A 57671-nucleotide genomic window follows, 5' to 3' on the forward strand; every position below is an offset into this window, starting at 1 on the left:
CCATTAAGTTTGTGATCTTGTTGTGCGCAGGAAAAATAATTCAAGGTAAGGCGCTCGATTGAGCAATAGCTGGCTATTGGGATTGAGAGCAACACAGCCTTGAGCTATTTTAACTAGTACAAGTGAGTAATAACTTAATGGGATTGGTATAAGCCAAATGCATAGCCATATTATCTTGAAATCGCCGCCCTAATTACCCCTCATTTTCTTCTCATTCTTTCCTCCCTGTAAAAATAATAAAATAATGCACAGGGAGAAAAGCAGGAGGACTGCAGGAGAAATTAAATCATTATCTTACCTGCCTATGCACTTCACACCGGCAGTGTGGTTTTTATTAGGCTAGGGACCGGCAATGTTGATAGCTAAACGATTTCTATTTATTAACTTTATCGATAATGTTTTAGTGTTGAATACCTGATAAAACTTGGTATAAATTAGCCTTCAACGACTTTATGATTAATTTTCTGTAAATGTAACAATGTCCCTTCGATACCCAATTTATTAAAACTGGCATTTATTTCTGCTTGTTTTGTTTGCAATAAACTTATTCCTTCAATCTCAATGTCAAAGAAAAGCCAGGCTTGTGAATTTGACTGCAATAATTTAACTACAGCTTTATTGGTTTTAGTGCTGCCCACAATCGTGATATCCACCATAGCCATTTTACCACTTTTAGAGACTGTACTTTGGCCGATATTGATCACTTCATTATCATATTTATTTAATAAATTACTATAAGTATTAATAAGCTGGAGCGATAACTCAACGATAAAAAATTCTCGGAGTTCTTCAGGGACCTTAGTTAAATTTTTATTAAGAATTTTATAGGTAAAGTATCGAGTATCGACTTCTGGTAATAAATACTGGTTTAATACCTCTCTAATATTGGCATTGGTCAAGGTCTGAGTTTGCTTTAATTTAATTAGCGATACTTCAACCTGACTAAATATCTGCTTTACCTTAGCTTTAGCATCGTCAGGTGACGCAAAAACAGTCGCTGTGATTAGAAGTACCATGGTGATAATAACAACAATGATTAAATTAGTATGGCTAGTGCGTTTGGTTGTCATTTAATTGCTCTATAAATAGTATGTAAGCATAATTATAGTCACTGATATCAAGCTAGCAAGCGCATTAATTTATTCAAACTAATCAAATAAATTCATTAAACTCTCCGCGAAATAAAAATATTAACCACTCGTTATTTCTCAGGCTAATCATTAAAGTAACTAGGGGCTTTTTTTTCTGTAATACCAGTTCCATTAAGTTTGTGATCTTGTTGTGCGCAGGAATAATAACTCAAGGTAAGGCGCTCGATTGAGCAATAGCTGGCTATTGGGATTGAGAGCAACACAGCCTTGAGCTATTTTAACTAGTACAAGTGAGCAATAACTTAATGGGATTGGTATTAGTTCCACTGTTGATGAACTTTAAGTTTACTCTGCCCTTATTAGAATTTAAATAATCTACTTTGTTTTTATTAAATTTCTAGCGTATTACCTAGCTCAAAAGTAGCTCAAAAGTAGCTCAAAAAAAGCACAGCTAACCTTATTAATAACCTTGGTGTCTTTGGTGTGGCGGCAATGTTCTGGTAATTCACTGATTTATATATTATCTTAATACGCAGTTAACTTTGCTGTTGGTCTTATCTTATACCAGTTCCATTAAGTTTGTGTTCTTGTTGTGCGCAGGAAAAATAATTCAAGGTAAGGCGCTCGATTGAGCAATAGCTGGCTATTGGGATTGAGAGCAACACAGCCTTGAGCTATTTTAACTAGTACAAGTGAGCAATAACTTAATGGGATTGGTATTACTTACATTTTTAAGTGTTATGCATTCAATTTTAACTCACCCTCTTTAACTCATATTGAAATTTAACATCAGTAAGAATTGTTGAGGTATGTGTATTTATTTTTAGTACCAAGGATAGGTCAATATATTTACCTTAGGCATTTAAAAAACATATCGAGATACAGTTAATGCAGAGTAATGTTATAGAAGTCACCCATATTGAAATTGTAAATAATTTACATTTATGCCAAAAACTCAATAATCAGGGTTCGCAAAGCGACTTTTTTTTCAAGCCCCTAAATGTCACCGGCATTGAGAAAAATTTCTTTACTATATTCCCATTATCCTACTCACTGTTACGTTTTATTTAAGTGCTTTGAGTCCGATATTTAGTTTGCAATTACGTGCCCAAAAACTTAATCTGATTTCAAGATATAGGTACGTTAAATAACTGATTTTATTTTGCAATAAGTCTGCTCAATCAGCGCTCTTATTAATAATTTACATAAATAGTTTTAAAAGGAAATTATGATAAATCGTCTTTTAAATACATCAAGCATTGTTATTACGCTTTTAGTACTTTGTACCCAAGCAACCGCCGAGTCTTTTTTAGTGCAAGATCAACACGGGTTGCCACTTAAAAATGCAGTATTAGAGTTTTCTGTAACCAACCCTTCTCCTGTCGGCGTGTCACCACCAAATACTTTGATTATGGATCAGGTTAATAAACTTTTTAAACCTGATGTGCTAGTGATTCACCAAGGCGATTATGTAAACTTTCCCAATAGTGACAACATCAGACATCATGTTTACTCATTCTCATCGGTAAAACCTTTTGAATTAAAGCTTTACTCAGGGAAGCTTAAAGCGCCGTTACAGTTTAATAATGCTGGTGTAGCGGTACTAGGCTGCAACATACATGACTCGATGATTGGTTACATTTATATTGCTAAATCAACACAAGTATTACTTACCGATGAGCAAGGTATGGCGACATTAGCCGATACGGTTGCATACGAAAGCGTTAATGTTTGGCACGCAAGTTCAGTCACTAGCTTGACAAGTATTAGTTATGAGGATTTAACTAAAGGCATAAAAAATGATGGTTCATTGGTGATTGATTTAATTATTGAAGCGCCTGAGCCACGAAATACCTTTCAAAGTATATTCAAAAAAAATGGCCAGTAAACTAACGCTACGTAAGCAAATTACTTTACTAGGTGTGTCACTGGTTATTTTGACGGTGGCAAGTCTATTAGCCGTGTCTTTATGGAAAACCATCTCCGCACATAACCTGCAAATAAACCAACGTATTACCAGTGCTGAAAACGTTTTAATTGAATATTTAAAAGCCAAAGAAGAATTGCTACTAACCGCATCAAAAGTGCTGACAGCAGATTTTGGTTTTAAGCAAGCGGTTGCCTCACGCGACCAAGCGACTATTGCTAGCGTGTTACAAAACCATGGCTCTAGAATTAATGCGAGTTTAATGGTGTTAACTGATTTAAATGGTAAAATTATTTCTTCAAGCGATAACCAGCTTACTTTTGACTCTACTTTAAGCCAAAGCTTAATGGCTATAAAACAAAACTTGAATAAAACTCAGTTAATGCTGCTGGGTGGTAATTTATACCAACTCATTGTATTGCCTGTTGAAGCACCTAGAACCATTGCCTACTCTGTTATAGGTTTCCAAATAGATCAGGCATTCGTTAATGAGTTAAAAAGATTAATGACGGTTGAAGTTAGCTTTATTTATAACGATGCACTGATTATATCAACTTTGCACAATATCGATGCCAGCCATAAAGAACATTTTAAAAAAACCGATAACTCTTGGTTTTTCTTTGAAAGAAAACTCTATGAGAATAAGCTAATAACATTTACCGATTCGCAAGACCACGAATACATTGCACAATTGTCTGTGGATTTATCTCCAAGCTATATAGAGCTTGATAAATTAGTCTCCATTACGCTTTTCATCTCGCTTTTAATTATTGGCATTACTGCCATTGTTTGTAGTTTTATTGCCAGAAGTCTCAGTAAACCACTGCAACAACTCACACGATTAAGTCACAGTTTTGCTCAAGGAAAATATGGACACAATGGCTTTGTATCGGACGGTAGCGTAGAAATGATCAGAGTTTATAACAGCTTTATTGAAATGGGTAACAAAATTCAAACCCGTGAAATTAAAATTAATTATCAGGCAAAACATGACGCGTTAACCAACGTTTATAATCGCGCTGCATTTCTTGAATTACTGGCAAAAAACATTGCGGGACATGATCATGACACTGACGGTTCATTATTACTAATAGCAATAAATGTACGAAACTTTAAACGCATAAACGATAGTTTAGGCTCTGAAACAGGTGATGTTGCACTTAAAGCTGTGGTGCAACGCATTCAGGCTATTTATCAAGCACAAACATTAATGGTAGGACGGTTTTCGGGTACTGAATTTTGGGTGCTTATTAACCTAAATGATAATGAAAATTATGATGATATTATTGAACATTTTTTACCCCCTTTAAAAGCACCTTTAAAAGTTAATAAACTCTGGCTAAATTTAAATTATTGTCTCGGCACTTGCCTTTTCCCCGAGCAAAGTAACAACATAAAAGCGTTAGTGAGAAGAACAACTATTGCTTTGCAAGCCGCAAAAACAGAAAATTCAACGCTAAGAGCTTACCAGAATGGTCAGGATGAAGCCTATTTAGACAGATTGAATTTACTTGAAGAACTCAGAGAAACATTAACACGCGATGACGGCGAGTTATTCATGGTTTATCAACCCAAGCTCAATTTAGACAATGGAAAAATAGAAAAAGTAGAGTCATTAATCCGTTGGATAAAACCGAGTGGAAAATTTGTCTCACCTGAGCTATTTATTGATTTAGCTGAGCAATCAGGACTTATTATTACCTTAACCCATTGGGTCATTGATACGGTACTTAAGCAACAACAAGAGTGGCAAGCTGAAAATATTAAGCTTAAAGTCGCTATCAATATTTCAGCGCAAGATATTATCCATGCTGATTTTATTGACTTTATTTTTGAAAAAATTTCGCAATACCATGTCGACCCTAAGCTTGTTACTTTAGAAATAACCGAACGCGATATCATGACTAATGAAGATTTAGTGATTAGTCGACTGACACAGTTAAAACAGACTGGTATACAAATTTCTGTTGACGACTATGGTATTGGCCAATCATCGTTAGGTAAATTAAAGCAATTACCTATTGACGAGTTAAAAATAGATAAAGCCTTTATACTTGAACTAGATCAATCAGAAAAAGACCAATATATAGTTCAATCCACAATAGAATTGAGCCATCAACTGGGTTTTAGTGTGGTTGCTGAAGGTGTAGAAAATAAAGCGTCTTTAGATATACTTAAAGCGATGAAATGTAACCATGTACAAGGTTATTTTATTTCACGTCCAATTAAATCAGCTGAGTTACTAACATGGTTACGTGCCTATGAATAAAATACCATCCTTACTGTATGGCTGTTTACTTGCTGTTTTTTCAGCTAACTGCTCAGCAGAAGGTAAAATTTTAGCCACGCCAGGTGTTTCTCAAATTGAGGGCTCCGGCGGCGGCGGCATTGTACCTTGGGCACAGTTAGCCGGCTATGCGACTGAAGAAAGTATCTCAGTCAGCGCGGCATGTAGTCGAATTACCGTTAAAGACTTTTCTTTAGATAGCTGTGCTGTACAAGCAAATTTATATGACAAAATAGAACTGTCGTATGCTAAACAAAACTTTGAAGTAACCCCGCTTCAACTTAATTTAAAGCAAAGTATTATTGGCGCAAAAATTAACTTATTTGGCGATTTAGTCTATTCCACTATGCCGCAAGTGAGTTTAGGCATTCAGTCAAAAAAACTAAAAACCAGTGATGTGGCATTTTCACTAGGTGCCAAAAAAGATTCTGGCACCGATTTTTACATCGCTGCAAGTAAACTGCATTTAGGTTTTATTAATGGTTACAACTGGTTATGGAACGTTACCGCCAGACATACTAAAAGTAATCAAATAGGCTTGCTTGGTTTTGGTGGCCCTAATGAAAATAAAAAGATTCAATTGGAAGCCTCGAGCGCTATTTTACTTAACCGACACTTAGCCATTGGTGTAGAATTTAGGCAAAAACCTGATAACTTAAATTTAGGCGAAAACCACTGGAAAGATATTTTCATTGCCTGGTTTCCCAATAAACATCTCAGCGTTACATTAGCCTATGTTGACCTAGGTAGTATTGCTGCCATTGACAAACAAACTGGCTGGTATTTATCAACTATGTGGTATTTATGATGAAAATTGAAATAACGAGCATGAAAAAATCAATAATATTGCTCCTATTAATGAGTTGTTTCTCTTGCTCTTCGCCAAGCAGTAATATTGATAACAATGTTGATAGTAATAGCCATGCACAGACCCAAGCAAGCCTTTACCAAGAAATAGGTGGAAAACCAGCACTGGATAACATCATTGATAATTTAATTAATATTATTGGTCAAGATGATGTGGTGTTTGCGCATTTTGCTCAAAGTAATGTCACTCGTTTTAAAGACGAGCTCACCATATTTTTATGCCACTTAGCTGACGGCCCTTGTCAATATCAAGGTGACAGTATGGAAGATATTCATCAAGGCATGTATATAACTAAAAATGAATTTAATCATTTTGTTGAGCTTTTTATCGAGGCGATGGATGCTTCAGGTATTAGCTACCCTATCCAGAACCAATTATTAGCGCGACTTGCACCGCTAAGAAGAACCATTATTAAAATGTAACAATTTGATGTTAGTGCAAACGGTTTTAACATCTGCTGTTTTAATGAAAAAATTTCGAATGCGAGCTAATTAAAAACCAGTTGGCATTAAATGCTTGAGTATAGCGGTTTAAACCAATAGCTTTAGTTCTCGCTATGACTTTATATGCTCAGTTCAACGTAGCTAAATTACTTATCGTCCTTACTATTGTCATTATCATTGATAATAGGTGAAAGTGGAAAAGGTGTTGTTGCTGTGCCGGCATATAAGCTTATGTGAGGAAACGGTATTTCAATCCCTTGCTGATCAAACGCGTTTTTAAGTCTCTATATACATACTGTTTTTCAACGTTAGAAAATTTTCTCGTATCGCCCAAACAGAAAACTGAATATCAATAGAAGAACTGCCAAAGCCCGTTAAGATAAAAACTGGCGCCGGTTCTTCTAAACAAATTAAATTTTTTGCCGCCACCGCCATCAATATGTTGCGTACTTTCTCAATGTCTTCTTTATAGGCAATACCAATGGTTAAATCAGCGCGCCTAATCGGGTACTTGGTCATTGTGGTGACTGCGCTTTTTATCATACTTTCATTGGGAATACGGACAAACAAGTTGTCAAATGTACGTAGCTTAACTGAGAGTAAATCAATCGATATAACTTCACCGGTAATGTCATTAACGCGGATAACATCAGTAATAGAAAAAGGCCGTTCAATCATCAAAAATAAGCCACTAATTAAGTTTGATGCCGAGGTTTGAGAAGCAAAGCCTAAGGCAACAGTAAAAATGCCTGCAGCGCCAAGTAGAATACTCAGATCAATACCGATATTATCTAAGGCTGAAATAGTAACTAAAATTAAAATACCGTAAAAAATAGTTCTTTTAAGGAATAACTGCCCATGAGGCGTCATTTTATGCTGACATACCTTAACGATGGCACTGCTGATTACGCGCGCAATGATAAAGCCAACAATGAATAATAAAGTAGCCTGAATAAAAGCAAATAAATGCGAGGCTTTTAGTAGGTCGATAAACGCTATAATGTCTTTCACAAAACCTCTCTTTTTTAAGCAAACAAAGTACTAATACTGCGTATGAGTATACTTTGTTCAGTTGCTATCCTTGGGCGGCTAATTAACACCGGCAATAAAGCTTCAACCGGCGCCTGCTTATCAAAATGCAATTCAACATTATCACTATCACTATCGCGATGCACCGAAATACCCGTGGTCCAAAGTTGATGCTCTTCATCAGCGTATAAATGCAATAAGGTCACTGGCACATTAATTCGCTCTATGGTTAACGCCTTGTCATGGTTATTAATCACGGTAATTGGGGTTATTGCACGGTGTGCCCGCTTTTCAATATTGCTAAGTTGGATACGCGCCTCAGTATATTTTGCGTAACATATTTGCCCTTCTCGTGTCGATGGACCAAACCAAGAGTCAGACGGTCGCCAAAAGGGTAAATCAAGTAAGCATTCACCTTTAGGTAATAACTGAGCCGAGAACCAAATAGGGGTGCTAATGTACAACCGTGATTTTTCACCCGCAAGTAAAGTTAACGGTGTATCTGGCCGCGCCACTACCGCTCGGTCTGCTAGCAAGGGTGATACCCGTATTTTTTCTGATGTGCTTTGTTGTAGGTATCGGCCAAATTTTGCTTCACCAATAGCATAATCCTCATCACCATTGCCAACAACCATGGCCTCGTTATTATCAGTATCTGTTACTAGATTCCAGCTGTTCCATTCATTTTCTAAGCGTTTAAGCATGATAACTCGCTCACCCAGTCGCCAGCAGCGTTGTTGTTGAAGGTCAAAAGTAAACTCGCCCCACCATGCATTGTTTAGCATTTTTATTTTCTCTGTTTTATTTAGCTATTAGCTAATTTAAAAGTACTTAATAGTATATGAAAATGTATAAGTTTAACTTGTTTTTCAATTAACAAGGTCTTTCAACAATGCCTTTCTATATTGATGGATTATGCTATCTTAAATCAATTGGGTATAGACAAAATCGCGCATATAAATTGGTAGTTACTGCGGTTAATCATTTTAAGGAACGTATCATGACAACATTACATATTGTTTTGTCTGATTTGGCAGTTACTCACGCTATCTTTTCTAAGATAACTCTACTGCAGAATAAATTTTCAGCAAATGTTGTCTGGTATTTGCATCATCATCAACGTTTTTTTGATCGCCGTTATTTCTCAAATGAACTCGCCGCTATTTCAGGTGATTTACAAGCAAACCATCAAAACAAAGTTGACCAAATTAACTTAAAAATCAAGCAGTACTTCCCAAAGAGCAAGGTGCATATCTGTAAAGAAAAATACTGGTCAAAGCAAGTCGATAACAGCGCTAATACACTCGATCCTATCGTTATTTTTCGCTCAAAGTCTGGCCTTACCTCGGCTGACAATCAATATATTAGTAACAATCAAAATACAGTGTTTATATTAAGCCAAAAAAAATGGTTATCTGATGGTAAAGCCATCGGGGCAATTGACCCGTTTCATGAAGATGACCGCGACAACAAATCAGATGGTAAAGTTTATAACTTTATGCGCCAGTGGTACACGCCCGCAGAGCAGACAGAGCCCTTTTTATTACACGTTATTCACATTCCACCTTTGGCAATTGAATACGAGAAAAAAATTGAGGCATTGCACAAAGAACAAATATATCGTTTCGCTAAACAAGTAAAGTGCGCCAAAAATTTGTTAACATTTACTCGGGGAAACCCTGAGCATGCTTTACTGACATACGCTGACGATAATAAAATAGACTTAATCGTGCTTGGTTGTAGAGAGCACAGTTTATTTGACAAGTGGCTCAATGGTTCAACAATTTCAGCGCTTATTAGCCATGAAAATAGCGATCTGGTTTTAATCAATACCCCTTAGTGATTAGCGCTACTTACATCGAAAATTTGAGGCAGCATCGTGATTTATCATCACTAATACCAATCCCATTAAGTTATTGCTCACTTGTATTAGTTAAAATAGCTCAAGGCTGTGTTGCTCTCACTCCCAATAGCCAGCTATTGCTCAATCGAGCGCCTTACCTTGAGTTATTTTTCCTGCGCACAACAAGATCACAAACTTAATGGAACTGGTATAAGAATTATTGACGTTGAAAAAACAATGGAAAAATATCTCTGTTGCAAGTCTTATAATTGATGGTTTAAGTCACATGTTTAAATTGTTCTCGATAAAAAAAGCCTTGAACAAAATCAACATTTAGTTGCTTTGCGAAGCGTAAATCTTCTGCAGTTTCTACGCCTTCTAAAATAACTTTTTTACCAGCACTTCGCGCATAATTGATCATTGACTCAACAAGTAACATAAAATTATGGTTAGACCTATTAGTGACAACATATCTGTCAAGTTTAATATATTCAACAAGTTGAATAACAGCCATTGACACCATAGATTGTGGATTACAAAGATCGTCGATAGCGGTATCGATGTTGTTTTTTGATAGGTTGTCAATCATTGCTAAACTCATAATAGCATCATTTATTTCTGAATTTTCGATAAGCTCAACAGTGATCTTAGATTTTTGAAAGTCTTTGAATAATTTTAAGAATGGATTGTCACATTTTAAAGTACCCGTTGAAAAATAAGAGTCTTGGTCTAAGTTAACAAAAATATCTACCTTGTGGGGAGCATGAGCGAGTTGTAATTTTTTTTGTTGATACTCTACTTGAAACAAACTAAGTGGGCTGTCATGTAAAGAAGAATAAACAAGATCAGGTCGTATCGGTGAGTTATCTTTAGTAAAAAATCTTGATAAACATTCATAGGCATATATTTCTTGGCTTTTAACACAGACAATAGGCTGATATTCAACACCATAGCGCTGATTTTCCATAAGTTCTATTAAAATAGAGGGTGAGAGATGAGTGTTGGTTTTCATAAATGATCAGGTTGCCATAAGACTAACCTGCCCTACAGCTTAAATATAAACGCATTGTAAATGATAATTATTATCATGTGAAGTATTGGTTACGCTCTCATATCATTAAAGTATTGCCAATATAGGAATATATAAATTTAGCAGAAATAACGTTTGGCTATTAGAATTCGTGTGGATTTTTATTCCGCGCTCACATTTAATAAAGGCGCATATTATGTCTACACTTTTCTCTCGAAGAACTCCTTATATTATGAAGAGTCACGGGACTGCAAGTTACAAATTTAATAGTGCGATTAGATTTAGTAGCACAACAAAGCCTTCACAGCTTTGATTTAAGACAGTTTAATGAAAAAAAACGAACGACCATAACAAATAAAAATAGTAAGCAACCTCTTAAGTTAAAGTTGATGGTTTTCATCAAATAATATAGCTTTTTAATTAAACTATATTTAATTAGACTATATTTAATTAATACACTTTTTGAAAATTGGTCAAAATAATGTTCAACTTAAGTCGCGCTACTCCTTAGCTCGTGTTGATTGATAAATAAAAACCATCATTATTTATCAATCAACTCGTTTTTATATCTTAAATAGACAATATAAAAAATAAATCCCCAAAACCCCACAATAATGTACCGGTAATAAGTAATGAAACCTCAAGAATACCTAATTGAATATAAAGAAAGAGAGTTGAAAAAGGTAGCTTAACGAACTTAACTAGGGTGACTGAATTTAGTTGACCAGGTCAAATTGCAGTCTAACCGCTTGTAATATTTGATCCGTTTTGTCTTCAAAGTTGTGCTCTATGGCTTGAATTTCGCTTGCTATATTCTCGCTTGATACTTTTAATTTATGTAGTTTTCTTTTCGAGCGAGCCAGTGTTATACGATGATGAAAATTAAGTCGACCAATTAATAATCGTTCTTGTATTATGCCTCCCAACCCTGACCAAACACCCAACACAGCAATTAAACAACCACTGCGAGAAAGCCACTCTAAACCAGCAAATTGTATTATCGATAAATACACACCAAGTACCGCTATTAATATAGCTAATGACCAATTGATGAATTGATGACGTTTAGGAATGCTCACAGGTGTTACTAATGCTGCTGATGTTAGCTCCGTTGAGCTTGTTGAATCTATTGACATAAACACCTTCTTTTAATTTAATTTGCTATGCTAATCTTTTTCTTTAGTGGCTGAAAACTGTTTTTTATAGTTAATGTTAGCACTTATTTCATCGCCACTAATGGCTTCAAACGATATATTCGGTGATAGCTTATATTCAATATTCCACCCAGCCTGAACACCGCTGTCAGAGTCAATACTGGTGCCATAACCCACATTTAAACGGTCGTTAATTTTAGCGGCAATATCAACACGCGTGCTATTACCCTTGCTACCACTTTTACTGGTAAAAGCCACATCTTTTAGGCCCAGTTGCTCACCAATTTTCTGCACTAACTTGTTGGCACTCTCTACCCCTAAACTGATGGCGGCACTGGTCAATGCATTGCCTTCTTGCTGTGATAAAGACGCTAAATTTCGACCGGTGATCAGTAATGATAAGACATTTTCATCAGCCATTGTTGGCTCTGAAAATAAAGTTAAACGAGGCTGATGTATCGTACCGTCAGCAATAATGCCCACTTTGACATCATCAACTATCCGAACCGCTCGAAACTGAATACTTGGGTTTGCTGCCGTACCAAGAAACAACAACTGCCCCTGTTCAATAGTTAATGTTTGCTTATAGGCTTCAAATTTACCCTCTTTTAAATCTAAGCGACCATTAAGGGTTAAAGGCTGGCCCGTAATAAGTGATGAAGATAAATTACCCTGTATTTCACTTGATAGCCCAAAGCCACTGATTTTAACATTGTCTCCTGCTGACAGCGTTAGCGATATATTATAGTCAAATGGCGAATCTTTTATGGCTCGGTGTTTTTCATCAACAATGACTTGGTCTTCTGAAACATTAATCGCCGGTTTTGGCAAAGACGCTATTTTGATATCAGCTTGATCAACAATTAAGTTACCGTCTACGGTTAAGTGCTTGTCTTGATAATTTGCCTTTAACATTGGCGAAACGATTAAGGTATTATCATTATTATTAACTAAAGTAACTTGTTGTCCTTCAATCGTTAAATTTGCTTTAATAGGCCTTGATAGCTTTGCTTGCCCTGCTATGGTTAGTGCTCCCTGTGGGTTTTGTAATTCGCCTAATAATATAATACGGTCTTGTTGGCTGCTTAATTTTACTTTGCTGTTATGAATATCTAAGCCATATTCATCAATAACTAAATGTTGAATACCAAGTGAGCCCTCACCTACAAATAGCGGTTCACGCCAAGTACCTGCTAAAGTAAAGTTTTGCACTAGGCTACCCTCTATTTTATCAATACGTTTTTGCCACTGCTTAAGCCAATCAAACGCTTGTAAATTAACTGACAAGTCACCAGAGATGGGGGATGAATCAAGCAGTGGCCAATCACTGTTAAATTTGGCTGTTATTTTATCCTCGCCAGATAAGCGGAGATTCAAAGCCGTGGACATTTTATCCTGTTGCCATTTACCCTGCAGTTTTATTAGTGCTACAGTTAATAAATGCTTTGATAACGCGGTGTCAGTTTGACTATTTTCACCTGGAATGCTCAAGGTAATATCAGTTTGTTGTAAGTCAAAATCCACATGAAAGTCAGGCGTAATCGACAGCAACATCTGACCGGTAGGCATTGAAATTTCAGCTGGCCACTCGGGTAATTGTAACTGAGTATTTATTGTCTGCCATTGCGTAGTTATTGCGCTGGCATTTTGCTGCTGCTGGCTACGAATAGTCAGTGCTTCTGCGTGTATTTGAGCGTCAGATGACCGCCATTTAAGGCTTGGTATCGTTAAATTGGCCACAATTTTTCCCAGTTGCCGGCCTTTACCTGATAGCGCTAACTTACCCGTCACTATACCTTGAACTTCCTGGGGATACTTTGATGGCTCAGCGAGTAGCGTCGACTGCCAAGCCTTAACTTGCTCAAAAATCGGTGACATTGCCCATTGCTCGAAAGTTAAATTAGCTGACCACTGCTTTGCTTGATTATCCGCATTGATACAAAATGTTCCGCTACCGCTAAGACACAGATTTTTTATCCGTTGATTTTCAGCACTAAGTTGTAATTGCTCTGTGGTTAAAACAAGCGTTTGTTGCTGGTTTTTGGCTTTAAAGTCAAGGTTATTGATGCGCCACGTCGCCGCCGCTAAATCACTATCAATATTGAACGGCTTTGCTTGTTGTTGCAGTAATTGACCATCAAAGCTTAATTTAACAGCTGTTTTTTCAGCTAATGTCGCGCTGATGAGCATTTTATGCTCAACGGGTAAGCCAGAAAATTTCAATGATGGCTGTTCAAGATTGAACGCATTAATATTGAGTGAGTCTGCCTTAACATCACCCTGCCAGCGCTCACTAAAATCCAATGCCCAATGAATTTTTTTACCGTTAAACTTTGCCAGTGCAAGTTTATCTATGTTGCCTTGGCTTGAGATAAGCCATTTAGACTGCTGCTGTTCTATCTGCCAGCTTGTATTGATATTAACCAACTCAAGGACATTATTTAATGCTAACGAGCGACCATTTAGCTGGCCTTTTAATGAAAATTTTTCAGTCGTCGGGTTTTCAACATTAAACTTACCTTCTATGGCTGCGGTTAACTCGCCAAACGTTATATCGTTACTTTTAACGCTAGCAATACCTTGTTTAATCGCAAAATCAAAGTTCGCTAGCAGTGGCCATGATGGCTTCATCGCTGCAGTACTTTGATCAATAGCGTCGGGGAATATTTGCTGCAACGATGTAGCAATTTTTGTGGCATTAAGCTCACTTTGTAATAGCAAAGCAACGGCTGAATTTGAACGCCAATCTAGTACATTAGCTAATTTGGTATTAATGGTTAACTTTATATCCTCAAAATCTTGCCAAGTTGTCTGTGTGTATAATTTAGCCGTCAATCTTGGCCAATTAAGCTCAAAGTTTGCTTTTATTTTTTCAACCATGATAGCTTGACTGGCCAACTCAATTTGCTGTTTATCCGCGGTTAATATGCCACGCTTTAAAAATAAGCCTTGCTTATAAAACCAATCGCTAGTCACTGACATTTGATTAGGCGATAGTAACTGTAGAGTTAATTGCGATGAATCTCTGATGCTGCCTTTAGACTTCACACTGACCGAAAGTTTGGCTCCCAACACCTCAACCGCTAGCTGGTGCTGCCACTTTTTGCGCATATCAAAATAACCAGATACCGCTATGTTGTGTTCGTCAAATGTAAGGTTTAACGCACTGACGCTTGCTTTGCTACGCGCGAATGCTAATTTTTTTAATACTAGGCCACTAACATTGTACTCTGTACTTGCTGAAGGTGTACTTGCTAAAGGTGTGCTTGCTAAAGGTCTGTTTACTGAAGGCCTATTTACTGAGGGTATAGTTGTTGCAGAGCCACTGTTTTTAGCTGACCTCATTTCCGCGGTCATTGCTTGATAGCTTATGCTCGCAATAGTCACTTGCTTAATCTTGACTTCAATAGGTAATTTCACTGTGGTAAGTATCGGTAAAGCATCCTGTGAACGGTTACTTTTTTCATTGTTAACACTCGACACCTCTAATGAACTTAACGCTACGGTATCGCAAACCACTATACGGTCAATCAAATATAACCATTGGCAGTCAACCGCTAATCCTGTCGCGTGTACTTGGGTGCCCTCTTGTTGCCAATCAAGCTCTGCTAGCTTTATGGAAGAGTTTAAACTGCCACTGATTTTACCTAAACGTAACTCCTGTGGTTGAAATTGGGCAATCCGCGCCGCTAACCACTGCAAGCCTGATTCTGTAGTGTAAAGCCATGAGAGCATTAACAGCACGATCATCAGTAACCCAGTAGCAACTAGGCTAAACCACTTTAACAGCGCTTTCTTTTTAAAATAACTCATAAATCTGGCCCTATGGTGATATGAAAACGCCAGCCTTTATTACCATCAAGTGCTTTAGCAATATCAAGTCGAATAGCGCCAACCGGCGTTACCCATCTTAAACCAGTGCCAATTGATTTATATATTTTCCAATCCCGCCAATCATTAAATGCATTGCCTTGATCGGTAAATACCGCCCAACGAAAGTCGTCATTAAATAAGTAATCAACCTCAAGGCTTGACGATACAATATGCTTACCACCTATGGCGACTTCATTTTCCACCGGCGATAAACTTTGATGTTTATAACCTCTTACCGAGACATCACCGCCAGCAAAAAACCGATAGTTTGATGGCATAGAGCGGTTAAAATCATCAGTATTCATCCAAGTAGTGCCCAAACGTGCACGTAACAATAATCGCCAGTTATTATTGAGCGACCAAATACGTTTTATTTTTTGATCGGTTTGTAAAAATTTTATATCGGGGTCGCTAAGTTGCTCACCACTAAAACGAAATATACTTTGCCAACGCCAACCTGATATAGCGAAAAAGGGATCGGTAACACTGTAATAATTGAGTTGCCATGAAGGCACAATATATTGCAGACTTCGGTTCACATCAGCATTTGACTCTAATTGCTCTTGTGCCATAGCAATTGACCATTGACTAGACCAATTTGGATCAATTTTATTGACAAACACAGACTCTAAAGTGAAAATTTTACTGCGACCTATTTCTTCATTTTTAATCTGATAACTTACTAGGTTTATCCATTGACTGTTGGCTTTATCTAACGGTATTTGGTATTGAAACGTTGCGTGTATATCCGCAATATCGAGTTTTACTTTATTAAAATCTACCGATGCAACATATTGATGGGCCTGACTGTTTACCCGTCGATTCCTCCAACTTACGCCTAGTTTCCCGCCACTGTCAGTGCCATAACCCAACAAGGTTTTAAGCTCATATTTATCAGTATCCAATATTGAAAGGCTAATATCGACTGTTTTTGTGAGATGATTAACTGACTGTTCAACGACTACTGATTTAAAAAAACCAGAGCGATTTAATGCTTGCTGGCTGGCGATAATGTCGAGTTGACTATAAGTGTCACCAGAGCGAATAGTTGAATAACGATTAATTAAGTCATGAGATAAAACTGTGCCCGCAATCGTCACCTGATTAATGCTATAGCGAGCGCCACAGTTAAACACCCATTGCACATCAGCTTGCAACTGAGCCACGTCAACATTTAACACGCTGGTTAAGAAAGTAGCGTTCAATAAACCTAACGCTTGTGCTTGGCGTTGCAACGAGGCTTTAAAGTCGCTGTAATCACCATGGTTAATAATTTTGCCTTGGGTAAATGGATGGTGAGCAATAAGTTGGGAAATTCCCTCAATTTCATCCTCACAGTTGAGCACAATATTGGTATTTTGCCACCGCACAGGAGCTTGTAAATCAATGGTTAATATTTTGCCTAGTTTATCGTCAGCCAAAGTTAAAACAGACTGATAATAACCCAAAGCCTGCAATGCGCTGCGGGTTTTATTTAAAATATAATTATCTGATTGTGGAAAACCCAGCAATGACAACGGAATAACATTTTCGTTACTGCTCAAGTTACGCAAGATATTGGTTTTCAATACGTTTTCAACACCCATAATATTGAGATGGGTACCGACACTATTATCAGGCTCGGCTGACTGCACTTTGAAGGCATTGGCTAACATAAAAATAGCCATTATTAATGTATAGAACAGTCGAATGCGGTATGGATAATTCACTTGTTTCAATATTCTTCCATGGTTGATTGACTGATAAAAATGAAATGTCAGCTTAATAATTATGACAACTTTGTGGCAGGAGATCATTAAATATATATTATACCAAGTTGATTATTTACAGAAAAACACCAAAATGCATCGCTGCAGTAAATTAAATGAGTGTAGACTAATGCTTTAATCGAGACTTCAACTAAAGGTTAAAGTAAGGCCTAAACCAAGACGTTCACTACGTTTTAATTGATTGGATCCTTATTTTTATCATGCTTTATGCAATATTTACAACCACTAGCTCTATTTTTAAGCTTATCAATTTACTATAAATTCGATGACTAAAAAGGTTAGTAGCTAAGCATATCGACCCACTTTTACCACAAGCCGTTGGCGCCATTTTCTTTATATTATTGTTAGAGTTTATCTTGAAATTTTTTCAACAGCCTCATGTGGTTGCCTATTTAATTGTCGGCATTGTGATCAGACCTTGGGGCTTGGGTTTATACCAATTTGATTAATTAAGTGATCTACTTTTTCATGAGGAAAAATGAAGAAATACAAGGCATAAAATTTAGTAAGTAGTTATTCTACTTATAAATTTTATAACGCTGTAGTTTTTTATTTTAACCATTAAAAATGAGCAGGTAATTAATCAACTTGGTATTATACCCGCTCCACTTCAAGGTGCAGGTTTGTGCAAGTCGAGAAAGGGTTAGGTATCAGGCATGGATTCAAGAGAATAACCATTATCTTCGTATCGCGCCTTGATCTGATTGCCTAGCTTAACGCTGAAACTGCATCTTGAAGTGGAACGGGATAGTTACCGACAGTAAAAGTATTTCACGCCTAGGCACTGATAGTCTGGTTTTACTACTATTTTTGTTGGTATGGAAGCTGATATCAATAAGTTAGCGAGCAACTTCCGAACTTAAGCCTTGACTACAACCAACGTTTTTTCTTAAATACCATCAGCAGCACGATTGAAACCATCGCCATTACCCCTAATAAAATGAAGTAGCCATTAGCTGCTTTTAGCTCAGGTATGTACTCAAAGTTCATCCCATAAATACCCGCGAGGAAGGTCAACGGCACAAACAATGCTGTGATCACGGTTAAGACCCGCATGGTCGCATTAAGTTGATGCGACGTGACTGACATGTAGCCATTGATCAAATCGCCACAAATATCATAATACATTTGCGAAAGGCTCAGCAGGCGGTCTAAACGCTCGCGTAGATCATTAACTGTATGGGTTTCTTTATCGGTGATAAGATCAGTATCTTCATCATCGACATAAGCTTTTAATGTTTCCCCCATATTGACATGGTAATTAAAAGTACGTCTTATTTTCACCAACTGTGAGCGGTATGAGGTAATTTGTTTCATCATTTTGTCATTACCACTTAATTGAAAGTCATCTTCCACTTTTTCTAGCTCAGCTTCAAAACTAAACATTTCCTTAAGATAATAACCGCAACTGCTGTGAAAAAGCCTTAGAGCTAAATGCACAGGACTGCGCTTAAGGTACTTTTCACTACTTTGAGCAAACAGCTCGTTAATCGCAAACGAACTTTGCGGATGACGGGTAATGAGCACACGTTTACCAATAAACATACTGATTTGTAAATGACCAAATCTTAGACCATCGTCATTGGCAACAATGCCACGATACAACATAAAAATATAATCTTTAAACAATTCAATTTTAGGTGGATGGCGTTCACGAAGTGCATCATTTATCGCCAGAGGATGGCAATTAAACTGCGTTAATATCCGTTTCTCTTCTTCTAATTCAACGTTATTAAGGTCAATCCACAGCGTAGTATCGTCATTTTCTTGCCATTGGCTGATTAACTCACTACTACCAAAGACCGTTTTTTCCGTTGCTGATATCAACATACATTTTATCATTATACACTCTCAATATGCCCCGAATTAAACGGGATAATTTATTAGCCCTGAGCGTTGATTTTATGGAGATAAAGTCAAAAAAGCAGCGACAAGCCAAAGCTTAAAAAATAGTGAAATAAATTAGCATTAAAGCTAACTTATTTCCCTTTGATTGTAATACACTTGTTTATAAATACGAATATAATTCAGTAAAAGTAATAACATAAAAGTTAAGTGTAAATAACCAACAATGACACACCCACACCAGTGCATATTCCGTTATCAACACGGTTTTAAGGATAAATAAATGTTAGAAAATCCGATAGATAAATTATCCTTAGTCATTGACGACATTCTTATTGCAGAACGCACGCAAGAGATTGCACAAGTCATGCTCACGGCTAATGAAACACTAGCACCAGAACAGTTTGCGCTACTCATTGAGGCACTACCACAAGATAAGCGTTTAAGTGTTTGGTCTACTTACCCTGAGGCAATGCAAAGAGCAGCTTTTGTCGATATGGGACAAGGCACTCGAACTAGCTTAATACAAGCGTTGAGCGACGAGGAATGTTTTGAGTTACTTGCTCAACTAGATGTTGATGAAGTAATTGAAATTGCAGAGGAAATACCAAGTCGCCTATTAAAGTATGCGATAAAAAATTTAGATGATTCACAGCGAAAGCTTTATCAACAAGCACAGCAATTTAGCGTCGATGAAGTCGGTCACTGGGTAGATTACAATTATGTCCGCATTTCAGAAAAGCTTAAGATCACCAGTGCGCAGCTACTTTTACAAAAAGGTTTATCGTCTTATACCGAAGACTTTTATGCGGTCAATAAAGCAGGGGTTTTAACCGGCACTGTCGCGATTAATGCGCTGATACAAAGTGATGGCGAAAGTACGTTAAAAACACTTTTTTCTGCTGAGATAATACGACTTAATGCTAATGAAGAGTTAACGACCGCTGCCGAAACAGTGATTTTATCAGGAAAAATGTCGCTACCGGTTGTTGATGAAAACGAACACTTTCTTGGCCGCTTCACCGTTGAAACCGCTTATCAAGTAAAACAAGAGTCACAAACAGAACAAATGACTACAGCGGCAGGTTTAAGTACCGACGAAGATTTATTTTCTAGCGTACGAACCAGTGCTAAAAACCGTGGTATTTGGCTTGGTATTAACTTGCTGACCGCATTTTTGGCGTCTTGGTTCATTGGTTTTTTTGAAGCGACACTTCAACAAGTTGTAGCTTTAGCCGTATTAATGCCAGTAGTCGCGTCAATGGGTGGCGTATCGGGCAGTCAAACCTTAACCGTTATTGTCAGAGGCTTAGCGCTAGGTCAAATAACCGAACAAAATAGAAAGGTGCTACTGCGAAAAGAATTAAAAGTGGGGGGGGTCAATGGCATCATTTGGTCTATTGTTATCGGCGCAATTACCTACTTTTGGTTTAACAGCCTCGAATTAAGTTTTGTTATTGCCTTAGCCATATTATTAAATTTACTGACCGCATCTGCATCGGGCGTTATGATCCCGGCATTGTTGAACAAATTAAATATTGACCCGGCATTATCCGGCGCGGTTATTTTGACCACAGTGACCGATATTGTTGGCTTTGTAGTGTTTTTAGGATTAGGTAGCTTACTGCTACTTTAAGAAAAGTAAAATGAGGAATTAAGTAATGCCCGTAGAGACAATCACCTGGATTGCCATTGTTTTTTGTATTTCACAATCAGCCATTTTTTCCGGATTAAATTTAGCGTTTTTTTCACTCAGTAGGCTACAGCTAGAAGTAGAGGCTAATAAGGGTAATAAAGCCGCAATAACGGTATTAAAACTGAGAAACGACTCTAACTTTTTATTGGCGACTATTTTATGGGGTAATGTCGGTATTAATGTTTTATTAACTATGTTGTCTAACTCGGTACTTGCCGGTGTTGGGGTATTCCTGTTCTCAACCATCGTGATCACTGTGGTTGGTGAAATTACGCCTCAAGCTTACTTTTCTCGCAATGCACTAAAAATGGGTAGCATGTTAGCGCCTATTATCCGCTTCTACCAATTTGTGCTTTACCCTGTTACCAAGCCAAGTGCGCTGATACTTGACGCTTGGTTAGGCAAAGAGGGTATTACTTATTTAGCGGAAAGTGAATTAGGCAGTATTATTAAAGAGCACATTAGCGCTGAAGAAGCTGATTTGAACCATGTCGAGGGCATTGGTGCACTGAACTTCTTTGCTTTAGATGAAATTAAAGTAACAGAAGAAGGTGAAGTGATTGACCCTAACTCTATTATCGCCTTGCCAACAAAACTTGATTTACCCGTTCTGCCAGATACTTATTCTGGCCCCGACGATCCATTCCTAACCATGCTCAACCATTCTGGTTATAGTTGGGTGGTGTTAACTAATCTTGAAGGTAAACCGCTACTGGTTATTGATGCTGATGGCTTTTTGCGCAGCGCGTTATTTCAATCAGAAAATTTCGACCCTTATAACTTTTGTCATCGTCCGGTTGTTATCACCGATGAAACAACGTCGTTAAATGAAGCGATTTTAAAAATGAAAGTGAATACTTCTATCGATAAAAACTTTGACGGCGTGATTGAACACGATGTACTACTGGTATGGGGTGAAACTAAACGCATTATTACCGGCGCAGATATCTTTGGCCGTTTACTTAAAGGTATGCTGCCCCCGATGCAAACTAACGATAAAGCCACCGAAAAAAGTAAAGACGAGGAATAAAAATACCAGGCTAAAGCCCCCCTTTGCAGAGCCCACTTCGGCTATTAATATAGCTGAAGTACAATTTATTATCATAGTAATAACAAACTAGTTATAATTGAATTCGAATACCCACTAACTATTCTGGCTTTAGCGCTAGCACATCTGATTTTAACAAGGTTAAAACTTTCTCTGCGGTATTACCTAACACCTTGGCTTTCAAGCCTTTACGACCAATAGTACCAATAATCACTAACCCTGCTTTTTGCTGCGCGGCAATACTGGGAATAACTTTTTCAGGCTCACCCGCTTTAATAAAAAAATTAGCTATTGGGATATCATATTCAGCCGCTAATCTCTCAATTTTATGCTTTAAAGTTTTCCCTGTTTTAATTTCTAATTCGTCTTTGTATTGTAAACCTAAGTCACGTAAAAACTTTGAAAATTGTAAGGTATAACAGACAAATAATTCTGCGTCGTTGGTTTGAGCAAACTCTTTCGCTGCAGTTAATATCTGATGATTTAGGCTTTGTTTGCTTTTACGCTTAGTCTCTAAATCAATAGCAGCTAAAACATTTGGCGATTTGCGCCATTTATTATCGCTAACAATAAATATCGGTGCCGGGCACTCGCGTAATAATTGCCAATCAGTAGATGTGTATAAAAACGTCTCACTGCGATGGGCAGTTTTTACCACCATTAACAGATTATGCTGTTTTGCGTAGTCATTTATCCAACGGTAAATACGCTTTTCCCATACCACTTCAAAACTATAATCAATATCGTCAGGCACTAGAGTAGCGAGTGACTTTTCTGCGTTATAGGTAACAGCATCGATCACCGCTTGTTTTATATTCTGTGGATCATCTTGGATATGACGTAAACTTTGATAACAAAAATAAACAATATGCAGTGATTTTTTTTTAGTTTTAGCCAGTTCACAAGCTCGTTTGATAGCAACTTGTTTGCTATCCAATATATCGGCAACAACAAGTATTTTACTCATAATATCCTCTTTTATTTATCGGCATAAATTAAAGGTAGCAGACAAATATTTATTTACTTTGATATAAAAAAATATTTAAAAAACTAATGATGAGAAGTTATTGATAACGAAGATTTTAAGATATAAGCAGGTCATTATATACGAGTGTAGTGCTTAACTTGCCAAGGTGCTTAACTTTCAACTTTTGCTTGATGTTTTTTATTAAAATAAAAATATAAAAAGCCCGCAATAACGATATTTAATACGCAGCGCAATAGCTCAGTTAATTGAATTTCTGTGCTTGTTAAAGCATAAATCAAATCAACCGTTGAACCAAAGCCCAATATGATCGCTATAATAATAAATATTTTTTCTAAAGACATTGAGTTAGACATGGGTTTCTCGATAAAAATAACAACATTAAGTGGAAGAAAATTGTTATAACTTATTAGCCAGTTCTGCTCTGATATTTCACAATCAAGCCGAACTCGATAATTATTTACTTAAATATAATATACAGAGTATTACTATTAAGTTCAAAAGCTTATTTAGCTACATGTTCGCTTTATTTAGAGTCAATTAGCGCTAGTGCTTTAGGATAAAAAACCAACAGAATTCACTATTTTTTACCGCTTATAAAAAATAGTGCTTACGCTACTACACTATCTTTGAATAACGCTGCAACTTTCTTGTCATCATAATCTAAAAACTGCGTTAAAACCTGTTGGCTATGCTCACCAATGTTTGGCGCGGCGTGTTTATATTGTAATGGCGTATCTGATAAGTTAATCGGTGATGCCACAGTTTTAATCAGCCTACCGTCTTTATCCGGTAGTTGTTTTACCATCTCGCGATGGCGTATTTGCGGGTGGTCAAATATTTGCGCTAGAGTATTTACCGGTCCACAAGGTACGGCGATTGCTTCTAGTGTGGTTACCCAATAGTCGGTGTTTTGCTTGGCGATAATAAGCGCTAAAAGCGGCACAAGCTCAATACGATTTTCGACCCGATCTTGGTTAGTTTTAAATAAGACATTACTTGCTAACTCTAGGCACTGAGCGGCCTGACAAAATCGCTCAAACTGTTGATCATTACCTATTGCTAATATTAAGCTGCCATCATTAGTCGCGAAGGTTTGATAGGGCACAATGTTAGGGTGAGCGTTGCCTAAACGTTTTGGATTTTCACCTGTCGCTAAATAATTCATGCCTTGATTAGCCAGCGTTGCCACTTGGACATCAAGTAAGGCTATATCAATATGCTGGCCTTTGTTAGTGTGCGCTTTAGCGAGTAATGCCGCAAGAATAGCATTGGCACTATAAAGCCCCGTCATCACATCAATCACTGCCACGCCAACTTTCATCGGTTCGCCATCAGCAGCACCGGTTAAGCTCATTAAGCCACCCTCGCCTTGAATCATGGCATCGTAGCCAGCTTTATGTGCGTATGGTCCATGTTGACCAAAGCCGGTGATTGAACAATAAACCAATTGAGGGTTAAGTTTCTTTACTTGCTGATAACTCAAGCCATATTTTTTTAGGCCGCCCACTTTATAGTTTTCAATTAAGACATCGGCTTTAGCGATCAGGTCTTTAATCACTTGTTGCCCTTGTTGCTGGGTTATATCAATGGCGATGGATTGTTTGTTGCGGTTTGTACTGTGGTAATACGCGGCTTGGGCAGGTTCTTTATCTTGCGCCGGTTTAATAAACGGGGGACCCCAATGGCGGGTATCATCGCCTTTTTTCGGTCGTTCCACCTTAATAACTTCAGCGCCCATGTCAGCGAGCATTTGTGAAGCCCAAGGCCCTGCCAAAATTCGACTTAAATCAACGACTTTAATACCCTTTAGCGCTTCAGACATATACCAAACTCTACACTTTAGATTGTTTAAATTATGATAATGATGTATTTAACCCCTGATGATAATTTATCACCAACAGATAGGACAGGGTTAAGAATCAAATTCATTGTTTTTAGTTTATTTATATTAAGTTTTTTTGAGCTATTCTGCTTGATTAACCAATTTACTTACTACTTTGACATTATTGTGCAAGGTTTTATGTACTGGGCATTTGTCTGCTATAGCTAAAAATCGCGCATGTTGAGCTGCTTCTAACTCGCCAACAAAGCTAATTTTTCGCACTATTGCTTCAATACCTTGACTTTCACCTTCACATTCTTGACAGTCTTGTTAATAATCTCGACTATGTGTCAGCGCCACTTTAATATGTTTAATGGCCAGATTTTTACGCTTGGCGTACAGACGTAAAGTCATGGCGGTACAAGCGCCTAAGCCTGCTAGCAGATGTTCATAGGGATCGGGCCCCATGTTATTGCCTCCAACACTTATCGGTTCATCGGCAAGCCAATAGTGACTGTTGGTACTGACATGTTGAGTAAATTTGTGATTTTTTTCTTCTACAATAACGTGACCTTTGACGATTTCATTGTTGTCATGTTTAATGTTATTAGTTTCAGCAATGTTGTTAGTATTATCTACATGAGTAATATATCGTCCTGCCCACGCCGCTATTACATCGGCGGCATATTCGGCATCACGCTTATTAGTTAATAAGTGGTCGGCATCATCTAAACTCACAAAGCTCTTAGGATGTAGGGCCACTTGGTATATTTTTTCCGCTTCGCTGATATTTACTGTACTGTCAATGGGCGAGTGCATCACTAAAAGTGCTTTTCTTAGTCCACCAAGATGGCTAGTATCGTAGCGCTTTATATCATCTAAAAATTGTTTTTCTATGGTAAATACACGCCCAGCTAAATTAACCTCTGCTTTACCATCTTGTTCAATATCATCGAGCTGTAAAGCAAAGTTCTTTACAACATGCGCGGCATCTGATGGCGCACCAATAGTAACCACCGCTGTGGCTTCTTCAACATGTTGAGCAACACCAAGTACCGCTGCACCGCCTAAACTGTGGCCAATGAGTAATCTTGGCGCTTGATATTCTGTGCGAAGAAAGTTTGCTGCTGCAATTAAGTCTTGTATATTTGATGAAAAATTACTGTTCGCAAAATCACCGTCACTATTACCTAAACCGGTAAAATCAAACCTTAATACCGCGATGCCTTTTTGTACTAAAGCTCGGCTAATACGTGATGCCGCCGCAATGTCTTTACCGCAGGTAAAACAATGGGCAAATAAAGCATAAAACTTCACCTCAGATTCAGGACTTTCCAGTAAGCCACTTAAGCTGTGTTCACCACTAAAAAACTCGACTTTTTTGCGCATAGATATTCCTCATTTAGTTGGGCGTGTAATCTTTTCGGGATAATAATCTTGACCGCTTAGCGCTAGGATAAATTTCTTTTTTATTACTGGTACTTTATTTGTTACGATACATGGCTTATTTTTTTGTATAAAATATACCAGTATTAATTAAATTTTTTAAGGAACAAGTATGACTATAGGTGTTGGCGGCTCTACCGCAAAAATTGAACTTGAAAAGTTAGTCGATATGACTGGCCAAGTGCAAGCAATAACAGAGGCTGAATTAAAACAGCGTATTGTCAAAGCGCAAGCTATTATGGCTGAAAATAATATTGTTGCCTCCTATATCAATGCTGGAACCAATCTATATTACTTTACAGGTACGCGTTGGTACGCCAGTGAACGTATGGTTGGCGCTATTATACCTGCGCAAGGCGAAATTAAATATATCACGCCATTTTTTGAAGTGAATACGCTTGAGCAATATATGACCATTAAAGGCGAAATAAAAGGCTGGCAAGAACACGAAAGCCCTTACCTATTGGTTAAACAAACATTAGCTGAGTGTGGTATTAATTCAGGCCAAATCGCGATAGATGAATCTACCGCTTTTTTTATTGCCGACGGCATTAAAAAAGCGGCACCACAGTTTGAACTTGTTGATGCCAAATGTATAACCGCGGGTTGTCGTGCAGAAAAATCAGACACAGAAATAGCCTTATTGCAGCAAGCAAAGAATATGACCATCGAAGTGCATAAAGCTGTTGCTCGGATATTACATGTTGGGATCACTACCCAAGAAGTAACCCACTTTATTGACCAAGCACACCGCAAAGTTGGTGCACCAGCGGGTTCATATTTTTGTATTGTGCTTTTTGGTGAAGATTCATCTTACCCGCACGGCGTAAAATCACCGAAAACATTAGAAGAAAATGACATAGTATTAATTGATACTGGCTGTCAGGTTGAAGGATATAATTCAGATATTACCCGTACTTATGTTTTTGGTGAGCCTAATCAACGCCAACGTGAGATCTGGTTAGTGGAAAAAATGGCACAGATAGCCGCATTTGATGCCGCCAAAATTGGCGTCGCTTGTGGTGATGTCGATGTTGCAGCCAGAGCTTACATAGCCAGCCAAGCTTTAGGGCCAGATTACGAAACACCAGGTTGTCCGCACAGAACTGGCCACGGTATAGGTTTAGACATTCACGAATGGCCTTATCTAGTGCGCAGTGATAGAACACCTCTGGTTAAAGGCATGTGTTTTTCCAATGAGCCCATGTTGGTAGTGCCGAATGAATTTGGTGTGCGTTTAGAAGATCACTTTTATATGACTGACTCGGGCGCAAAATGGTTTACTGAGCCCTCATATTCCATTGACGACCCGTTTGGCTATCAGCGAGTTTAAGTTAAAGAAAAATCCATGGCTTTAGCTGGAATACCAATACCCATGAAAGTTGGTAAAGTTAAGGGTAAATAAGTATTTATCCTTAACTTATAAAAATATTATCAAAGAGTTTTCAGGTAAAGCCTTAGCTTTACCTGAAGATATTTGGAATAAATTAAAACTTGCTTGGCACTATTTTTCGCAATATATGGTTTACTCAATTGATATATTGCCTTTAACTTTAGCTTAGAAACTTGGGTTAACTTTAAGGCCTTTGGTTTAACAGCCTTAACCTTTGTATTTGCTATTAGTTCAGTGTTGTCTTTGTATAATACCAAGTTGATTAATTACCTGTTTGAAGATCAAGAAGAAAAGAAAAATAATAATTTAACCTGGGCGCTACTTGCGGCTTTTAATTAATAATAATTTCGGATGTAAAATGTTTTATCTTATCTATAGTGAAGATGTTGAAAATAGTTTAGCCCTACGCATGAGTGTGCGTGAAAGTCATTTAGCTCGATTACATATATTACAAGATCAAGGCAGGCTACTTGTGGCAGGCCCTTGCCCTGCTATTGATAGTGAAAACCCCGGTGATGCTGGCTTTACCGGCTCACTGATTATTGCACAGTTTGACAGTTTAACTGACGCACAACAGTGGGCAGATCAAGACCCCTACATAGCGGCAGGTGTTTATAAAAAGGTAACAGTTAAACCTTACAAAAAAGTACTGCCTGTATAAATCTCTTGCTGTTTGGATGATATTAAAGAAAAGAAAGCGTGTGAGCTAAAATTTTGGATAAACAATAAGAACAGATCGTTCGCTATGTTTAAAAGCTCACCGTGTAATTTTATCAACTAAGGTGCAAACAATTATTGTTGGCAATATTTAGTACTTGTGCTTAATGATCGCGCCTTCGTCGCCTATAAGCAATATTGTAACATTTGAGACAATAACGTATGGCAGCATTGAGCCCGCTCAGTAAAACAGTATTTTAATGACAAAATTTAAAACGCTTGTTTTCAAGTCCTGTCGACAAAGCGCTATAACTTTTACTTTTGACACTGATAACGACTTAATGCCGCATCAATAGTCCCCGCTAATAGCAAGGCTATCAAGAGTAATTGTCCCGCTATGGCGGCAAAAATATCAGGCGCTTTCATCAGTGATGACATTAGGGAGTCCTGATAATAAAAAAACCACTGATGCTCGCTAGGAAATATAACCGTATGCAAATAATAAAAAACGGCTGTAAAACCCCATATGCCCAACATCGCGATAACCAAGACAACAAAGCACGCTAAAGAGCTTAATTTCTGCTTTGCTGTCGGCATTGCTCTTATCGACTCTGCTGTTAATTGCTTAGCTTTACGGCTATAAAATATCAATAAACTAAGCAAAAAAAGTAAATTACCCCACCAAATTTGACTCATGCTATCGAGTAGATTAGCCACATCTTGCAGATGCTGCACTTCACTTTTTGTTAATAATTTTTGTAATACCGCTTGATGATTTAAATAACTAATTGCTGCTAAGCCATTACCGTGTTGATGAATAGCTTGCACGATATTGGCAAATTTTTGTTTGTGCAATTTAATATCGTTAATGGGGAAGTCACGCTTACCTTGGGTGTTTTTTGGCACATTAGTGCTAATCACGGTATTTATTTCTAATGTTTGGTACCAAAAACCATATAAAAAGTTTGTCGCTTTACTCACTTGCCAACTAATGCCTAAAGAAAAAACTAGTAATGCTAAGGCAAAAATACACCAAAGTAATGGTCGAATAAATAAATATTTCAGCATGTTTTTTTTAAAATTCATATTCAATGGAAGCACGTAAGATATGGTCTTTGTCATCACCATTTAGACCGGTTATAAAGCCCAACTCCCATTTCAATTGCTTTTGACCATCAAATCTTTGTATGCCCATAAAAGTGGGGCCAATACCGGTATAATCCTCACCAATATAAATTTCAATGGCTGGCTGAACTTGGGGTAGCCAACGATAGCGGTATTGCAAACGAAATTCTGTCTCAAATTCACTGTTGATGTCACCGCCAGTTTCATAAATTAAAAACGCATTCAACGCTAGGCTATTACGGCCAAATTCTTTTTCAAATAACAAACCCGTGGAGACTTCCCAAATATTAAGTCTATGTACTTTTTCGACCTCAAGTAACAACCCCCAGTCAGCCCAATATTCGCCTTGATCTGTCATCATCCACCGCGATTCAATTTCATAGGCAGATAAGCCAAAGTCACCATCACTATCTCGCTCACCAACAATATAAAATTCAACCATAACATTGTCGGTTATTGACTTACCGTAAGCTATTCGTTGGCCTAAACTGTTCCCAGCATCATTTTGATGTGACAACATACGCCATTCAAACTCTTGCTCGTTAGGCAGCACATAGGGATGATAAACCTTATCAACAACAACACCATCAGCAAGCGCAACTTGACTTGTTAGTGCTGAAAGACCAGATAAAATTAACCATAACAAACCAAAGTGTGTAAATATTTTAAACAGTAGATAACTCATTAAGTTACCTCCTTATGGCTAGCTATAGTGCCTGTCGACTTGGCAGACATCGAGCTAAAAAAAGTCAACACCAAGGCAATAACAATGGCCAAAATATAAAGCAATAATTGCAGTAATGTTGGTGTGGCATCGTAACCAAAAAATACGGTAAACAACTGCCCTAGTTCGGAATTTTCTGTTACTAAATAATTAGAGTCCCACAAAAGTCTATTCCCAGGTAAAGCGTCAATTTGGATCAGTAAGTTGGTCGCTTTCATCAGTAATCCAACACTAAACACTATTAATAGTGTTTCACGTATAATTCGATAATAACGTTCAATAAATGCCATTAAAAAATACAGTAATACCGCTATACTAGCGCAAATACCGCCACCGAGAATAACACCCGTCATTAAGGCATTAGAAGCATTGTTTTGATACCAAAAACCAGTAATGTAAATTAAAAAATTTGCGCCATTAAGTGTCATAACAATAACGGTTAAGGACACGGCACAGACCTTAATAATGATGTTTTTTTGGCGAATAAATGGCGTTTGTACTCTCCAGAGCTGACTCAATAACAATAGCGATATAAAATAACAAACAAAGTAGAGCCCAGCATAAAGCCATTCTCGACCGGTATCATCGAGTGCCTGGGCAATATCATCAATGGTATTTAATAACGTAAGACTTAACATTACGCTAGTCAACACCGCAAGATAATACCACCACAGCTTGATACCTTGTTGCTGGAGCAGTGAGAACAAGATAATGCTAATGACAAATATCGGTAAAGCATCTCTTAAAAAAAGAATAACGGTATTAATTAGCATGTAATACCTCCTTAAGTAGAAAGCTATTTGCTGCTAGCGGTACAGTGTAAATTAGCGCTAAATCCTCTAGATTAGTATTGTTAGTTGCAGCTTTTTTAGGCACCACAATAACAGAACCTTGAGCACTATTAGGGTTAAACTCACCAAAAAATTTGTAACGTCCCGGTGGTAAAGGTCCGATAAAGATCACTGATTTTTTTTGTGGAAAAATCACTTTTTCTCTATTAAGGTCAAAACTGTCAAACTCTTCAGGAGTGGTATCTAGATTATAAATAACTAATTTTACTTTCGTATTTGCTGGAATTTCTATTTCTGCCGGATAAAACAAATGATTTTTAAGCTCCAGCTGAAATTCTGGCCTATTGGCCAAGCTAGCAAATGACAGTAGTGCGAAAGCGACCATAACACTTTGCATAAGCTTGACCGCAGATTGGCTCATGAATAATCTCCCTTTGATTTTGAACTGGGCAATTTATTCGCGCTAGCATTGATACAGCTATTATTTTCTGCTGCAAGAAACACAATTTTAACACATAGGCCAGATAAAGCTTTAGAGCGACTTAAACTAATATTTGCCTGATGCAATTCGACAATATGTTTAACAATTGACAAGCCTAAACCACAGCCAATGACTTTTGAATTGTGACTATCGCCACCCACGCGATAAAAACGGTCAAATACCCGTGCATATTCTGCCGCTGCAATACCCGGGCCAGAGTCTTCAACACGTAATATTAGCTTATTTTTTTCTTGTCGGCACGAGACTAAAATCTTGCCATTATCTGGGGTGTATTTAGCCGCATTAGCAATCAAATTTTTCAGTAGTATACCGATGGCAAACCGGTTGCCCAAGATGTTTAATGGCGCACTATTAAGTTCGATATTATGGCCTCTGCTGGCAATATAAGGGTAGAGTTCACTAATACATGCTTGCAATAACACTTGCAAATTAAGCACAGCACTTTCAGCCAATATTTGTTCTGGATTAGTCCGGTTCAAGGTTAATATTTGATCAACCACATGTGCCATACGTTCAACACTTTGCTCTAATTGTTGAAAGGGCAATAATAACAAAGGGGTCGCCCTTTTATCACTGTCAGCAATGATGACATTATTAAAACTCTGTTGTAGGTTGTAAACATTAATTTTCAAGACGCTTAGTGGCGTTCTAAGTTCATGAGCGGCATCGGAGGCAAATTGCTTTTCACGTTCAAACGATAATGACAGCCGCAAAAATAATTCATTTAATGTTTCAATCACTGGTGCGAGTTCTGTGCTTGAACTGATAGTTAACGGACTAAGATCATTGGCTTTTTTATTTCTTAATGCTCGGGTTAAAAAAGTTAATGGCTTCAAGCCTTGGCGCACCGCTAATGAGATGATCAATGCGAGTAATGGCATCACTAAAATAATGGGCGTAACCGCAGATAAAATTATACCTTCAGCAAGATCAAATCTTTGTTTTAATGGCTGCGCGATAATAACCCAGGCATTGGTGGCTGAATTATTCGTTATTTTATTGGTGTAAGTGCGCCAGCGTTTGCCTAAAAAGTTGCTTTCTTTAAAGCCGGTATTTAAGGCATTTATTAGTCTGTTTGGTGCATTATCACTGCGTGTTACCACCTGATTAGCAAGCACTATTTGATAAGCAAAATTACTGGTTGTTTGGTGTGTAATGACACCTTTAGGTAGTTGAACGGCGGTAATAACCTGAGCTAAAGAAACTAATTCATTATCAAAAACACTTTCTGCTTTACGCATACTGGCTTTATAACCCTGAATAGCAGAAACAAAAATGACTAAGGTAATAATTGATAACAGCATCAGCACTAAATAACGACGAATAGGCATAATGAGTTTCTAAGCCTTATTAATGGTATAGCCAACACCACGAACCGTTTGAATAAATTTTTCAGGTAACTTTTTACGTAAGTTATGAATATGGACTTCTACTGCATTACTCATCACCTCTTCACCCCAATCGTAAAGGCGTGATTCAATTTGCTCTCGTGATTGAATTCGCCCAGCATTTTCCATTAATGCTTTTAAAACCATATATTCTTTTTTTGAACAAGTCAGGGCTTTGTCTTCAATAAACAGCTGGTGGGCAGTAGTATCAAGTTTTACTAATGCGATGGAAATTATTGCGCTATCAGCCGTGCCTAGTCGGCGTTCAATTACCCGTAAGCGAGCAAGAAGCTCATTAATGTCAAAAGGTTTAGTTAAATAATCATCAGCGCCAAGATCTAATCCTTGAACTCGCTGCTCAATCGTGTCGCGCGCGGTAAGCACAATAACTGGTGTAGTTTTCTTTTTAGCTCTAAGTTTTTTTAGCACCAATAAACCATCCATATCAGGCAAACCTAAATCCAAAATCACCATGTCATGCTCAGGAGTGGTTAATGACGCTAAAGCGTCTGCGCCGGTATCAACGTGGTTAACTAGGAAGCCGTCATGACGCAACGATTGTTGCAATGCTTGTGCTAATGGCAGATCGTCTTCAACCAGTAAAATTCTCATATGGTTACTTTAAAACCTAGTTAACTTAATTAATTTTTTTGAAGCCAAACTACAGATAAAAAACTTCAACTATTTGCCTGTAGCTAAGTGCATTGGTATTACCAAGTAAGTTCAATGGCTTGGCTATACACTTTGAAATGAAATTGACTCTGTAATTGTTTATATCGTTGGTTATGGTAATCAACTCTATGTAAATTTTATTTTAAATCAATTTATACCAGTAACCTAGCAGAATGCAGTTTTTATCTTTAATATTCGCAGCAGTTATTTCTTAAGTTTTGCCAGCGTTAGCATAAGTTCTGCAGCTGAAATTTTAATGATATTGAACAGTAATCACCCTCTAACGATTAACCTGTAACTATTAATTTAAAAAATTATTTTCATTATAACTTTATGTAAATATCAATAAAATAATGCTTGAAATAGCATCAAAACCGATATACTGTATATCTATACAGCATATTGAGGTAAACACTATGGTTAACACTAATAAAATAAATTTAAAACTAAATAACAAAAACTTAGCTATAGTTCCCAGTATTAATTTACCACCTCAAATTAATTTATCTTCAACTTGGTGTAATGTTATTAGTGTAAATAGTACCGGAGATGTTTCTGCAAAGTATCAGGACATTTGTCAAAACCACCATGATGATAAAAAGTGGATTTTAATGATTAACCCTGAAAATGCTTCGTTAGAACAACTCTCTAACATGGGTAAAATTAATCCAGCAAAAATACTGAAAGTGAATGCAAATAAGGTCAATGTCAGCTTAGAGCATATTAAAAACACTTTATTAAAAGGCACATGTTCTGCGATGATTTTATCAAACGCTAACTATGATCAAGCTGAATTAAAAGAAATATCTCGCTGTGCTACCTTAGGAAAAACTCAATGTATTTTATTACAAAAAGCAGATTTTCAAGCAATAAAACAACTGCATTAAATGGTTGCACGGGTTTAATATAGAACACGGTAGCTATTTGATTGAATTAGGGCGGATAAACAGTTAAGTAAAACCATAAACTATGTAAAGCATAATAACGCTCATGATAAACTAAATACAATTGCCCTTTAAATAGTTTATCTACATGTTATGTCCATGCGGCTCAGCACAAACCTTTGCACTATGTTGCCAACCTTTAATAATGGCAACAAAATCGGCTAACTCTCCAGAACAGCTGATGCGGTCACGCTACTCTGCTTACGCAACACAACAAGCTGATTATATTTACTTTACTTACGCCCATTCAAGCCAAGCTGAACAATCTATTGATGATATTGCACAATGGGCAGCAACAACAAAATGGCTAAAACTCGTTATTCACTATGCCAGTGATCACAAAAAAGATTTAGCGAAGCATAATAATGCTCAAGTAGAGTTTTCCGCTTTTTATCAACTTCACGGACAAATTTGGCAAATGCGAGAAAAATCAAATTTTGTGCTTGAAGATACCGCATGGCGATATCTTGATGGTGAGGTGTCAGATAGCAAGACATTAAATAAACCAAAAAGAAATGAGTCTTGTTTTTGTGGCAGTGAAAAAAAGTTCAAAAATTGTTGTGCTAAGGTTTTTTAGGCAACAGCCGCCATTAGCGGTGCTTTAACAATCGTAGTTTGCAGGGCCGCTACCCAAGCCATGGCATTAAATTCAGCTCTTTGCTGTCTTTTTGTTGAGCATAGATCTTGACTTTTTTGCTGACAATATAAACTGGTATTAGTCATAACCTGTTGGTTTATGTGTTTTACATCGTCACGAAACGCTAAGGGTTTAGGCTTAAGTATATTTGCTAGTCGCAGGTCTTCTAACTGCTGTTTTTCAATCAAACCTGCCTGATTATAGCTGCTGATATCTGTAATATCTTTTAATGCTAAAGGTGCTTCATCGGGTAATTGAAAATATTTTCGTAGCTGTTCTGCTGTAGTGGTTTTTTCAGGTGTCTGTGAAAGTGGCAGTTTAAACTGGCTATGCGCTCGAACATCGTCGGTTAGCATGGCAAGTAACAGCGAAAAATCAGCACGACGCTCGTGATGAACACTTTCATTAAGCTGTTCGCCTAACTGAAGTTCATGAACAAGTATGTCGTTTGATAAAGCGTTTAGTGTCAAAATAATCTACTGTGTTATTGCCGATAATATTTATATCGGCAACGCCACATATTACTTTAACACTATACCAAATTAATTATTAATTTTTATAATAAACACAAAGTGTTGACTAATTTTTATACGCTAAGCAGGAAATTGTTTAATGGGCCAGCGCAGCATAAAGCTCGCTCCACCATTTTTACTATCAACAACAGATGCACTACCACCATGCCACTCCATGATCCGACAAACGATGGCTAAGCCTAAACCAAAGCCTCCTGTTTCACGGTTGCGCGAGATATCACCACGAGAAAAAGCATTAAATATAGTGCACTTGAAATCATCACAAACTCCCTCACCATTGTCTGTAACGCTTATCTGGCAATGATCTTCACTTTTCATAATGGTAATGTCTATTTCACCGTTACCGTATTTTATAGCATTAGAGATATAGTTATTCAACGCTCGACCAATAAACTGTCGATCGACCTCAACCCTATCATTTCCAAGCAGGTTAACAATGTTAAATTTTTGTTCAAACTGTTGAAAGTTACTGACCTGTTTTTCGACGATATCCACCAAGGATTCTTCACTAAAATTAAGCTCAGGTTTGTCATTATCGAAACTAGCGTAGATTAACATCTCGCTAATGAGTTGCTCTAATTCACAAACATCTTTGCTAATGGCTTTACGATATTTTTCTTGTTTGGCTTTATCATCGGTGCAAGCTAGCATTTCCAAGGCAAACTTAGTGCGAGCTAACGGTGTACGCAATTCATGTGCAACCGCGGTTGACAGTTCTTTATGGGCATCAATTAAACGTTTAATGCGACTGGCCATAGTATTAAAGGCGGTAACCATAGGCGCTGCCATGGTCGATCTTGCTTCTGGCGCGACAACATCAAAACTTTCTTGACCAAACTCTATCGCCGTTTTTTGCAACTGATCCAAATCACGAGATAAAGGCCGTAACCAAAAAAATAATATACAGGCTAAAGTTGCCAGCAAAATAACACGAATCAGTGCCTCTAACCTCGGCCTAGTTGGCATTTTAGCTGGCCCCAACACAATCACAGTACCACCAGTATTAATCCGGTGATGAATTTCTACCGCGTCATTATCATAGTAAATATGGGTGTCTTTTTCTTTAATGACATCGTGATTTTGATGGTTAATAGCTTTGACTTGTTGCGCTGACATTAACTTTAATGGCAGTTGCCACTGCTTTGCCGCTTTTGATAGTATTTCTTGCCATTGATCTTCTGGGTGCTTTTCTAAATAGTTAGATAGCGCCAACAGCATACTTTTATAACCGGTGTAAGATTCTATATCTTGTTCAAGGTATGAACTCCATACCTCATCAAGCATCCATGAGAAGACGATAAAAATAGAGATAATAAGGAAATATAAGCTGAAGAATGAGCGACCAAGTTTCATAAAATACCTAAAAACAGGAAATAAATACTGATGAGTTGCTATGCGAACTCATCAGTTTACACACTAATATATGTTTAACTCCATGCATCTGGAACAAATAAATAACCCTGTCCCCAAATGGTTTTAATGCGAAAAGGAGTTTCATTACTATCGTGTAATTTTTTACGCAAGCGTGATATGCGCACATCAACACTTCTATCCATGCCGTCGTATTCACGACCAACAACCGCTTTATAAATATAATCACGATTTTGTACTTCGCCTGAACGACTAGCTAATAACCAAAGCAAGTCAAACTCTTGGCTAGTAAGGTCAACATTTTCGCCATGCAATGTCACTTGTCTAGAACCACGGCTAATATGTAGTTCACCGCAATTAATTTTAGCGTTTTCTTTACCATCCGTTGGCAATTGGCCACGGCGTAATAGCGCATTGACACGAGCAAGCAGTACTCTTGGCTCAACAGGCTTAATCACGTAATCATCGGCACCAATTTCCAAACCTAACACTTGATCAAAATCTGTACCTTTTGCGGTTAACATTAAAATTGGACCTTTAAAGTTAGGGCGTAAGTCTTTACAAACCGCAAATCCATCTTTACCCGGTAGCATGATGTCTAAAATAATCAAATCAGGAACGAATTTATCAACTCGCTTTTCGACCGTGTCACCTCTAAACTCTTGCTTAACGTGATAACCTTCATTTTCTAAAAACTCAGTGACTAGATCCGACAACTGGCGGTCATCCTCAACGAGTAATATCTTCTTAACTAACAATTCACTATCTGACATTAACTGCTCCTACTTTATTACGCTGTATTAACAGCATCTTCATGGCTGATTTATGAACCGGTCAATGTTTACTCTGACTAATAAATAACAACCATTGAAAATATAACTCATTTTATTAGCATAAAATGTTTATTATTAATTAACAACACTATGTACAAGGTGTTACGGCAATAGTACAACTTATTACCTTGAAATTACAATTAATTACATCACGATTAATAAGCTGAATTTTATTCTGCTTTGCGAATAAAAGTGCTTATGGCCACTATTGATACGTTGGTAAAAATACAAACTTTTTACTTATTTGTAAGGCCAACTTATTATATAATCAATCGGCATTATACCTATTGTATTATATAAATATTTGTTATGACGATTCACGTTGCTAAAATTAAAACACCAACAAAAGACACCTTAATTGCTGAACAATTAAAAGCAAAAAAAACCTTATTTTCTGTCATGCTGGTCGTGCTGTTTAGTAGTGCTGGCATCGCCTTACCTTATCCTGTTTTAGCACCTCTTTTTCTTAATGAAATTAGCCCTTTGACAACTTTTGCTGATTTGCCGAGTAAAATATTACTTGGTATTATATTGGCGATATATCCTTTAGGAGTTATTCTAGGGAGCTCAGTTTTAGGCGCTGCTTCAGGTATTTATGGTCGTAAAAAAACCTTAATCATCACCTTAATGTTAACTGCCATTAGTTATGTATTATCAGCTTTAGCGGTTATGGCTGAAAGTTTTTTACTGCTTATTTTAGCGCGTTTTGTTACTGGCATTTTTTCAGGTAATATCAGTATAGCCAAAGCGATAGCGGTAGACTTATCGCCCACGCTAGATAAGACCCACACCTTTAGCCTAGTAAATGCGACCAGTTACTTAGGTTGGTTGCTTGGCCCTTTAGCTGGGGGATTACTGGCAATATATGGTTTAGATACCGTTTTCTACTTTGCCGCCATAGCGATAGTTATTGCCCTTATCAGCGTTGCCTATGTATTACCTGCCGGCAAGAGTAAGTCCGATCAGCCCAAGATAAAGTTTTCACAACTTTTTAGTAAGCAAAATTCATTTGCCTTACTCGCTGATAAAAAAATCAGACGTATCTTTCTAATTTACTTATTGGCAACACTTGGTCTAAATGCCTATTACGAATTTTATCCGGTTTGGTTAGTGGAAAACTTTGACTTCACTAGCCCCGCTATTGGTTACATAACCGTTGTTTTAACCTTATTTATGACCATAACCAGTGTGTTTTTTGTTAAGCAGTTAAAGTACTTATTCGGACTTAAATTTGGTGCCATTGTTGGCATGATGTTAATGGCAGTATTGTTTAGTTTACATCCAGTACTTTCCTCAACCAGTGTTTGGCCTATTTATGCCATAACAGGCATCGCTATTGCTATTTTCAATGGTTTATTACCGGTGTATATTTCTGAGCAATATGCTGATATTGAACAAGGACAACTGATGGGTTTAATTACCACCACCTTCAGTTTAGCTAATATGCTTATGGCACTTATTGGCAGCGCATTAGCGTTATTTGGCGCCCACTGGGCCATACTATTTGGTGCGCTTTTGCTTATCATTGCCTCCATCGACTTTCACTTTAGTCAAGAAGATATTCGTTAGTTAACTTTGCGCTAAAGTGAGCAGTGCCCGATTTACTAAAACTGTGATCTATACCTAACGAGTACCTCCTACAATGGCCCATCGTACAATACTTATTTTTTGTTATATTTAAAAACTAATTGTTGATTAAACCTAACGATTCTCATTGAATCTCATCGCAATATGACTACTGCTACTGCTTAAGTTCTGGTAGCATGAGCGCAAAATAATTATCGAGCTTCAATATGAAAATCATCTCATTTAATATTAACGGCCTGCGCGCTCGTTTGCATCAGTTACAAGCTATTATCGATAAGCATCAACCCGATATTATTGGTCTACAAGAAATTAAAGTTCATAATGAAGTATTCCCGCTGGCTGATGTTGAGGCGATGGGCTACCACGTTTATTTTCATGGTCAAAAGGCGCATTATGGTGTTGCTATGCTGTGTAAAAAAGCGGCTAATGTGGTCACTAAAGGTTTTCCGACCGATGACGACGAAGCACAAAAACGTATGATCATGGTGCAAACAACCGATGAAAACGGTGAAAAAGTCACGGTATTAAACGGTTATTTTCCACAGGGTGAAAATATTACCCATGAAACAAAATATCCTTATAAGCGTCAATTTTATAAAGATTTAATGCAATACTTAAATGAACACCATAGCCCTGATGAAAATGTTGTGGTGATCGGTGATATTAATATTTCACCGACTGATTTAGACATAGGCATTGGTGAGCTAAACCGAAAACGTTGGTTAAAAACGGGTAAATGTAGTTTTCAACTAGAAGAAAGACAATGGTTAACCACCTTAATGGCCTGGGGTTTTACCGATACCTTTAGAGCATTGCATCCAACCCGTGAGGAAAGATATTCATGGTTTGACTATCGCTCGCGTGGCTTTGATGATAATCGCGGTTTACGTATTGATGTGGTGTTAGCAACCAAAAATTTTGCTAGCCGTTGTATTGAATCAGATATTGATTATGAACTTAGGGGCATAGAAAAACCGTCTGATCATGCGCCAATTTGGTCTACTTTCAGTAAATAAAGCTTTCTGAGTAACATAATACTTATGCTTTAAAGAACAAACTTATACTGTTAAGACCATACTTATAAAAGGGGCTAGTCCCCTTTTTTGTTACAAATAAACACGAATTATCCCTATGACTGCAACCCACTATGCATGCCCTTTATGTAGTTTTACACTACTCAACCAAGAAAATATTTTTCGCTGTGAAAATAATCATAGCTTTGATCTCGCAAAAGAAAATTACTTAAATTTATTGCCGGTGCAATTTAAGCATTCAAAAAACCCTGGTGATAACAAAGCGATGGTAGCAGCTAGACGAGCTTTTTTAGAGCAAGGTTATTATCAACCATTGGTTGATAGACTTGTCGCTTTATACCAGGAAAAAATGCTTACTAATGCTAACAAACCAACTATTGTGCTCGATGCCGGTTGTGGTGAAGGTTTTTATACTCATCAACATAAAGATACTGAAAATACTGTTTATGGTGTTGATATTGCTAAAGAAGCAATCAAAAAAGCCGGTAAGAAGTATCCACAATGTCACTTTAGCGTCGCAACATTATCAAAGTTGCCTTTTACTGACAGCCTATTCTCTTGGATTGTGTCAGTTTATGCGCCTATTTTAGAAAAGGAGTTTACTCGCGTATTGTCAGCAGGTGGATTTTTGTTAACAGTTACACCAGCGAAGCAGCATTTAATGCAACTAAAAAAGCATATTTATCATGATGCTAAAGAACATGATGAAGAAAAATTGCCTATTGAACATTTAGCACTGGTGCATCAAGAAAATATCTCTTATAAAATGCGCTTAAAAACGGGTCAAGACACATTAAATTTACTGGCGATGACACCTTTTGCTTTTAAGGCGAGTGAGGAAACCAAAAAAATATTGCTAAATAAGCATGGCTTTATCTGTCAGGCTGACTTTCTGATCAGGCTTTATCAAAAAATAAACTAAAAAAATGCGCTACAGATTAACTGTAGCGCATTATTAGTGATAATATTTCCTGATAAATCTTACTTATAAACCTAGCGAATTAAGAGGTTTTATAGCTATTTTTAAAGCTTAAGTTTAATAAGTGAGCCAAGTCTAGATAACGTGGACGTTGAGTTGACAATTTGATATCACCACCGCTTTGGTTAACACGAGCGACACTTTCTTTGTACCAATGAGCTAACGCCGGTGGGAGAAATTTATCGGCTTTAATCCCCATCAAAATCAACGCTTGCAATGGAAAACTCATAATACAAAGCGTATATAATAGCGCCTGAGGTAAGGCTGCCATAGAGCCAAAATACAATTGTAAGATTAAACAAAACAATGCTAAACCTGGCATGACTTTACACACCAAACGACTGACTTTAACCGCCTGATACTCCATAAAGTATTCACCAAGTTCAACGCGTGAAGGCCATAAATTCATGTACTTTCGGCCAAGCAAGATAATTTCTAATATAGATAACTTCATAAACGATACCCTACAACAGCGGTTAATTAAAAGATAGTAGCTTTTTATATACGATGATACTAAGTAAAATGACCACAGCAATTGAAATTTTATTGCGCTGCATTAATATCTCTTAGTAATTTTTAGTATTTATAAGGCCATAGCTGGTACTTTGGTTGACAATGTTGCCTACACCATTGCATTGGTTGTAATTTCAACACACTTGTAGTTTTCCAGCAATATAATCAGTCATTACCAAGATCTGCCCTATAAATAAGTAGATCTTTAGCTGGTTTAGTCCTTAATACGACATTTTAACAACTTATCTATTACTTTTAACACAGATTATTAGCCGGTATTTTTTAACCAGTAAAATAAATCATTATAAAACAATAAACTAACCAATTAAACAATAGTTATACACAATGATATCCACAGCTTATGTGGATATCATTAAACGTACAATATTATAATTTATACAATTATTTTGCTTTATATACCCAAATAGACTTAGAAATACACTAGTTTGATAGCAATAATCAATTAAATACACAGTAAACACAGGTTAACCAGTTTACTAAAGCATAATATTTAGTTACTACATTCAAGCCCACAGGCGTATAACCCCTAGAGTTAATAGCGATTAAACGCTATAGTGTCGACATCAGCATTTAAACAAACGAAGTTGATTTATGAGTAATTTTACCCTACGCCGCTTATCTGAAACCTTTGCTATTCATAGTTTACGACGTGAGAGCTCAATACCCGATGTGGTTTTTAATGCCCCGATATTTTTTTTAGCAAAAACCTATGACGAAATTTCAATTGTGATTCCAGAGCATATTGAAATTGACAGTGAAGAAACCGAACTTGGCTGGCAAGCATTTGAAGTTGTTGGGCCACTCGACTTTACCTTAACCGGTATAATGTCAAATATATCAACCGTGCTAGCAAATGAAAAAATCAGTATTTTTGCTATTTCGACTTTTGACACTGACTACGTTTTAGTAAAATCAGATAAGTTTGAAGCAGCGAAAGCCGCGTTAATAAAACATAATTACCAAGTGATATAATTCAGGAAATAACATGACAATACTTTATGGCATTAAAAACTGCGATAGTGTAAAAAAAGCAAAGAAATGGTTAGAGCAACAAAATATCCCTTATCAATTCCACGATTTTCGTAGCGACGGTCTCAGTCCAGAATTGTTGCAAGAGTTTATAACATCTGCGGATTTAACCCTGCTGTTAAATAAACGCAGTACCAGCTTTCGTCATTTAACTGACGAGATTAAAAACAACCTCACTGACGACGTTATGGTTGAGATTATTTTAGCGCAACCCACGTTAATCAAACGGCCTCTACTTAAGCATAACCAAGCGTTTTTGGTTGGCTTTAAAGAGAGTCAGTATCAAGAAACTTTACTTTAGGTAGACTGTATTCTCATGAATAAACATAGCGATTGCACCATTTCATTAGCACAAGCACTGATTGAACGCCCTTCTGTTACCCCTGAAGATTTTGGCTGCCAGCAATTAATGTCGGAGCGTTTAGTCAAATTAGGCTTTAATAATGAAAGCATGATATTTGAAGATACCACCAACTTATGGTCTCGAAGAGGCACATCAGGACCGGTATTTTGTTTTGCCGGCCACACCGATGTTGTGCCAGCGGGTAATTTAGAAAGCTGGAACACACCACCGTTTGATCCCATTATTGCTGACGGTATGCTTTATGGCCGCGGGGCCTCTGATATGAAAGGCAGTTTAGCGGCAATGATAGTCGCAACCGAGCGATTTGTTGCTGACTATCCCAAGCATCATGGCTCTATCGCATTTTTGATCACCAGTGATGAGGAAGGCCCTTTTATTAATGGCACCACACGTGTTATTGACACCCTTGAAGCCCGCAATGAAAAAATTGATTATTGTATTGTTGGTGAGCCCTCTAGTAGCAATAAATTGGGCGACGTGGTTAAAAACGGTCGTCGAGGTTCAATTTCTGGCGAATTGCATATTCACGGTAAACAAGGCCATGTCGCTTATCCTGATCACGTTATTAACCCCATTCATAAGGCCATGCCGGTTTTAGCCGAGTTAAGCGAAATGCATTGGGACAATGGTAATGAGTATTTTCCACCAACGAGTTTTCAAGTGTCGAATATTCAATCCGGTACTGGCGCTACCAATGTCGTGCCAGGTCATTTAACTGCGTTATTTAATTTACGTTATAGTACTGAGTTAACAGCAGAAATGATCGTTGATAAAGTTGAAGCCTTATTAACTCAGCATCAATTAAACTTTGAAATTAACTGGATATTTAACGGTAAGCCGTTCATTACTGAACCAGGTACATTGGTCGATTCTGTCGTACAAGCGATTGAGACTTGCTGTAATATAACAACCGAGCTTTCTACCAGTGGCGGCACTTCAGATGGACGATTCATTGCACCTACTGGCGCGCAGCTTGTTGAGCTTGGCCCTTGTAATGCCACTATTCATCAAGTTAATGAGTGTGTTGCAGTACAAGATTTAATTTTATTAACCGATGTCTACTATCAAACCTTGGTTAATGTTTTAGCCAACGATGGGTGAAATGACAGAACTTGAGTTAATTTTAGTTGGGAAAACTGAAAGTCATATTCGTTGGCTAACGCCTAATATTGGCATTAATAGCCAAATGTTGTCGGCGTTCAAACAACTACAGCTCGCTGCAAAAAAAGCAGGTATAGAGTTGAGCATTGCCAGTGGCTTTCGCAGTTTTGAGCGACAACTAATGATTTGGCAAAATAAGTTTTCTGGTAGAACAGCAGTCAAAGATGGCTCAAATCAAGTTTTAGCTATTGAACAACTCACTGAAGCTGAAAAAATACACGCCATTATGCTATTCTCTGCGCTGCCGGGAGCCAGTCGCCACCATTGGGGCTGTGAAATTGACGTTTATGCGAAAAATTTATTACCGGCAGAGCAAGCTTTAGCGTTAGAGCCATGGGAATACCAAGCTTCAGGGCACTTTTATCCCTTAACCGTTTGGCTAGCTGAACATGCGAAAACGTTTGGCTTCTTTTTACCTTATAATAAATTTCGTGGTGGTGTTGCCCAAGAGCCTTGGCACCTTTCATACCTGCCATTATCTCAACACTACCAGCAGGCACATACTGAAGCACTTTTAGCGGCAACATTATTGAATAGTGATATTCAAGGAAAAACCTTACTGCTCGAGTTGTTACCTGATCTTTATCAACGTTATATTGTCAATGTAGCCAAGACTTAAAGCATATTAACCGTGTACTGCTAAGTATTATTAAGACATTGGTTGAAGGTTTAACGTAAACTATTATTGTAGATTTTGTAGACATTATATTTTTATATTTAATTGGAGCATTAAATTATGATCAACATATTAAATGAAGATTGGGTTGCCCCAACTATCGTTATTATTGCATTAGTTATTTTAATTGGTAACTTAAGTACTTTCCAAAAAAGTGCAAAAACACCTTTACGTAAAAAATCTTTAAATGATTTAAAAGAAACCATACCAAGAACGCAAAAGTCGGCCCACAAAATGCCAACCGTTAACAAGACCAATGATCTTGGTCATAAAATAAAAAACTCCGATTAACGGAGTTTTTTATTTTTCTATAAGTAATAGTCATTGCTATTATTCAAGCATTAAAAAACGTCTTTAAATGACAAGCCTGCTTCCATTACCTTAAATATTTTCTCTAATGTTACCTCAGATAATGCAATACCTTCCTCATCATATAGCGTAACGGTAGATTTTTCGGCCATTTTCTCTACTTGAAATTGGTACTTACCATTAGGCAAATCTATAACCTGTAGATTATCTCCCCAAATACTATCCCACAAACTAGATTCAGGTTTTACGTAATCAACATAGTAAATTTTAGTGGTTTCATTAAGATCGGTAAGGTTAAAGCCATGATCTTCAAAAAACAAGGGTAAGTTAGACCAGAATAACTCTACATCCATTTCTACAATATAGGCGGCTTCGCCGGAAGCGTTCTCACCTAAACTAACAAAGGTCTGATTAGCACGTAATAAGCGATTTTCTTGCTGTTTTAAACGGTATTGAAAATCAACTTGCGCTATAACTTCATTGAGCATGTTCATTTCAGCACGTTGTTGATCAATAATATCGATACGTTTACTGCCACCCGCTTCATCTGTTTTCAGGTAATCAAGTAATTCAACCACTAACGCGACACTTCGGCCATGAGACTTACTTTCAAATGTATAGCGATAACGAATACTTTCAGATATTGCTATTGATTTAAAAGGCCACGTGCCTGTTTCTACTTCTTTATTATACCAGCCTGATTCAAAGACTACACCGTCATCGTCTACTTGCTTTAATTCAACATTATCTGCGGTTAACTGGCCTTTTAAGGCTTTTAAAATAAAACTTTTCAGATCATCGTCATCAAGTACTTGATCAAACCATACCTTTGCTGCAGCGGAAGTACTCTCTGTGCGTGTTGATGCTGCAATGGGTAAAACCAGTGATGGCGCACGTACGTCTACATCACCGCCAACCGGACCTTTATGGTTTATTTCGTCAGTAACAAAAAAGGTATCAACTTGTTTAGGTTTATCTAATCCTGCAGGTATTTTTAACGCTGTTACTTCTTGTTGTTGCGCGTATTCAAAATCGCCTACCGCTTGCTTATTATTTACAGTACCGCAGCTAGCAACAGCGACACTTAATAATGAAAAATAAAATATCTTGCGATTCATTAACACTCCCGAGGATACAAATCTGAATCTTTCTAATTTAATTTTGCTTGTTTAGTCTTATTAATACTCATTGGTATAAGTATCATTTTAGTCTTGACGACATAACCGATAAGGTGATCTCGTCAATTCAAGCAATACATCAATAACGCCGTTTTGATTACTGAATCAGGGCTAAGTTCCCCAAAGTCATCTCATTTATTTAAAAGCCGCTAAATTAATGGCAATAGGGCTAAATTGAGCAGCGCACCATGGTACTTGCCTGAAAATACAAACACAAGATATTGCCGCATATTTATCATAAAAAATATAGTCGTGTGGACAAACTTGAGAAATGAAAGACTGAGTGGCCTAACAACAATTATTGTCTATTAATAAAAAAATTCATCGCTTTAAGGTTTACATTGACTTTGCGTCAGTCTTTTCTATTTTAAATGATAAGTTAAAACTTTATTTACTGCAGATAATATTGTGCAAGACGTTGGGACAAAATAAAACTAAGCCTTTGCGGAAGAATTCATCTTTTATCAATCCTTTATTATAAAAGATTGATAAAAAGTTGATTAAAATACAAAGTGCAAATAACCAACGATTCAAAGTGCCGCAAGAGTTAGTCTTAGTTGCTTTTATGACTACCATCACACATAGGTTGATTTTTGGTTAATTTACAGCCACAAAAAAAGATTTTACTAGACTCTTCTGCCGTAAATTTTACAGGGGTAAATTCAGAGCCTTTATGTGAACCATCACAAAAAGGCTGTTTTTGGCTTTTACCACATGCACACCAAAAATAATTTTTTCCTGCTTCCACTTCTACTCCATAGGGAGTATTTGAAGCACGTTCTGGTTTATTCATAATATGTTCTCCGTGATTTATTTTCCAAAATTTAAAAAAACATTCAGTTAGAGTAATAATTTAGTTTAATAATAATACACCAACTGCCAAGTGCCAGGCAACAACCTCTACTGCTTAAGCGTATATCTTCTCATACACTATCGTAAATAGACTATATTTACATTAGCTAAGTTTACCCGTTGTTTAACCACCCAAGATCATAGTTATCTTCACGTGGAGCGGGTATATAATACCAATCCCATTAAGTTATTGCTCACTTGTACTAGTTAAAATAGCTCAAGGCTGTGTTGCTCTCAATCCCAATAGCCAGCTATTGCTCAATCGAGCGCCTTACCTTGAGTTATTTTTCCTGCGCACAACAAGATCACAAACTTAATGGAACTGGTATAACTAAACAACACTGTGCTAATCAACATAATGTTTAGCAAGCTAGGGCTCCTAAGATGAAAACTGTTATTATCTTATGTCGAATAAATCTATTTTTTTGAGATTAAAATAAACACTAAGCGTGCTGTTAGCTTTAGTTACCTGACATGCGTTACAATAGGGTTTTTAATATGATGGCTAGGTTTATTGATGAGCGAATATTTAGTATTAACGGCAATGGGGCCAGATCGCACAGGTAGTGTCAGTGACTTAACCAAACTAGCCAGCGAGTGTGGCTGTAATATTCTCGATAGTAGAATGGCAATATTTGGCTTAGAGTTCACCTTAATTATGCTACTTACAGGTAGCAATAAAGCTATTCATCAATTAGAAAGTAAGTTACCGGCTGTCGCTCATGAACTTGAACTGATCACCATGATGAAAAGAACCTCAGGTTATCGAGAGCAAGATTATGTTCATCATTATCAAGTTGATTATGCCGGTATTGATCAACCCGGTATTTTAAAAGCGGTAACGGCATTCTTTGCGACTCGCAATATTGATATTTCGTCATTAAAAACTGAAATTAATCAGAAAAATAATCACATGAGCGCCGCAATATTAATTGCACTGATGGAAGAAACCAGTATCGAACAACTTGAAAGTGACTTTTTACAATTGTGTGAGCAATTTGATGTACAAGGTTGTATAAAAAAAATTCAATCAAACCAAATAGATTAAATAATTGAATAAAATTCAATGAGGATAAAGATTAAAATTCAAGCTGTGTAATTAACTAATAGCTAGCTATTGGGATTGTGCACAACGAAGAAGTTTATTATTTAGACCATGTGAAAATATACAATTAAATAATCTGTTTGGTATCATATTTATTTTAGAGGCTTCTAATGCAAACATTAACTGCAGGTGATAACGCACCACTTTTCATCTTAAAAGATGAAAATGACCAAGACATTAAACTGGCAGAATTTATTGGTAAGAAACAAGTGTTGGTTTATTTTTATCCTAAAGCCATGACCCCAGGCTGCACGTTGCAAGCACAGGGGCTACGTGACCACAAAGCCGATTTAGATAAATTAAATACTCATGTCTTTGGTATTAGTCCAGATGCACCAAAAAAATTAGCCAAATTTTGTCTGCGTGATGAGCTCAACTTTAGCTTGTTATCAGACCCTGATCATAGTGTTGCCGATGCCTTTGGTGTTTGGGGTTTAAAAAAATTCATGGGCCGTGAATATGATGGCATTCACCGTTTGAGCTTTTTGATTGGCTTAGATGGAAAAATTAGCCATGTTTTTAACAAGTTCAAAACTAAAGAGCATCATCAAGTCGTTCTTGATCTATTAAACAGCCTATGATTACAAAACACTAGCGGTTTAAACCAGAAAATAAATAGTATAAAGGCTTAACAATTAATTTGTTAAGCCTTTTTTAATCTCCATAAATTAAGCGTTATCTCACCGTTATTAAGCTTAATTAATAATTAGTTAAGTTTGAGTATATCAACCCACTTCTGCTGATAATGTCGTCTGTTGCTGATAGTTTTTAGCATCTAAAAAGCCTGGCTTTGTTAACGCGATATCGGTTAACTGGTTAACAACCTCGCCAATAACGATTAAGGTCGGCGGTGTAACTTTATGTTCAGTTGCTAAATTGGCAAGTGAAGATAATGTACCACGAAAAATTTGTTGTTCAGGTTGAGTACCTTTACGTATCAGCGCTGCCGGTGTATTGCCGTCACGGCCATGCTTTATTAACTGCTCAGTGATACTAGGTAACGTGTTAATACCCATATAAAACACCACCGTTTGACTACTACAACTCAAGCTTTGCCAAGGTAAATTAAGTTGACCATCGTTCTGGGTATGGCCGGTAATAAAGGTACAGCCTTGCGCTACTCCTCGGTGCGTTAAAGGAATACCGGCATAGGTTGTGCAACCCGACGCGGCTGTAATACCCGGGCAAAGATGACAGCTAATACCATTTTTTAATAAAAATTCAGCTTCTTCACCACCGCGACCAAATATAAATGGATCGCCACCTTTTAAACGCAATACTTTACGACCTTGTTGTGCATATTTCACCAACAATTCGTTGATTTTATCTTGTGGTACACAATGCTTTGCTTGTTCTTTACCAACATATAAACGTTCACAATCTTGCGGTAAAAGCGCCATGATTTCATCACTGACTAAGCGGTCATAAATAGCAACGTCTGCCTGCTCAATAAAACGTAAGGCACGGATAGTTAATAATTCTGCGTCACCTGGGCCTGAGCCAACCAGTGCTACTTGACCCGATTGTAAAGTCGACTTTCTATTGATGTTATTCAAAACATTGCTACTCAATTTATTTTTATTAGATAACGGTGTCATTTACAGCACGCCTTATCGACCCTTATACTATTATAGTATAAAAATCATCAGGCTTATAAATTTTATTTTGATAACTTAGCGTTAATTAACCTAAGTTATTTTATTTACAATAGGGAAAAATAACACTGTACTAGCTTACCGCAAACTTAAAACAAGCATTGGTGCTTATTTTAATTAAACTATTACAACAAAGTGTTAAAAACTGAACAAAGCTACTCTCAATTAATTAACCACCTTTAAACACTATTGCGAATTACAATTAAAGACAAAGACTCGGTGTTAATGCTTAAGGGTGAGGAGAAAAATAAATATAATAGTGCTGTAAAAAATCAACACAAATAATTAAATCTCGCACCACCAAATTAAGCTAAAAGCTAAGTTAAACATTCAAGCCCAGAAACTAGACTTTAATAAATAAATAACAAGCTAATTGGCTTTGATCACCTCATGCTGAGTCGTTGTTGACCAAGCATTGAGCACTGCCTTAACAAGCGTGGCTAAAGGAATAGCGAAAAATATCCCCCAAAAACCCCACAAACCACCAAACAAGATCACCGCAATAATAATGGTTACTGGGTGTAGGTTTACCGCTTCAGAAAAAAGTAAAGGGACAAGCAAGTTACCATCAAGCGCTTGGATAATGCCGTACGCTATCATCACATAACCAAATTCAGCACTGGTGCCGAATTGGAACAGGGCAACAAGTAAAACGGGAAAAGTTACGATCGTCGCACCAACATAAGGCACAAGTACCGATAACCCCACTAATACCCCAAGTAATACTGGATAATTAAGTCCCAAAACAATGAATGCGATCGTTGATGCCGTACCAATAATAATAATTTCAATTAATTTACCACGAATATAATTCATGATTTGTTGATTCATTTCAGTGCCCACCTGTTTTGCCATTCGACGATCGTTAGGCAGGAACTGACGTAAACTGTTGAATAACATGCTTTTATCTTTTAGAAAGAAAAATACCATTAGCGGCACTAAAATAAGGTAAATCAATAAGGCAACAACATTAGAAATTGAACCAAGAGATGCTTTTAACGCCACCTGGCCCCATTCGATAAGGCTATCATTAACCAAAATAATCAAACTGCCAATTTGCTCCGCACTCACTAACTCTGGATATTTTTCTGGTAATGCAAGTAAGTAGGTGTGCCCTTGCCCAACCATTTGCGGTACTTCTTGTAAAAAGTTACTACTTTGTTGCCAAATAACCGGCATCAGTCCCAATATGCCGATTAATGTTAAACCGACAAAAACAGAAACGACAATAACCACAGCCAGTGCACGAGATAAGCCAACCTGCGCAAGTTTATTGACGGGTAAATCTAATAAAAATGCAATGGCCACGGCCACGAATACCGGCATTAATAAACTACTGAAAAAATAAACAAACAAAAAAGTACAAATTAAAATAACCATTAAGGTTACCGCACTCGGATCTGAAAAATTTCTTTTGTACCAATCGCTAAACAGAGAAACCATAATATTTACTTTTCCATTCTTATCATTAATTCAACAATATATTTATCAAGATTACGCTGTTCAAAATAAAGCCCTTGTTTCGTCAACAACTTAGGGATATCTTTTTTAGAACCAGTATCGCAAATGCGTATCAAACAACTATCAACAGGTGTTAATTTTCTGAGCAACAAGCGTAAATTTACCAATGGTACTGGGCATTTATCTTGTGTAGCATCGTATTCGTAAATCATAAATATAAATATGCATAGTGCTTTAGTTTGATTATCTAATTTGCGACAATTGATTACAATGACATTTGTAAATTCTTTTAGTGTATTTTAATAATTTAAAGAGGTTAAATGAGCGAGCTTTCTGATAATCCGAGCCTTAAAGAAATCAACACCTACAAAAACAAGATAAACTGGGGTGATATACCTACTATTTATCAGTTAGCGACGAACTCAATTAGTGATATTGATGGCATGTTAACTCATGGTTTTGATAATGCATTTAAACAGTTACTAAACCAGAGTAACTGGAATGTCAGCATTGTAGATCAACAAAGCGATATGATGGGCAAAGTAACAACAGGTAAGCCAAAAATCTCGCTTTATCACCATGTGAATGAACAACATTATGAATTACATTGTTACCCTATAATTAATGATGAACGTGTGCTGCAAGCACAATTTAATAACCCACATTGCCCATTTATAAAGTGGAGACCTGAGACTATGCAAATGTTGTTTAGATTGAACTCATTGATTCCTTTTATTGTCTACACTTTTCAAAAGGGTGATGTCGCTGATTATGCTCTTATTCGTTATGCCAACAAACGTGTTGTAGAGTTAATATTATTACTACAGCAAGCCTTTGATATTATTGATATTATTGATATTATTGATATCAAAGGCTATACAATCGCTGAGTTTTGTAAAGAAATTTACCATAAGCATTCACAATCTCAGCATAAAGCATAAAAATAGTGTTGATAAATCTAACAATATGGAAAATTAAATTTGTTTAAATTAAAGCCACTTATTATTTCACTTGCCTTAGCTTCATCAATCACCAGTAGTGCATTTGCCGCAAAGAGTGAAACTAATAAAAATAAACTGCCCGAAATTGGCTCTGCGGGTGTTAGTGCCTTATCCATCGAAAAAGAACGACAAATCGGCGGCGAAATGATGCGTCAAATCCGAGCGTCTCAACCGATATTAAATGACCCCGTATTAACAGAATACATTAATGACTTAGGCAACCGCATGGTACGAAACGCCAAGGACGTAAATTATAGTTTTGAATTTTTTGTCATACGTAACCAAGAGCTCAATGCCTTTGCTTTTTTTGGTGGCCATATAGCCATTCACAGTGGCCTAATCACTACCGCTAGCACCGAAAGTGAACTCGCCTCAGTGGTTGCACACGAAATATCACATGTTACCCAACGCCACTTGGCAAGACGACTAGAAGCACAAAACAAATCACAACCGTTAACCATGGCCGGTATGATTTCAGGCGTGTTACTTACCTTGATAAATCCCACCGTTGGTATGGCGGCACTTAGCACGACAATGGCAGCGTCACAACAAGCGGGGATAAATTATACCCGTGGCAACGAACAAGAAGCAGATAGAGTTGGCATTATGTTACTGGCTAATAGTGGTTTTAATCCCCAAGGTGCCCCTGATTTTTTTGCCACTATGGCTGAGAAGTATCGTTACACATCAAAGCCGCCAGCCATGTTGTTAACTCACCCTTTGCCCGAGTCTAGAATTTCAGATGCGAGAATAAGAGCGCAAAATTACTCGCCACGTCATTTAGCCCCAAATTTAGAATTTGAGTTAGCTAAAGCCCGCATAATGGCAAGATATGAAGGCAACGCAAAAGATAATGTAATTAACTTTCAGCAAAGTTTGGATAAAAAACGCTACGCTATTGAAGCTGCAGCACAATACGGCCTTGCACTTTCTCATTATGAAAATAAAAATTATCAAAGTGCTATTAGCCAACTTGAAGCTTTGTTGCGCGACGACAAAAAAAACTTATTTTATGTTGATGCCCTAGCCGACGCTTATATTGCCGTCAAAGCTTTTGATAAAGCCAGCACTATGCTCAGTGAATTAAACCTTTTGATGCCAAACAACCAAGTAGTAACACTAAACTACGCCAACGTTTTAAATGAGGCTGAGCAATACAGTAAGGCAGAAAGGCTGTTACAAGACTTTTTAGTGCTGAGCCCAAAAAACTTTATTGCTCATGATTTATTATCAGAAGTGTATAGAAAACAAGATAAAAAAGCGCTTATGCATGCCACTAAAGCCGAAGTTTATGCCCTATTAGGTGCCTACCCAAAAGCGGTTGATGAATTACAAACCGCTTATAACTTTGTTGAGGAGAATCCGTTATTACAAAAGCGCATGAAGGGCCGCATATTGCAATTGCAAGAACAACAAGAAAAACTTAAGCGCTTATAAAAATCAGTTAAAATACTATTAAGTTGAATTTGTCTAACAACAATCTAAGAGAAGAACATGTTAACCATTTATCACAACCCTCGTTGCTCAAAAAGCCGACAAACATTAGCACTTATTGAAGAACAAAAGCATGATGTCACTATTGTTGAATATTTAAAAACGCCGCTTAGCATGGCACAAATTGAACAGCTATTAATATTACTGAAGCTATCACCACGGGAAATGATGCGAACAAAAGAAGCTGAATTTAAAGAGCAAAATTTAACCCATGCTGATGATGTGACTTTAATTGCTGCTATGGCTAAAACACCTAAACTCATTGAGCGACCTATTGTTACTGATAACACCCGTGCTATTATTGGTCGTCCACCAGAAAATGTACTTTCGCTAATGCAGGCTAATGATTAAAATGACCAATAAAAAACGTTTATCAACCACTACACTCAAGCAAATCACCTTGTTTGGCTACTTTTCATTGCTTTTTTACATGCCATTTTGGCTGATTTTCATGAGTGATGACACTGCGCTCTCAGTACCTTTAACCTTAGTAATGTTTGTCTTACCTTTGCTATTTCCATTAAAAGGGCTAGTACAGGGCAACCCCTATACATACGCATGGTCAAACTTTATCGTGATGATTTATTTTTTGCACAGTTTAACCACATTATGGGTTTCAGCTGATGAAAAACTATGGGCCGCAGGCGAATTATTTTTTGCCACTGTTATGTTTATTGGTGGTAGTTATTATGCAAAATACCGTGGCCAAGAATTAGGTCTAAGCATTCGTAAAAAGAAAGAATAGTGTCACTATTCTTTATACTAATTAATACCAGTTCCATTAAGTTTGTGATCTTGTTGTGCGCAGGAAAAATGACTCAAGGTAAGGCGCTCGATTGAGCAATAGCTGGCTATTGGGATTGAGAGCAACACAGCCTTGAGCTATTTTAACTAGTACAAGTGAGCAGTAACTTAATGGGATTGGTATAAGTCATCCCTAGGAGCTTAATATCGAGACAATGAATGCCTAGATAATTAGTAGCTAGGCATTCTTCATCAACACGCCATTACTCATTGGTACTAAACAAGGGTAGACCTATATTGGTGCTATTTTTTTGCTTCGCGGCCAATAAATTAGTACGCCAGTTCTAAACTCTTCAAAACTATAAAAACATTTCTTTCTTTACTCTAAGCCTAAAATTGTTTAAAAATAGGTCTGCAGATTAACATTGTCAGCAATTAGCGCTTTTTATGAAGTTAATTTCCCGCTAAACAAGTCTTTTTTAACCCAGTATGTAAACAAGTATGTAAACAGAGGTACGGATGAATAATATTTGCATTAAACAAAAAGGTTTTTCAAATGCCATGATTGTACTTGCGTTAACTTTCGTTGCATTGATTGTACAAGGATGTGGCGGCAGTAGCTCTGACAATAAAACTGAGGTGCCTATTGATGACTTTACCCCTATTGTTACACAAACAGGCATAATTGCATTTGATGATGCCAGTAAAACCGCACAACCGATTGAATTATTCCTCTATTATCCTGACGACACCTTGAGTAATATTAGTTGGCAACAAACCACAGGCAATAAGCTTGTTTTTCATGCCAGACATTCCAAAGGCATTGGTTTTACCCCATCTGAGGCAGGTGAATATAATTTTCAGGTCAGCTTTATCCGCAATGGTGTAAGTGAAACCTTATCGCATACCGTTATTACTTCAGATGAACGCAGCCAAATATCAGCACGACTAGGTCATGCGGTATTAGAGGGTAGTAATGTTTCTTTAAGAGCGAGCATAGAAAATGCTGCGTTAACAAACAACAGCATCGTATGGCAACAAATATCTGGCCCAATGGTGACTTTTAGTGAAGCAACTGAGGGACAAAGTGCGGTGTTTTTCGAGGCGCCTGCGGTTAGTGCTGATAGTTTGCTAACCTTTACGGTTAGCGCTTCAGATGGCGCAACCCAGCAACAAGATACTATTGCCATATTAGTCGAAAATGCAGCAACTATTAGCAGTGATGACAACACAGCTTATAATACACGATTAGCCACCGTATTCCCTTTTAATGCCAACTCACCTTATGCTGATGTTTTAGTTGACTGTGTTTATAGTAATCGTATTGATTTTCGCACTAGCTGTCGCCTTAATGAATTACCCCTAATAGCACAAGATACCACCACACCAACTATTGACGATATTATGGACCGCGTTGTAGTTTCTCATCAGTGGATGGGACAAAGGTTTAAAGAATTTTTACAAAACTCAGATCAACAAGGCGATTTTAAAAACTTACTTCGTGCCACCACAGCCATTGTGATTTCATATGACATACGCCCTTCATATTATTGGGTTGTTACGGGTGCTATCCACCTTGACCCTGAAAATATTTGGTTAACACCCGATGAAAGAGATACCATTAATCAAGCCCCCGACTTTCGTGCCTCATTCGGCGACGAGCTAAATTTTGTTATGCCCTGGCGCTATGTTAAAAATAATAACTACGCAAGTTTTTACTATCCAATAAATTTGCGATTAACTCGTGACGCAAGTGAAGGTGTTTTTGATTTAGCGTCGTTGATGTATCACGAACTCGCACACGCCAATGACTTTTTTGCAAAAAGCACTTGGGCAAGCTTAGACCGCAATGATCGCATACTAGATGCCGCCGATAAAATCTTAAAATCAACAGGTATACAATCTGATCTGTTGAGCACTTCACTGCCGCTCAATGGTACACAAATGTATCGTTTAGCACAGGTACGTTATCAAGGTGAAACTGCGACAAGTAGCGAAAAAAATTACAATCCAAGTGATGTTACTGGCTTTTTTAGCCCTGAACACGCCCCGCAATTTTACAATTACACCAGTAAGCGCGAAGACTACGCCATGCTATTTGACGGTTTTATGATGAAAGCACGTTACGATATTGACAGAGATGTTGCAATAACTAGCCAACCTCAAAACGCAGGAGAGCAATACATAGTCACTTGGGGGCAACGTGGCCGTATCGGAGACACTAATATCAAAGCAAGAGTTGATTATGTAACGCGTCGTATATTGCCTGAATTTACTTCAGCCAGCAGTATTATCAACGATTTAGCCATACCAATAGCGATGGATTCAGGAAAAACCTGGGCAGAAAATTTAGCGATTAGTCCTGAGGTAAATCAAGCTAATAAGGTAGTGCTTGATGGTGTGCCATTAAATAATTTAAAAGCTAACAGATTCAATGCTAACGGACCAATTTTTTATGAAAAACCAATCCCTAAACGTAACTAGGCTTAAATGTAGCTGAACTTAAGCACAAGCGAGCTCAGCCCAATGTCAACTCAGCTAGGATCAAGCAGAAGTAATTGTAAATCCTAACCAATAATGAGCAACGTGTTAAGCCATGAAAAATATAGCAAATATTTCACAATCACTCTGTAGAATATTTTAGATTCTCAATCAATAAATAAAGTGACTTTTAAGTCACTTTTAACAATCACTTTTGCTATTTACAAGACCTAATTTAGAGCTGAATTCATCAAAAAAAACAGTCCACTTTGCCCAGTTGAATTCAAGCCCCAAGGTG

Annotated in this window: 52 protein-coding genes and 2 pseudogenes; 27 read left to right on the forward strand and 27 right to left on the reverse strand. The window is 37.3% G+C overall.

Annotated elements, in window-relative coordinates; translation table 11 throughout:
- Nucleotides 1–434 precede the first annotated feature (434 nt).
- Nucleotides 435–1070, reverse strand: coding sequence for a phospholipid-binding protein MlaC (locus ESZ39_RS08380; RefSeq protein ID WP_146879468.1), 636 nt, complete (start codon nucleotides 1068–1070; stop codon nucleotides 435–437).
- A gap of 1249 nt (nucleotides 1071–2319) precedes the next feature.
- Between ESZ39_RS08380 and ESZ39_RS08385 the strand changes: the two genes are divergently transcribed.
- Genes ESZ39_RS08385 through ESZ39_RS08400 form a run of 4 tightly spaced genes read left to right on the forward strand, consistent with a single transcriptional unit; the run spans nucleotide 2320 to nucleotide 6595 of the window.
- Nucleotides 2320–2979 carry a methylamine utilization protein gene (locus tag ESZ39_RS08385; RefSeq protein ID WP_146879469.1) on the forward strand — a complete coding sequence of 220 codons (660 nt, stop codon included), beginning with the start codon at nucleotides 2320–2322 and terminating at the stop codon, nucleotides 2977–2979.
- Nucleotides 2969–5287: an EAL domain-containing protein gene (locus tag ESZ39_RS08390; protein WP_146879470.1), complete on the forward strand. Its 2319-nt coding sequence runs from the start codon at nucleotides 2969–2971 to the stop codon at nucleotides 5285–5287. Before ESZ39_RS08385 ends, ESZ39_RS08390 begins: the two co-directional genes overlap by 11 nt.
- Nucleotides 5280–6113, forward strand: coding sequence for a DUF3034 family protein (locus ESZ39_RS08395; RefSeq protein WP_146879471.1), 834 nt, complete (start codon nucleotides 5280–5282; stop codon nucleotides 6111–6113). The genes ESZ39_RS08390 and ESZ39_RS08395 overlap by 8 nt, the downstream gene beginning before the upstream one ends.
- On the forward strand, nucleotides 6110–6595 hold the full coding sequence (locus ESZ39_RS08400) for a group I truncated hemoglobin (RefSeq protein ID WP_146879472.1): 486 nt from the start codon (nucleotides 6110–6112) through the stop codon (nucleotides 6593–6595). Before ESZ39_RS08395 ends, ESZ39_RS08400 begins: the two co-directional genes overlap by 4 nt.
- Before the next feature lie 297 nt (nucleotides 6596–6892).
- On the opposite strand, the gene ESZ39_RS08405 is transcribed toward ESZ39_RS08400, so the two are convergent.
- Together ESZ39_RS08405 and ESZ39_RS08410 are read right to left on the reverse strand one after the other, a co-directional pair.
- A complete protein-coding gene (locus ESZ39_RS08405; protein WP_262984486.1) occupies nucleotides 6893–7627 on the reverse strand; it encodes a mechanosensitive ion channel family protein in 735 nt (244 codons plus the stop codon).
- A 14-nt stretch (nucleotides 7628–7641) separates the two neighbouring features.
- Entirely contained in the window at nucleotides 7642–8430 is a 789-nt protein-coding gene (locus tag ESZ39_RS08410) for a hypothetical protein (protein ID WP_146879473.1), read from the reverse strand.
- 215 nt (nucleotides 8431–8645) lie between these two features.
- Between ESZ39_RS08410 and ESZ39_RS08415 the strand changes: the two genes are divergently transcribed.
- Entirely contained in the window at nucleotides 8646–9485 is an 840-nt protein-coding gene (locus tag ESZ39_RS08415) for a universal stress protein (protein ID WP_191321732.1), read from the forward strand.
- A gap of 280 nt (nucleotides 9486–9765) precedes the next feature.
- On the opposite strand, the gene ESZ39_RS08420 is transcribed toward ESZ39_RS08415, so the two are convergent.
- The 5 genes from ESZ39_RS08420 to ESZ39_RS08440 all read right to left on the reverse strand — a co-directional run bounded on the left by ESZ39_RS08420 (nucleotide 9766) and on the right by ESZ39_RS08440 (nucleotide 19144).
- Nucleotides 9766–10500 (reverse strand): EAL domain-containing protein, encoded by a 735-nt coding sequence (locus ESZ39_RS08420; RefSeq protein WP_146879475.1) that lies wholly within the window; start codon nucleotides 10498–10500, stop codon nucleotides 9766–9768.
- Between the two features lie 734 nt (nucleotides 10501–11234).
- A complete protein-coding gene (locus ESZ39_RS08425) occupies nucleotides 11235–11654 on the reverse strand; it encodes a hypothetical protein (protein WP_146879476.1) in 420 nt (139 codons plus the stop codon).
- Between the two features lie 30 nt (nucleotides 11655–11684).
- Complete coding sequence (locus ESZ39_RS08430) at nucleotides 11685–15485, reverse strand: translocation/assembly module TamB domain-containing protein (protein WP_146879477.1); 3801 nt, start codon at nucleotides 15483–15485, stop codon at nucleotides 11685–11687.
- On the reverse strand, nucleotides 15482–17254 hold the full coding sequence (locus ESZ39_RS08435; protein WP_223270302.1) for an autotransporter assembly complex protein TamA: 1773 nt from the start codon (nucleotides 17252–17254) through the stop codon (nucleotides 15482–15484). Before ESZ39_RS08435 ends, ESZ39_RS08430 begins: the two co-directional genes overlap by 4 nt.
- 930 nt (nucleotides 17255–18184) lie before the next feature.
- On the reverse strand, nucleotides 18185–19144 hold the full coding sequence (locus tag ESZ39_RS08440) for a magnesium transporter CorA family protein (protein ID WP_191321734.1): 960 nt from the start codon (nucleotides 19142–19144) through the stop codon (nucleotides 18185–18187).
- A 298-nt stretch (nucleotides 19145–19442) separates the two neighbouring features.
- On the opposite strand from ESZ39_RS08440, the gene ESZ39_RS08445 reads away from it, so the two are divergent.
- Both ESZ39_RS08445 and ESZ39_RS08450 read left to right on the forward strand, forming a co-directional pair.
- Nucleotides 19443–20795, forward strand: a complete 1353-nt coding sequence (locus ESZ39_RS08445; RefSeq protein WP_146879480.1) for a magnesium transporter — start codon at nucleotides 19443–19445, stop codon at nucleotides 20793–20795.
- A gap of 25 nt (nucleotides 20796–20820) precedes the next feature.
- Nucleotides 20821–21885, forward strand: a complete 1065-nt coding sequence (locus ESZ39_RS08450) for a DUF21 domain-containing protein (protein ID WP_146879481.1) — start codon at nucleotides 20821–20823, stop codon at nucleotides 21883–21885.
- 118 nt (nucleotides 21886–22003) lie between these two features.
- Here the strand turns inward: ESZ39_RS08450 and ESZ39_RS08455 are convergent, their stop codons facing one another.
- From ESZ39_RS08455 to ESZ39_RS08470, 4 genes and pseudogenes are all read right to left on the reverse strand, one after another.
- Complete coding sequence (locus tag ESZ39_RS08455; RefSeq protein ID WP_146879482.1) at nucleotides 22004–22870, reverse strand: universal stress protein; 867 nt, start codon at nucleotides 22868–22870, stop codon at nucleotides 22004–22006.
- A gap of 170 nt (nucleotides 22871–23040) precedes the next feature.
- Complete coding sequence (locus ESZ39_RS08460; RefSeq protein ID WP_146879483.1) at nucleotides 23041–23244, reverse strand: hypothetical protein; 204 nt, start codon at nucleotides 23242–23244, stop codon at nucleotides 23041–23043.
- A 254-nt stretch (nucleotides 23245–23498) separates the two neighbouring features.
- On the reverse strand, nucleotides 23499–24713 hold the full coding sequence (locus tag ESZ39_RS08465; RefSeq protein WP_146879484.1) for a CaiB/BaiF CoA transferase family protein: 1215 nt from the start codon (nucleotides 24711–24713) through the stop codon (nucleotides 23499–23501).
- A 141-nt stretch (nucleotides 24714–24854) separates the two neighbouring features.
- Nucleotides 24855–26102 (reverse strand): annotated as a pseudogene (locus ESZ39_RS08470) (alpha/beta fold hydrolase).
- Nucleotides 26103–26271: 169 nt separating this feature from the next.
- On the opposite strand from ESZ39_RS08470, the gene ESZ39_RS08475 reads away from it, so the two are divergent.
- The 3 genes from ESZ39_RS08475 (at nucleotide 26272) to ESZ39_RS08485 (ending at nucleotide 28213) form a co-directional block, all read left to right on the forward strand.
- Nucleotides 26272–27492: a M24 family metallopeptidase gene (locus ESZ39_RS08475; RefSeq protein ID WP_146879485.1), complete on the forward strand. Its 1221-nt coding sequence runs from the start codon at nucleotides 26272–26274 to the stop codon at nucleotides 27490–27492.
- Nucleotides 27493–27699: 207 nt separating this feature from the next.
- A complete protein-coding gene (locus tag ESZ39_RS17980; RefSeq protein ID WP_223270303.1) occupies nucleotides 27700–27891 on the forward strand; it encodes a septation protein IspZ in 192 nt (63 codons plus the stop codon).
- 19 nt (nucleotides 27892–27910) lie between these two features.
- Nucleotides 27911–28213, forward strand: a complete 303-nt coding sequence (locus tag ESZ39_RS08485) for a YciI family protein (protein ID WP_146879486.1) — start codon at nucleotides 27911–27913, stop codon at nucleotides 28211–28213.
- 311 nt (nucleotides 28214–28524) lie between these two features.
- Here the strand turns inward: ESZ39_RS08485 and ESZ39_RS08490 are convergent, their stop codons facing one another.
- From ESZ39_RS08490 to ESZ39_RS08515, 6 genes and pseudogenes are all read right to left on the reverse strand, one after another.
- Nucleotides 28525–29295: a DUF1461 domain-containing protein gene (locus ESZ39_RS08490; RefSeq protein WP_191321735.1), complete on the reverse strand. Its 771-nt coding sequence runs from the start codon at nucleotides 29293–29295 to the stop codon at nucleotides 28525–28527.
- Nucleotides 29285–30019, reverse strand: coding sequence for a hypothetical protein (locus tag ESZ39_RS08495; protein ID WP_146879488.1), 735 nt, complete (start codon nucleotides 30017–30019; stop codon nucleotides 29285–29287). Before ESZ39_RS08495 ends, ESZ39_RS08490 begins: the two co-directional genes overlap by 11 nt.
- The gene (locus ESZ39_RS08500) at nucleotides 30019–30831 is read right to left on the reverse strand and encodes a hypothetical protein (protein WP_146879489.1); all 813 of its coding nucleotides are present in this window, start codon (nucleotides 30829–30831) and stop codon (nucleotides 30019–30021) included. The genes ESZ39_RS08495 and ESZ39_RS08500 overlap by 1 nt, the downstream gene beginning before the upstream one ends.
- Before the next feature lie 76 nt (nucleotides 30832–30907).
- Nucleotides 30908–31270 (reverse strand): annotated as a pseudogene (locus ESZ39_RS08505) (cupredoxin domain-containing protein); the annotation flags it as partial.
- Complete coding sequence (locus ESZ39_RS08510; RefSeq protein ID WP_146879491.1) at nucleotides 31267–32682, reverse strand: sensor histidine kinase; 1416 nt, start codon at nucleotides 32680–32682, stop codon at nucleotides 31267–31269. The gene ESZ39_RS08510 and the pseudogene ESZ39_RS08505, both read right to left, overlap by 4 nt.
- 9 nt (nucleotides 32683–32691) lie before the next feature.
- A complete protein-coding gene (locus ESZ39_RS08515; protein WP_146879492.1) occupies nucleotides 32692–33351 on the reverse strand; it encodes a response regulator transcription factor in 660 nt (219 codons plus the stop codon).
- Nucleotides 33352–33827: 476 nt separating this feature from the next.
- Between ESZ39_RS08515 and ESZ39_RS08520 the strand changes: the two genes are divergently transcribed.
- Both ESZ39_RS08520 and ESZ39_RS08525 read left to right on the forward strand, forming a co-directional pair.
- Nucleotides 33828–34298, forward strand: a complete 471-nt coding sequence (locus ESZ39_RS08520) for a hypothetical protein (protein WP_146879493.1) — start codon at nucleotides 33828–33830, stop codon at nucleotides 34296–34298.
- 145 nt (nucleotides 34299–34443) lie between these two features.
- Nucleotides 34444–34932, forward strand: coding sequence for a YchJ family protein (locus ESZ39_RS08525; protein WP_146879494.1), 489 nt, complete (start codon nucleotides 34444–34446; stop codon nucleotides 34930–34932).
- Here the strand turns inward: ESZ39_RS08525 and ESZ39_RS08530 are convergent.
- The 3 genes from ESZ39_RS08530 to ESZ39_RS08540 form a co-directional block, all read right to left on the reverse strand.
- The gene (locus ESZ39_RS08530) at nucleotides 34929–35462 is read right to left on the reverse strand and encodes a VC2046/SO_2500 family protein (RefSeq protein WP_223270299.1); all 534 of its coding nucleotides are present in this window, start codon (nucleotides 35460–35462) and stop codon (nucleotides 34929–34931) included. The genes ESZ39_RS08525 and ESZ39_RS08530 overlap by 4 nt on opposite strands.
- Before the next feature lie 123 nt (nucleotides 35463–35585).
- Nucleotides 35586–36878, reverse strand: a complete 1293-nt coding sequence (locus tag ESZ39_RS08535) for an ATP-binding protein (RefSeq protein ID WP_146879496.1) — start codon at nucleotides 36876–36878, stop codon at nucleotides 35586–35588.
- Nucleotides 36879–36952: 74 nt separating this feature from the next.
- Nucleotides 36953–37669, reverse strand: a complete 717-nt coding sequence (locus tag ESZ39_RS08540) for a response regulator (RefSeq protein ID WP_146879497.1) — start codon at nucleotides 37667–37669, stop codon at nucleotides 36953–36955.
- A 369-nt stretch (nucleotides 37670–38038) separates the two neighbouring features.
- On the opposite strand from ESZ39_RS08540, the gene ESZ39_RS08545 reads away from it, so the two are divergent.
- From ESZ39_RS08545 to rlmA, 3 genes are all read left to right on the forward strand, one after another.
- On the forward strand, nucleotides 38039–39298 hold the full coding sequence (locus ESZ39_RS08545; protein ID WP_146879498.1) for an MFS transporter: 1260 nt from the start codon (nucleotides 38039–38041) through the stop codon (nucleotides 39296–39298).
- 224 nt (nucleotides 39299–39522) lie between these two features.
- Nucleotides 39523–40332 (forward strand): exodeoxyribonuclease III, encoded by an 810-nt coding sequence (xthA, locus tag ESZ39_RS08550; protein ID WP_146879499.1) that lies wholly within the window; start codon nucleotides 39523–39525, stop codon nucleotides 40330–40332.
- Nucleotides 40333–40447: 115 nt separating this feature from the next.
- On the forward strand, nucleotides 40448–41272 hold the full coding sequence (rlmA, locus tag ESZ39_RS08555) for a 23S rRNA (guanine(745)-N(1))-methyltransferase (RefSeq protein ID WP_146879500.1): 825 nt from the start codon (nucleotides 40448–40450) through the stop codon (nucleotides 41270–41272).
- A 79-nt stretch (nucleotides 41273–41351) separates the two neighbouring features.
- Here the strand turns inward: rlmA and yfbV are convergent, their stop codons facing one another.
- Nucleotides 41352–41783: a terminus macrodomain insulation protein YfbV gene (gene yfbV, locus ESZ39_RS08560; protein WP_146879501.1), complete on the reverse strand. Its 432-nt coding sequence runs from the start codon at nucleotides 41781–41783 to the stop codon at nucleotides 41352–41354.
- Between the two features lie 671 nt (nucleotides 41784–42454).
- Between yfbV and ESZ39_RS08565 the strand changes: the two genes are divergently transcribed.
- The 5 genes from ESZ39_RS08565 to ESZ39_RS08585 all read left to right on the forward strand — a co-directional run bounded on the left by ESZ39_RS08565 (nucleotide 42455) and on the right by ESZ39_RS08585 (nucleotide 45384).
- Nucleotides 42455–42835, forward strand: a complete 381-nt coding sequence (locus ESZ39_RS08565; protein WP_146879502.1) for an ACT domain-containing protein — start codon at nucleotides 42455–42457, stop codon at nucleotides 42833–42835.
- 13 nt (nucleotides 42836–42848) lie between these two features.
- Nucleotides 42849–43193: an ArsC family reductase gene (locus ESZ39_RS08570; RefSeq protein WP_146879503.1), complete on the forward strand. Its 345-nt coding sequence runs from the start codon at nucleotides 42849–42851 to the stop codon at nucleotides 43191–43193.
- A 15-nt stretch (nucleotides 43194–43208) separates the two neighbouring features.
- Complete coding sequence (dapE, locus tag ESZ39_RS08575; protein WP_146879504.1) at nucleotides 43209–44357, forward strand: succinyl-diaminopimelate desuccinylase; 1149 nt, start codon at nucleotides 43209–43211, stop codon at nucleotides 44355–44357.
- 1 nt (nucleotide 44358) lies between these two features.
- Nucleotides 44359–45036 carry a M15 family metallopeptidase gene (locus tag ESZ39_RS08580; protein ID WP_223270300.1) on the forward strand — a complete coding sequence of 226 codons (678 nt, stop codon included), beginning with the start codon at nucleotides 44359–44361 and terminating at the stop codon, nucleotides 45034–45036.
- A 117-nt stretch (nucleotides 45037–45153) separates the two neighbouring features.
- Complete coding sequence (locus tag ESZ39_RS08585; protein WP_146879506.1) at nucleotides 45154–45384, forward strand: hypothetical protein; 231 nt, start codon at nucleotides 45154–45156, stop codon at nucleotides 45382–45384.
- Between the two features lie 50 nt (nucleotides 45385–45434).
- Here the strand turns inward: ESZ39_RS08585 and bamC are convergent, their stop codons facing one another.
- Complete coding sequence (gene bamC / locus ESZ39_RS08590; protein ID WP_146879507.1) at nucleotides 45435–46520, reverse strand: outer membrane protein assembly factor BamC; 1086 nt, start codon at nucleotides 46518–46520, stop codon at nucleotides 45435–45437.
- Between the two features lie 613 nt (nucleotides 46521–47133).
- Complete coding sequence (locus ESZ39_RS08595; protein ID WP_146879508.1) at nucleotides 47134–47373, reverse strand: CDGSH iron-sulfur domain-containing protein; 240 nt, start codon at nucleotides 47371–47373, stop codon at nucleotides 47134–47136.
- A gap of 576 nt (nucleotides 47374–47949) precedes the next feature.
- On the opposite strand from ESZ39_RS08595, the gene ESZ39_RS08600 reads away from it, so the two are divergent.
- On the forward strand, nucleotides 47950–48480 hold the full coding sequence (locus ESZ39_RS08600; RefSeq protein ID WP_146879509.1) for a glycine cleavage system protein R: 531 nt from the start codon (nucleotides 47950–47952) through the stop codon (nucleotides 48478–48480).
- Between the two features lie 167 nt (nucleotides 48481–48647).
- Entirely contained in the window at nucleotides 48648–49118 is a 471-nt protein-coding gene (gene bcp / locus ESZ39_RS08605; RefSeq protein WP_146879510.1) for a thioredoxin-dependent thiol peroxidase, read from the forward strand.
- 144 nt (nucleotides 49119–49262) lie between these two features.
- On the opposite strand, the gene cobA is transcribed toward bcp, so the two are convergent.
- The 3 genes from cobA to ESZ39_RS08620 form a co-directional block, all read right to left on the reverse strand.
- On the reverse strand, nucleotides 49263–50135 hold the full coding sequence (cobA, locus tag ESZ39_RS08610; protein WP_146879511.1) for a uroporphyrinogen-III C-methyltransferase: 873 nt from the start codon (nucleotides 50133–50135) through the stop codon (nucleotides 49263–49265).
- Nucleotides 50136–50561: 426 nt separating this feature from the next.
- Nucleotides 50562–51635, reverse strand: a complete 1074-nt coding sequence (locus tag ESZ39_RS08615) for an AI-2E family transporter (protein WP_146879512.1) — start codon at nucleotides 51633–51635, stop codon at nucleotides 50562–50564.
- A gap of 5 nt (nucleotides 51636–51640) precedes the next feature.
- Complete coding sequence (locus ESZ39_RS08620; protein WP_146879513.1) at nucleotides 51641–51865, reverse strand: sulfurtransferase TusA family protein; 225 nt, start codon at nucleotides 51863–51865, stop codon at nucleotides 51641–51643.
- Nucleotides 51866–51973: 108 nt separating this feature from the next.
- On the opposite strand from ESZ39_RS08620, the gene ESZ39_RS08625 reads away from it, so the two are divergent.
- The 5 genes from ESZ39_RS08625 to ESZ39_RS08645 all read left to right on the forward strand — a co-directional run bounded on the left by ESZ39_RS08625 (nucleotide 51974) and on the right by ESZ39_RS08645 (nucleotide 57376).
- Nucleotides 51974–52594, forward strand: coding sequence for a hypothetical protein (locus ESZ39_RS08625; RefSeq protein ID WP_146879514.1), 621 nt, complete (start codon nucleotides 51974–51976; stop codon nucleotides 52592–52594).
- Between the two features lie 39 nt (nucleotides 52595–52633).
- Nucleotides 52634–54091 (forward strand): M48 family metalloprotease, encoded by a 1458-nt coding sequence (locus ESZ39_RS08630; protein WP_146879515.1) that lies wholly within the window; start codon nucleotides 52634–52636, stop codon nucleotides 54089–54091.
- Nucleotides 54092–54148: 57 nt separating this feature from the next.
- Nucleotides 54149–54499 carry an arsenate reductase (glutaredoxin) gene (gene arsC / locus ESZ39_RS08635; protein WP_146879516.1) on the forward strand — a complete coding sequence of 117 codons (351 nt, stop codon included), beginning with the start codon at nucleotides 54149–54151 and terminating at the stop codon, nucleotides 54497–54499.
- Between the two features lies 1 nt (nucleotide 54500).
- On the forward strand, nucleotides 54501–54893 hold the full coding sequence (locus ESZ39_RS08640; RefSeq protein WP_223270301.1) for a DUF2069 domain-containing protein: 393 nt from the start codon (nucleotides 54501–54503) through the stop codon (nucleotides 54891–54893).
- Between the two features lie 518 nt (nucleotides 54894–55411).
- A complete protein-coding gene (locus tag ESZ39_RS08645) occupies nucleotides 55412–57376 on the forward strand; it encodes a hypothetical protein (protein WP_146879518.1) in 1965 nt (654 codons plus the stop codon).
- The last annotated feature ends 295 nt before the right edge of the window (nucleotides 57377–57671 follow it).

This window comes from Colwellia sp. C1TZA3 (assembly GCF_007954265.1).
Taxonomy (GTDB): Bacteria; Pseudomonadota; Gammaproteobacteria; order Enterobacterales; family Alteromonadaceae; genus Cognaticolwellia.

Bases quoted from the DNA above. Each gene is read 5' to 3' on its own strand.
- ESZ39_RS08380 (WP_146879468.1), bottom strand. From the start codon at position 1,070: ATGACAACCAAACGCACTAGCCATACTAATTTAATCATTGTTGTTATT.
- ESZ39_RS08385 (WP_146879469.1), top strand. From the start codon at position 2,320: ATGATAAATCGTCTTTTAAATACATCAAGCATTGTTATTACGCTTTTA.
- ESZ39_RS08390 (WP_146879470.1), top strand. From the start codon at position 2,969: ATGGCCAGTAAACTAACGCTACGTAAGCAAATTACTTTACTAGGTGTG.
- ESZ39_RS08395 (WP_146879471.1), top strand. From the start codon at position 5,280: ATGAATAAAATACCATCCTTACTGTATGGCTGTTTACTTGCTGTTTTT.
- ESZ39_RS08400 (WP_146879472.1), top strand. From the start codon at position 6,110: ATGATGAAAATTGAAATAACGAGCATGAAAAAATCAATAATATTGCTC.
- ESZ39_RS08410 (WP_146879473.1), bottom strand. From the start codon at position 8,430: ATGCTAAACAATGCATGGTGGGGCGAGTTTACTTTTGACCTTCAACAA.
- ESZ39_RS08415 (WP_191321732.1), top strand. From the start codon at position 8,646: ATGACAACATTACATATTGTTTTGTCTGATTTGGCAGTTACTCACGCT.
- ESZ39_RS08420 (WP_146879475.1), bottom strand. From the start codon at position 10,500: ATGAAAACCAACACTCATCTCTCACCCTCTATTTTAATAGAACTTATG.
- ESZ39_RS08425 (WP_146879476.1), bottom strand. From the start codon at position 11,654: ATGTCAATAGATTCAACAAGCTCAACGGAGCTAACATCAGCAGCATTA.
- ESZ39_RS08430 (WP_146879477.1), bottom strand. From the start codon at position 15,485: ATGAGTTATTTTAAAAAGAAAGCGCTGTTAAAGTGGTTTAGCCTAGTT.
- ESZ39_RS08440 (WP_191321734.1), bottom strand. From the start codon at position 19,144: ATGTTGATATCAGCAACGGAAAAAACGGTCTTTGGTAGTAGTGAGTTA.
- ESZ39_RS08445 (WP_146879480.1), top strand. From the start codon at position 19,443: ATGTTAGAAAATCCGATAGATAAATTATCCTTAGTCATTGACGACATT.
- ESZ39_RS08450 (WP_146879481.1), top strand. From the start codon at position 20,821: ATGCCCGTAGAGACAATCACCTGGATTGCCATTGTTTTTTGTATTTCA.
- ESZ39_RS08455 (WP_146879482.1), bottom strand. From the start codon at position 22,870: ATGAGTAAAATACTTGTTGTTGCCGATATATTGGATAGCAAACAAGTT.
- ESZ39_RS08460 (WP_146879483.1), bottom strand. From the start codon at position 23,244: ATGTCTAACTCAATGTCTTTAGAAAAAATATTTATTATTATAGCGATC.
- ESZ39_RS08465 (WP_146879484.1), bottom strand. From the start codon at position 24,713: ATGTCTGAAGCGCTAAAGGGTATTAAAGTCGTTGATTTAAGTCGAATT.
- ESZ39_RS08475 (WP_146879485.1), top strand. From the start codon at position 26,272: ATGACTATAGGTGTTGGCGGCTCTACCGCAAAAATTGAACTTGAAAAG.
- ESZ39_RS08485 (WP_146879486.1), top strand. From the start codon at position 27,911: ATGTTTTATCTTATCTATAGTGAAGATGTTGAAAATAGTTTAGCCCTA.
- ESZ39_RS08490 (WP_191321735.1), bottom strand. From the start codon at position 29,295: ATGAATTTTAAAAAAAACATGCTGAAATATTTATTTATTCGACCATTA.
- ESZ39_RS08495 (WP_146879488.1), bottom strand. From the start codon at position 30,019: ATGAGTTATCTACTGTTTAAAATATTTACACACTTTGGTTTGTTATGG.
- ESZ39_RS08500 (WP_146879489.1), bottom strand. From the start codon at position 30,831: ATGCTAATTAATACCGTTATTCTTTTTTTAAGAGATGCTTTACCGATA.
- ESZ39_RS08510 (WP_146879491.1), bottom strand. From the start codon at position 32,682: ATGCCTATTCGTCGTTATTTAGTGCTGATGCTGTTATCAATTATTACC.
- ESZ39_RS08515 (WP_146879492.1), bottom strand. From the start codon at position 33,351: ATGAGAATTTTACTGGTTGAAGACGATCTGCCATTAGCACAAGCATTG.
- ESZ39_RS08520 (WP_146879493.1), top strand. From the start codon at position 33,828: ATGGTTAACACTAATAAAATAAATTTAAAACTAAATAACAAAAACTTA.
- ESZ39_RS08525 (WP_146879494.1), top strand. From the start codon at position 34,444: ATGTTATGTCCATGCGGCTCAGCACAAACCTTTGCACTATGTTGCCAA.
- ESZ39_RS08535 (WP_146879496.1), bottom strand. From the start codon at position 36,878: ATGAAACTTGGTCGCTCATTCTTCAGCTTATATTTCCTTATTATCTCT.
- ESZ39_RS08540 (WP_146879497.1), bottom strand. From the start codon at position 37,669: ATGTCAGATAGTGAATTGTTAGTTAAGAAGATATTACTCGTTGAGGAT.
- ESZ39_RS08545 (WP_146879498.1), top strand. From the start codon at position 38,039: ATGACGATTCACGTTGCTAAAATTAAAACACCAACAAAAGACACCTTA.
- xthA (WP_146879499.1), top strand. From the start codon at position 39,523: ATGAAAATCATCTCATTTAATATTAACGGCCTGCGCGCTCGTTTGCAT.
- rlmA (WP_146879500.1), top strand. From the start codon at position 40,448: ATGACTGCAACCCACTATGCATGCCCTTTATGTAGTTTTACACTACTC.
- yfbV (WP_146879501.1), bottom strand. From the start codon at position 41,783: ATGAAGTTATCTATATTAGAAATTATCTTGCTTGGCCGAAAGTACATG.
- ESZ39_RS08565 (WP_146879502.1), top strand. From the start codon at position 42,455: ATGAGTAATTTTACCCTACGCCGCTTATCTGAAACCTTTGCTATTCAT.
- ESZ39_RS08570 (WP_146879503.1), top strand. From the start codon at position 42,849: ATGACAATACTTTATGGCATTAAAAACTGCGATAGTGTAAAAAAAGCA.
- dapE (WP_146879504.1), top strand. From the start codon at position 43,209: ATGAATAAACATAGCGATTGCACCATTTCATTAGCACAAGCACTGATT.
- ESZ39_RS08580 (WP_223270300.1), top strand. From the start codon at position 44,359: ATGACAGAACTTGAGTTAATTTTAGTTGGGAAAACTGAAAGTCATATT.
- ESZ39_RS08585 (WP_146879506.1), top strand. From the start codon at position 45,154: ATGATCAACATATTAAATGAAGATTGGGTTGCCCCAACTATCGTTATT.
- bamC (WP_146879507.1), bottom strand. From the start codon at position 46,520: ATGAATCGCAAGATATTTTATTTTTCATTATTAAGTGTCGCTGTTGCT.
- ESZ39_RS08595 (WP_146879508.1), bottom strand. From the start codon at position 47,373: ATGAATAAACCAGAACGTGCTTCAAATACTCCCTATGGAGTAGAAGTG.
- ESZ39_RS08600 (WP_146879509.1), top strand. From the start codon at position 47,950: ATGAGCGAATATTTAGTATTAACGGCAATGGGGCCAGATCGCACAGGT.
- bcp (WP_146879510.1), top strand. From the start codon at position 48,648: ATGCAAACATTAACTGCAGGTGATAACGCACCACTTTTCATCTTAAAA.
- cobA (WP_146879511.1), bottom strand. From the start codon at position 50,135: ATGACACCGTTATCTAATAAAAATAAATTGAGTAGCAATGTTTTGAAT.
- ESZ39_RS08615 (WP_146879512.1), bottom strand. From the start codon at position 51,635: ATGGTTTCTCTGTTTAGCGATTGGTACAAAAGAAATTTTTCAGATCCG.
- ESZ39_RS08620 (WP_146879513.1), bottom strand. From the start codon at position 51,865: ATGATTTACGAATACGATGCTACACAAGATAAATGCCCAGTACCATTG.
- ESZ39_RS08625 (WP_146879514.1), top strand. From the start codon at position 51,974: ATGAGCGAGCTTTCTGATAATCCGAGCCTTAAAGAAATCAACACCTAC.
- arsC (WP_146879516.1), top strand. From the start codon at position 54,149: ATGTTAACCATTTATCACAACCCTCGTTGCTCAAAAAGCCGACAAACA.
- ESZ39_RS08640 (WP_223270301.1), top strand. From the start codon at position 54,501: ATGACCAATAAAAAACGTTTATCAACCACTACACTCAAGCAAATCACC.
- ESZ39_RS08645 (WP_146879518.1), top strand. From the start codon at position 55,412: ATGAATAATATTTGCATTAAACAAAAAGGTTTTTCAAATGCCATGATT.